The following is a 53369-nucleotide window of genomic DNA, read 5'->3' as shown; positions in this document are numbered from 1 at the left end:
CTGCACGACAGGTCCGAGCTGCACGACGCCGACCTGCACGATTCTGACCTGCACGACGCCGACCTGCACGACGCGTCCGACATCCGCGACGCGTCCCACGTGTGAGCGCGCTTCCGCGAGACGCCAGCAGAATCGTTCCTGCACTCCCGGTTCCGTCGGCACTCCCGGTTCCGTCGGCCCCGTCCGCCCTGCCGCGTACGGCACGCGCGGCGCGCCGCCCGCCGGGCCCGGCTGACGGGCGACCGGTGCCCTGAGATCAGCGGGCCGCCGCCTGCGCGAGGCGGCCGAGCATCATGTCCACCGCCGGGACGTTCGCCAGATCGGGCAGCGTGAGGGCCACCACCTCGCGCTGCACGGCCGGACGCACCTCCACCACGGCGACGCCCTTGGGACGTACCGACTCCAGCGCCAGCTCCGGCAGCACCGCGACCCCGAGACCGGCCGCCACCAGGCCGACCACCGCCGGGTAGTCGTCGGTCGCGAAGTCGATCCGCGGGGTGAACCCGGCCCGCTCGCACACCTCCACGAGGTGGCGGCGGCAGCGCGCGCACCCCGCGATCCACTGCTCCTGCTCCAGCTCCGCGATGTCCACCGGGCGCCCGCCGACGGCGAGGGCGTGCCCCTCCGGGACGACGCCGACCAGCCGGTCGGTGAGCAGCGGGCGCACGACGAGGTCGTCCCACGACTCCTCGGCCGGGGTCGGCAGATCCACGTAGCGGAACGCCAGGGTGATGTCGCAGTCGCCCGCGCGCAGCATCTCCACCGAGCGCGGCGGCTCGGCCTCCTCCAGCGACACCTTCGTGCCCGGGTACTGCGCGCGCATCGCCGCGACCGCGCCCGGCACCAGCGTGGAGCTGCCCGAGGGGAACGAGGTGAGGCGTACGCGTCCGGCCCGCAGCCCCGCGATCGCCGCGACCTCCTCCTCGGCCGCCGTCAGCCCGGCCAGGATGCCGACGGCGTGCCTGACCAGCACGTCACCCGCCTCCGTCAGCCGGGTCTCGCGGGCGCCGCGGACCAGCAGCGGGGTGCCCGCGGAGTGCTCCAGCGCCTTCATCTGCTGGCTGACGGCGGGCTGGGTGCAGCCCAGTTCGCGGGCCGCCGCGGAGAACGAACCGGTGCGGGCGACGGCCCGCAGCACCCGGAGATGACGTGCCTCGATCATCCGCCCACCATAAGCGGAACTTAGGGATACCCGACAGATATCGGTAATGGACTTTGAGGCGGGCCCGCGCCACGCTGAGGAGCCATGGACGCCATCGCATTCGGCAGCACAGGCAGCGGTACGGGCGCGGGCGCCGGCGGCGCCTCGGGGGACGGCCTCGCCGCGGACCGCCTCATCCGTGCCGAGTATCCGGACCTCGACCCCGCCGCGCCCTACCTCAACACCGCCACCGTCGGGCTGCTCCCGGCCCGCACCGCGGCGGCGCTGCGCGGGGCCGTCGACGAGTGGGCGGCGGGCCGCCCCGACACCGACGCCTTCGAGGCGGCCGTCGTCTCGGCGCGCGCCGCCTACGCCCGGATCGTCGGGGTGGCGGTGGAGCGGGTGGCGCTGGCCAGCACGGTCGCCGAGAGCGTCGGGCTGATCGCGGCGCGGCTGCCGCCCGGCGCCGAAGTGGTCGTCGCCGACCGGGACTTCAGCTCCCTCGTGCAGCCCTTCGCCGCCCGCGAGGACCTGGACCTGCGGATCGTGCCGCTGGACGCGCTCGCCAACGCGGTGCGGCCGGGCACCGCGCTGGTCGCCGTCAGCGCCGTGCAGTCCGCCGACGGCCGGGTCGCCGACCTGCCCGCGATCCGCGCCGCCGCCGCGGCCCACGGCGCCCGTACGCTCCTGGACGGCACCCAGTCCGTCGGCTGGCTCCCGCTGTGCGCCGACGACTACGACTACGTGGTCTGCCACGCCTACAAGTGGCTGCTCAGCCCGCACGGCGCCTGCTTCCTGACCGTGCGCGCGGGCGCCGAGCCGACCCTCTCCCCCGGCTTCGCGGGCTGGTACGCCGCCGACGACCCCTGGGAGTGGTGCTACGGCCCCGTCACCCGGCTGGCCCCCGGCGCCCGCCGCTTCGACGCCCGCCCCGCCTACCTCCCCCTCGTCGGCGCCGCCGCCTCCCTCTCCCTGATCGAGGAGATCGGCGTCCCCGCGATCCACGCCCACGACACCGCCCTCGCCGCCCGCTTCCGCGACGGCCTCACCGCCCTCGGCCACACCCCCGTCCCCGGCCCCTCCGCCACCGTCACCGTCGCCCTCCCCCCGACCGCCCCCGCCCGCCTCACCGCCGCCGCCGTCCGCTTCTCCACCCCCACCACCTCCCTCCGCTTCGCCTTCCACCTCTACAACACCCCCTCCGACATCGACCACACCCTCGAATCCCTCGCCTGACGCCTCTCCCGGCGGGGCGCGTCGCGGGGGGAAATCGGTTGGGGGTGGGGGGGTGGGCGTGTTGGGATGGGGGGATGGATCGCGCTTATGTACTCGGGTTGTTCGATGCTCAGATGCGGCGGGACGCTCCGCCGGAGGGGGCGGGGACGCGGGTGGAGCGGAGCGGCGGGGTGGTGCGGCAGGTGGGGGCCGCCGTGCACGACTGGAGCGGGGTGCTCTGGTCGGAGCTGGACGAGGGCAGCGCGGGCCCCGCGGTCCAGGCGCAGCTCGCGTGGCTGAAGTCGCCCGAGGGGGCGGGCCGGGAGTTCGAGTGGAAGCTCTACTCGCACGACCGGCCGGCCGATCTGGGCGAGCGGCTGCGCGCGGCGGGGTTCGTGCCGGAGGAGCCGGAGACGCTGATGGTCGCGGAGGTCGCGGCGCTGCCCGGCGAGCCCGTCCCGCCGGACGGTGTACGGCTGGTGGAGGTGACCGACGCCGCCGGGGTGGACCTGCTGGCCGCCGTGCACGAGGAGGCGTTCGGTACGGGCGCGGAGCAGTTGCGCGAGCGGCTGCTGGACGCGCTCGCGCAGGCGCCGGACGAGATCGCGCTGGTGCTGGCGATGGCGGGCGACCGGCCGGTCTGCGGGGCCCGCATGGAGATGCCGCCGGGCAAGGACTTCGCGAGCCTGTGGGGCGGCGGCACCGTCGCCGAGTGGCGGGGGCGCGGCGTCTACCGCGCGCTGATCGCCCACCGGGCCCGTATCGCCGCCGCCCGCGGCTACCGCTACCTCCAGGTCGACGCGATGGACGCCAGCCGCCCCATCCTCCAGCGCCTCGGCTTCAGTGCCCTGAGCGTCACCACCCCGTACCTCTACCAGCCCTGAGAGCGGAGGCGCGCCCCGCATGGGACTGCTGCTGAGCGTCAACATCGGCCACCCGCGCCCCAACCCGTGGAAGCGGCTGCCGGCGACCGGCATCGACAAACGGCCGGTCACCGGCCCGGTACGGGTCACCGCGCCGGGTCCGAAGGGGGACGGCGCGGTCGGTCTGGCCGGTGACCGCGCGCACGACGTCAAGCACCACGGCGGCGCCGACCAGGCCGTCTACGCGTACGCCCGCGAAGACCTCGACCACTGGGGCCGCGAGTTGGGCCGTACCTTCGCCAACGGCTTCTTCGGCGAGAATCTGACCACCTCCGGCATCGACGTCAACGCCTCGCTGATCGGCGAGCGCTGGCGGATCGGCGCGCGCGGACCCCTCCTGGAGGTGTCCTGCCCGCGCATCCCGTGCGCGACCTTCGCGGGCTGGCTCGGCGAGAACCGGTGGCTGCGGCGCTTCACCGACGCGGCGCTGCCGGGCCCGTATCTGCGGGTGATCGAGCCGGGCGAGATCCGCGCGGGGGACCCGGTCGAGGTCGTGCACCGGCCGGACCACGAGGTCACCGTCGCGCTGTCCTTCCGGGCCTTCACCACCGAGCCCGAACTGCTGCCGCTGCTGACCGGCCTCGACGCCCTCCCCCGCGAGGACCGCGACGCGATCCGCCGCCGCCTCGCCCGCGACGCGAAATAGGCTGCCTCCCATGTCCCGAGTGCGCTCCGTGAACGTCGCCCGCCCCCTCGTCGTGCCCTACACCGACGGCGAAGGCGGCCTCACCGGCATCGGGAAGCTCCCGGTGACCGGACCCGTCGCCGTCACGGCGCCCGGACCGCGCGGCGTCGCGGGCGGCGGCCTCGCCGGGGACACCGTCTGCGACCTGCGCTTCCACGGCGGCGACGAACAGGCGGTGTACGCGTACGCCCGCGAGGATCTCGACCGCTGGGAGCGGCGGCTGGGGCGCGAGCTGCCCGACGGCCGCTTCGGCGAGAATCTGACCACCACCGGCATCGACGTCAACGCCGCGCTGATCGGCGAGCGCTGGCGGATCGGCGCCGCGGGGCTCGTCCTCGAAGTGACCTCGCCCCGCATCCCGTGCCGCACCTTCGCCGGGTGGCTGGACGAACGCGGATGGGTCAAGCGGTTCACCCGGGAGGGGCTGCCTGGCCCGTTCCTGCGGGTGATCACACCGGGCGAGGTCCGCGCCGGGGACCCGGTCGAGGTCGTGCACCGGCCGGACCACGAGGTCACCGTGGCCTTCCTCTTCCGGGCGATGACGCTGGAGCCCGAGCTGCTGCCGCGGGTCATGGCCGCGGCCGACACCATGAACCGTACGTATCTGGAGGCGGTCAACAGCCGCTTGAGTCCGGCGCGTTGACGAAGGGTCCGGCGGCGGCCCGTACGCTGCCGGGATGACGACTTCACTGGTCACCGGCGCGACCTCCGGCATCGGAGCGGCCTTCGTACGACGGCTCGCCGCCGACGGACACGCCCTCGTCCTCGTCGCCCGCGACGAACAGCGGCTCGCCGACACCGCGGCCGGGCTGCGCGAGTTGTACGGGGCCGACGTCGAGGTGCTCCCCGCCGACCTCACCACCGACGACGGGATCGCCGCCGTGGAAGCGCGGCTGCGCGACCGGGAACGGCCCGTCGACGTCCTCGTCAACAACGCCGGTTTCGGCAACCACGGCACCTTCCTCGACGCCCCCATGTCCGACGAGCTGCGCATGCTCAAGCTGCACTGCGAGGCCGTGCTGCGCCTCACCGGCGCGGCCATCGAGACCATGCGTCCGCGGGGGCGCGGGTACGTGATCAACGTCTCGTCCGTCGCGGCCTACATGCCTCGCGGCACGTACGGGGCCAGCAAGGCGTGGATCGTCCACTTCACCGAGGGCGTGGCCGCCGAGACGGCCGGGTCCGGGGTGCGGCTCCTCGCCCTGTGCCCCGGCTTCGTCCGCACCGAATTCCACGCCCGGGCCGGGATGGACGCCTCCCGGCTGCCCTCCTTCGCCTGGCTCGACGCCGATGCCGTGGTCACGGCGGCCCTGCGTGATCTCGCCCGCCGGCGCATTCTCAGCGTGCCCTCCGCCCGCTACAAACTCGCCGTCTCTCTTGCCCGGCACCTTCCTCCCGGCCTCTACGCAGCCGCCTCCACCCGCGCCGGCCGCCGCTTCGACCCCCGTGGGTAAGCCAATCCCTCAGCTCACGCCCCCAGGGCCGCAGGTACGCGCGCGGCGCCGACGCAGGGCCTGTTTTTCTGGGGCACGGGTACACGCGCGGCGCCGACGCAGGGCCTGCTTTTAGGGGCGCGGGGAACTGCGCGACCAGCCCCCACCGGGCTTTCAGCCCGAGAACAACAGCGACTGCCCCGCTGGGGCCGGTTTTCACGGCGCACCAGCGCCGTGGCTGAGCGCGCAGTTCCCCGCGCCCCTAACTACACGGCGTGCCGCCTCGGCAGAAGAACCGCCCCGGGGGTGGGGAAAGGGGGCGGCCCCGGCACCCTCGTGAGGGTGCCGGGGCCGCCCCGGTGGAACCGACGGACGTCACTCAGTGGGAGTGACCGTGCCCACCGTGCCCCGCGTCAGCGGGCTCCTCTTCCTTCTTCTCCACGACCAGCGTCTCCGTCGTCAGCAGCAGCGACGCGATCGAGGCCGCGTTCTCCAGCGCGGAGCGCGTGACCTTGACCGGGTCGATGACGCCGGCCTTGACGAGGTCGCCGTACTCACCGGAGGCGGCGTTGAAGCCGTGGTTCTTCTCCAGCTCGGCCACCTTGGCGGTGATGACGTAGCCCTCGAGACCGGCGTTCTCGGCGATCCAGCGCAGCGGCTCGACGGCGGCGCGGCGGACGACGGCGACACCGGTCGCCTCGTCACCGGTCTTGCCGAGGTTGCCCTCCAGGACCTTGACGGCGTGGACGAGCGCGGAGCCGCCGCCGGAGACGATGCCTTCCTCGACCGCGGCGCGGGTCGCGGAGATGGCGTCCTCCAGACGGTGCTTCTTCTCCTTGAGCTCGACCTCGGTGGCCGCGCCGACCTTGATGACGCAGACGCCGCCGGCGAGCTTGGCCAGGCGCTCCTGGAGCTTCTCGCGGTCCCAGTCCGAGTCGGTGGTGCCGATCTCGGCCTTGATCTGGTTGACGCGGCCCTCGATCTCGGCCTTGTCACCGGCGCCGTCGACGATCGTGGTGTCGTCCTTGGTGACGGTGATGCGGCGGGCGGTGCCGAGCAGGTCGAGACCGGCCTGGTCGAGCTTGAGGCCGACCTCCTCGGCGATGACCGTGGCGCCGGTCAGCGTCGCGATGTCGCCCAGCATGGCCTTGCGGCGGTCACCGAAGCCGGGCGCCTTGACGGCGACGGCGTTGAACGTGCCGCGGATCTTGTTGACCACCAGGGTCGACAGGGCCTCGCCCTCGACGTCCTCGGCGATGATCAGCAGCGGCTTGGACGCGCCGGACTGGATGACCTTCTCCAGCAGCGGCAGCAGGTCCTGGATCGAGGAGATCTTGCCCTGGTGGATGAGGACGTAGGGGTCGTCGAGGACCGCTTCCATCCGCTCCTGGTCGGTGACGAAGTACGGCGACAGGTAGCCCTTGTCGAACGCCATGCCCTCGGTGAAGTCCAGCTCCAGGCCGAAGGTGTTGGACTCCTCGACGGTGATGACACCGTCCTTGCCGACCTTGTCCATCGCCTCGGCGATCAGGTCGCCGACCTGCTTGTCCTGCGCGGACAGCGCGGCGACGGCAGCGATGTCCTCCTTGCCCTCGATCGCGCGGGCGGTGGCGAGCAGCTCCTCGGACACGGCCTTGACGGCGGCGTCGATGCCCTTCTTCAGGGCGGCCGGGGAGGCGCCCGCGGCCACGTTGCGCAGGCCCTCGCGGACCAGGGCCTGGGCCAGCACGGTCGCGGTGGTGGTGCCGTCACCCGCGATGTCGTTGGTCTTGGTCGCCACCTCCTTGACGAGCTGGGCGCCCAGGTTCTCGTAGGCGTCCTCCAGCTCCACCTCACGGGCGATGGTCACGCCGTCGTTGGTGATGGTGGGGGCGCCGAACTTCTTGTCGATGACGACGTTGCGGCCCTTGGGACCGATCGTCACCTTCACGGTGTCGGCGAGCTTGTTGACGCCGCGCTCAAGGGCGCGACGGGCGTCCTCGTCGAACTTCAGGGTCTTGGCCATGCCTGTGAACTACCTCGTCTACTCGTCAAATCACGTCGTCAAGGACGGCAGGAGCAGGCAACGAAACCACCCCGGGCGCCCGGTCCGTAGGACGCGGAAACCCGGGGCGGGATCACTGCTGCGGTAAAAGCGGTGCTTACTTCTCGACGATCGCGAGGACGTCGCGAGCCGAGAGGACGAGGTACTCCTCGCCGTTGTACTTCACCTCGGTGCCGCCGTACTTGCTGTAGAGCACGACGTCGCCCACGGAGACGTCGAGCGGCAGGCGGTTGCCGTCCTCGAAGCGGCCCGGACCGACGGCCAGGACGACGCCCTCCTGGGGCTTCTCCTTGGCGGTGTCCGGGATGACCAGGCCGGAGGCCGTGGTCTGCTCGGCATCCAGCGGCTGGACCACGATGCGGTCCTCGAGCGGCTTGATGGCAACCTTGGTGCTGGCGGTCGTCACGATCCGACCTCCCCCTTCAAAGGGCTCACGGAAGAGTGTCTGTCTGGGTCGGCGACCTGGTAGGCCCGTCGTCGCGGGTGCCGGACCTGCCCGTCGCTGAGTGCTGGCACTCAGCGGTGCCGAGTGCCAGAACCGAGACTAGGACGCGCTTAGCACTCGGTCAAGCGGAGTGCCAGGCGACGCCCTCCAAAGGGGTACCCCTCGGGGGTACCAGGCCCCGTCGTCCGGCGCATGGCGGGCGGGGACAATGGCCGGGTGGACCTCCAAGGATTTGCCGGGCTGCTGTCCGGCGACGGACAGGCGCTGCTCGCGGAGTTGCGGGAGCACAGCCCCGCCGACGAGCTGGCGGCGGCCACCCGGCTGCGGCGCACGTACGACGCCGGGCTGGTGTCGGCGGCGCTGGGGCAGGCGCGGCTGCGGCAGCGGGCCGTGGCGAAATTCGGCGAGGAGGACGCGTACCGGATGTACTTCACGCCGAACGGCGTGGAGCAGTCCACTCGGAAGAGTGTCGCGACGCACCGTGCGGAGCGCTTCAGGGCGCTCGGCGTGCGGCGGCTGGCGGATCTGTGCGGGGGCATCGGCGGGGACGCCCTCGCGCTGGCGCGGGCCGGGATCGAGGTGCTGGCCGTGGACCGGGACCCGCTGGCGTGCGCGGCGGCGCGGGCGAACGCGGCGGCGCTGGGCCTGGCCGACCTGATCGAGGTGCGCTGCGCGGACGTGACGGAGGTGGACACCGCCGGGTTCGACGCGGTGTTCGTGGACCCGGCGCGCCGGACCGGCGGACCGGGCGGGGCCGCGCGCGGCACGTCGATGAGGGGTGGCGGCCGGGCGGCGGGCGGGCGGACCTTCGACCCCGAGGCGTACGCGCCGCCGCTGTCCTGGGCGTTGGCCGCGGCCCGTGCGGTGCCATTCGCCGCGGTGAAGGTCGCGCCCGGCATTCCGCACGAGGCGGTGCCGCCGGAGGCCGAGGCGGAGTGGGTCTCGGACCGCGGTGACGTGAAGGAGGCGGCGCTGTGGTTCGGCACCGAGCCCGGCGCCGTACGCGCCACGCTGCTGCCCGGCGGGGCCAGTCTGCGCACGGCGGCACCGCTGCCCGACCCGGAGGTCCGCCCGGTCGGCCGGTATCTGTACGAGCCGGACGGCGCGGTGATCCGCGCGCATCTGGTGGCGGAGGCGGCGGCCCCGCTGGACGGCGGCCTGATCGACGAGACCATCGCGTACGTGACGGCGGACGAGCTGCGGCCGACGCCGTACGCGACGGCGTACGAGATCGGCGATGTGCTGCCGTTCGGGCTGAAGCGGCTCAAGGCGCTGCTGCGGGAGCGCGAGGTCGGCGTGCTGACGGTGAAGAAGCGCGGGTCGGCGGTGGAGCCCGAGGAGGTGCGGCGCCGGGTCAAGCCGCGGGGGCCGCACGCGGCGACCGTGTTCCTGACCCGGGTGGCGGGCGCGCCCTCGATGCTGCTCGGGCGGCCGGTGACCGGGACCTCTCAGACGTAGTCCTCCAACCGGGCCACGGTGAAGCCCTGTTGGGCGATCTGCCGGAGCATGTTCGCGGTCATCCTCGTCATCGACTCGCCCTTGAGCTCACTGGGCCCGCGGAAGTGCGCCAGGATGATGTCGCCGGGGTGGAACATGTGGTCGGGCCGCTGGAACTGCACCTTCTTGATCTGCATCGACTCGCGCCACAGGATGATCGCGCGCAGGCCACCGCAGGACCGCACGGCCTCCTTGGTGGCGGCGTTGTGGTTGCCGTAGGGCGGGCGGAAGAGGCCGGGCGCGGTGCCGTACTCGTGGGTGAGTTTCGTCTGCTGGCCGCAGATCTCGTGCTTCTGCGCGGCGAGCGACTCGGTGTTCAGGTTGGGGTGGGTCAGGGTGTGGTTCTCGATCGAGTTGCCCAGCGCCTGGAGCGGTTTGAAGAAGCCGTAGTCGTTCTGGATGATCGCGTTCGTCAGGAACATGGTGAAGGGGATCTTCAGGTCCTGCATCATCCGCACGAACTTCGGGTCCTTCTCCGCGCCGTCGTCGAAGGTGACGAAGACGATCTTCCGCGTCGTCGGGACGTCGCTGACCACCGGCAGCAGCCCCTTGCCGGTCTTGACCGGCTTCACCGCGGGCGGCGGGGGCGGGTCCGCGAGCACGGGTATGCCCCACTTGCGGAAGGCGGCGGCGCGCTCGGCCTGCGCGGAGCCGCCTGGCGTGGTGGGCTTCCCGGTGCCGCCCGCGCTCGTGGCCGTGCCCGTCGGCGCGGACGGGCCGGGCGTCGAGGCGGACGTCGAGGTGCTGCCCGAGCAGCCCGCGACGAGCAGCAGGCAGGCCGCCGCCAGCAGCGGGAGAGCGGCCCTGCTGCCGGTACGGGCCGGGCGACCGCCGGGGCGGCGACGGGCGCGGGTGGGGACGGGGGTCAGGGGATCGTGGTGCACACCCTGGCTGATGCGACTTTCAGGCGCCGGGTTCCACCGACACCGAGGTGAAGCGCCAGCGGTGCACCTGGCGGCGCACCAACGTCCCGTCCGGGTCGGGCAGTTCCGGCAGTACGGCGTCGTAGGGCGCGTCCCACCACGTGAGGATGAGCACCCGGTCGTCGGGCGCGGTGAGGAATTCGCGGCGGGTCGGCGTGCCGGGGAGCGTACGGGCCTGCTTCCTGGCCCAGTCGAGGAGGTCGGGGCCGCGGCCTTCTGCGGCGGCGGCCTCCCACATCAGCGTGACGGTCATCCGTACAGGTTGTCCTTGCTCAGCTCGTGCACATGGTCGTGGTCGTGCGCGTGGCCCGGCCCGTGGTCGTGTGCGTGCGGGTGCCCGTGGCCCGGCCCGTGGCCGTGCGGGCCGGGGTGGGTGTGGCCGGGCACCGACACCTCCGTGACCGGCAGCGAGGAGTCGGCGGGCAGGTCGAGGGTGGAGGAGGCCCGGCCGCGCGCGACCATCTCGGCGCCGAGGGCCGCGACCATCGCGCCGTTGTCGGTGCACAGGCCGGGGCGCGGCACCCGCAGCCGGATGCCCGCGTCCTCGCAGCGCTCCAACGCCAGTGACCGCAGGCGGGAGTTGGCGGCGACACCGCCGCCGATCATCAGGTGGTCGACGCCGTTGTCCCGGCAGGCGCGGATCGCCTTGCGGGTCAGCACGTCCACCACGGCCTCCTGGAAGGACGCGGCCACATCGGCGATCGGCACGTCCTGGCCGTCCCTGCGCCGGGCCTCGACCCAGCGCGCCACGGCGGTCTTCAGGCCGGAGAAGGAGAAGTCGTAGACCGGGTCGCGCCCGCCGGTCAGGCCGCGCGGGAAGGCGATGGCCCCGGGGTCGCCCTCGCGGGCGTGCCGGTCGATCGCCGGGCCGCCGGGGAAGCCGAGCCCCAGCACCCTGGCGACCTTGTCGAACGCCTCGCCCGCCGCGTCGTCGATGGTCGCGCCCAACGGCCGTACGTCGCTGGTGATGTCGGGCGCGAGCAGCAGCGACGAGTGCCCGCCGGACACCAGCAGCGCCATCGTCGGCTCGGGCAGCGCGCCGTGTTCGAGCTGGTCCACGCAGATGTGCGAGGCCAGGTGGTTGACGCCGTACAGCGGCTTGCCGAGCGCGTACGCGTACGCCTTCGCCGCCGACACCCCGACCAGCAGCGCGCCCGCGAGCCCGGGGCCCGCCGTGACCGCGATGCCGTCCAGGTCGCTCGCGGCGACCCCGGCGTCCTTCAGCGCGCGCTGGATGGTGGGGACCATCGCCTCCAGGTGCGCGCGGCTGGCCACTTCGGGGACCACACCGCCGTACCGGGCGTGCTCGTCGACGCTGGAGGCGACCGCGTCGGCCAGCAGCGTGTGGCCGCGCACGATGCCGACGCCGGTCTCGTCGCACGAGGTCTCGATGCCGAGGACAAGGGGTTCGTCAGCCATGGATCTCAGTTTCCTGTACGGGTGGGAGGCGGGGCGGCCGGGTCGGTTTCGTCGGTCTGCGCGAAGGCGGCGGGGGCGACGGGGGTGGCGGCCGGGTCGGCGAGCCGCATGACGAGGGCGTCCACGTTGCCCGGCTGGTAGTAGCCCTTGCGGAAGCCGATCGGCTCGAAGCCGAAGCGCTGGTAGAGCCGCTGGGCGCGGGTGTTGTCGACCCGTACCTCCAGCAGCACCTCGTGGCACTCGGCGTCGGTGGCGGCGCGCAGCAGTGTGGTGAGAAGCCGGGCGCCGAGCCCGGTGCCCCAGTGGTCGCGGGCGGCGGCGATGGTCTGCACATCACCCGTTCCGGCGATGGCGGCGAGCCCCGCGTAGCCGACGAGCCGTCCCCCGGCGTCCTGCGCGACCACGTAGAAGCGGGTCGCGGCCGGGTGCCGGGCGTCGGCCAGCTCCGACCAGAACATCGCGCGCGACCAGGCGTCCTCGGGGAACAGGTCGTGTTCCAGGGCCAGTACGGCGTCCAGGTCCCACCAGCGCATCTCGCGCAGCGTCACGGCGGTGGCGCTCCCGTGAGCGGCCCCGGTCACTTCGGCAGTACCGCCTTGTACCCGGCGGGCACCTGCGCGTCCGGCCGCCGCAGGTACAGCGGCAGCGGCGGGTCGAAGGGCTCGTCAGCGGCCAGCCGGTACGCGGCCAGCGCCGCGAGCGCGCCCGCCGACTGGTCCTCGGTGCCCTGACGGCGGTCGGTGAAGACCTCCGGGTACAGCGCGGCGCCCGCGCCGACCGACGGCAGGCCGCGTACCGCGTCCGCGATGTCGGCCGGGCGGTCCACGGCGGGCTCGGTGGCGCGGTGCCGCGGGTCGTCGTAGCGCGCCCAGTACACCTCTTTGCGGCGGGCGTCGGTGGCCACGGTGAACGGCCCGTCGAGCCCGGCCGCGCCCGCGGCCCAGGCCAGCCCGTCCAGGGTGCACACGCCGTGCACGGGGACGCCCAGCGCGTCCCCGAAGGACGCGGCCGTCACCAGGCCGACGCGCAGCCCGGTGTACGGTCCCGGGCCGACGCCGACCACGACGCCGGTGACGTGGGCGAGCGTACGGTCGGCGGCGACCAGGACCCGGTCGATCGCGGGCATCAGCAACTCGCCGTGCCGGCGCGCGTCGACGACGGTCGACTCGGCGAGGACCCGCTCCCCGTCGTGCAGGGCGGCGGTGACGGCGGGTGTGGCGGTATCGAAGGCAAGCAGCAGCACGTCCCCAAGGGTACGGCGCGCGCCCGTACGGTCGTGGCCGCGGGCGGCGCGGCTGCTACCGTCAACCGGGAGCATGTGCGAACCCCATCCGGAGGACAACCGTGGCGCGGATCAAGTCGAGCACCCTGGTCTCGGGGCTCACTGCGGCTGCCCTGGTCGTCATCGCCGTGCTCGCCGCGCAGGCGGCGGGCTCCGCGCCCGACCAGCCGCCGCAGGCCAGGCCCTCCACCTCGGCCGTGAAGTCGCCCAGCACGAAGCCGACGCCGAAGACGTATCCGCTGCCCGCCGCCTCCGGCACCGGCAGGCGCGTGGTCTACAGCATCTCCGCCAAGCGGGTGTGGCTGGTCGGTGACGCGGAGAAGGTCGACCGCACCTACGCGGTGGTCGCGGGCAATGTGGCGCCGAGCGTGGGGATACACCGCGTCTTCTCGCGGCGCGCCTCCGGCATAGGAGGCGACGGCGCCCAGGTCGAGCACGTGGTGCTCTTCGCGACGACCGACGGGATAAACGTCGGCTTCAGCGCGGCCGCGGACGGGTCGCTGGCGAAGCCTGATCCCTCGAAGCAGACGGCGGCGATCCGCGAGACGCGGCTCGACGGCACGGCGCTGTGGCAGATCGCGACGATTGGCAGCAGTGTTTTCGTCGTGAAGTAGGCACGCGGAGTAGACGCGTCGTGAAGTAGCCGCGCGTCTCACGCGCCGGTTTCTGCCTCCGGCGCGTCCGTCGTCCTGCCCGTCGCCGTGGTGACCGGCGGGTCCGTCGGCGCGGGCTCCTCGCCGTCGTCCGGCGGGGTCGACAGTGTGCGGGCCGCGGCTCCGGCGGCCAGCAGGGCGCCGACGTTGGGCGGCGGGGTGTCCCGCCGCGGGTCCCGCGTGTCCTGGGTCCGGATCTGGGCCGACATGTGCGCCTCCCCGAAGAGACGTAGTTAGGGCGCCCTAACCAGGTACCCGCAACCAGCAGACCACGCCCGGCCGCCCTCGCGCAACATCTTGCCGACAGCCTGTCGGAACGGAGGGCGGAGCGGGGGCCGAACGGGGGATCGGAGCGAGGGTCAGGCGCGCAGCGCGGTGAGGTCCTGGCCGGTCCAGCGCGGGCCGACGCCGGTGACGGTCACCTCGCGTACGTCGTCGCCCTCGCCGTCCCCGTCCGCCGGGCCGCCGACCGTACGGGCGATGACGACCTGGAGCCGCGCTTCCGACAGCTCCTCGACCTTGCCGTCGCCCCACTCCACGACGACCACGGACTCGGGGAGCGACACGTCGAGGTCCAGGTCCTCCATCTCGTCCAGGCCGCCGCCCAGGCGGTACGCGTCCACGTGCACCAGCGCGGGACCCGCGGTCAGGGAGGGGTGGACGCGGGCGATCACGAAGGTCGGGGAGGTGACGGCGCCGCGTACGCCCAGACCCTCGCCGAGGCCGCGGGCCAGCGTGGTCTTGCCCGCGCCCAGCTCGCCGCTGAGCAGCACCAGGTCGCCGGGGGCGAGCAGCGCGGCCAGGCGGCGGCCCAGGTCGCGCATCAGGTCGGGGGTGGGGACGGTGATCCCCACGGAGCCCGGTTCGTGCGGTGTCGCGCCGCGCCGCACCGCCTCGTGCTCGGCGGCGTTCTGCGCGGCGGGCTCGTGCGGCGGCGTGGCATCGTGCGGTGTGGCCATGAACGCGAATGTTACGCGTCGGCGGCCGTCGTACGGGTCGACGCCCGCGCCGCCGCCAGGTCGCGCAGCACCTGCGGGACCGGTGCGCGCACCGAGTCCGCGGCCTGCGCGATCAGCAGCGCGAGCGCCGCGTTCACCACCTCGGGGCGCTCCATGATGACCAGGTGCCCCGCGCCCTCCACGATCACCAGTTCGGCGTCCGGCAGCTTCTCGGCGATCTCCGTACTGTGCGCGCTCGGCGTCAACAGGTCCTTGTCCCCCGCCAGTACGAGACCGGGCAGCCCGTCGAGCACCGACAGCGCGTCGCCCTTGTCGTGGTCGGTGAACGCCGGATAGAACTCGGCGACCACGTCGATCGGCGTCGACTCGATCAGCCGCTCGGCGAACCGGCCGACCGCCGGGTCCACGTCGGAGCCGAACGAGTACCGCTTGATGATCCCCGCGAACAGGTCGGCGGTGGCCTGCCGCCCCCGCTCGACCAGATCCGCCTGGCTGCCCAGCGCCCGCAGCACCGCGGGCGCCAGCGCCCGGAACGCCCGCGCGCCCGCGGCGGGCAGCCCCAGCGTCACCGCGGCCAGCTTCCCCGCCGACGTCGAGACGAACGCGACGCCGACGACCCGCTCCTCGACGTACTCGGGGAACTGGTCGGCGAACGCCATCACCGTCATCCCGCCCATCGAGTGCCCGACCAGCACCACCGGGCCCTCGGGCACCGCCGCGTCCAGCACCGCCTTCAGGTCGCGGCCCAGCTGGTCGATGGTGGCGGGCCCGCCCGCCACCTGGTCCCGTCCGCGCTCGCTGCGGCCGTGACTGCGCTGGTCCCAGTACACCGCCCGTACGGTGCCGCGCAGCGCCGCCCGCTGGAAGTGCCAGGAGTCCTGGTTCAGGCAGTACCCGTGCGAGAACACCACCGTCACCGGCTGCGGCGCCTCGGCGCGGCGGCGCAGCCAGCCGCGGCTGCGGCGCGAGGGCGGTGTCTGCGGCTCGGGCTCGGGCGGCGCGACGTCCTCGGTCTCGTAGTACAGCTCCGTGCCGTCCTCCGCCGCGACCGTGCCGGGCTGTCCGCGCAGCGTTCCGTACGGGCCCGCCGAGTCCAGCGCCAGCCGGGCGCGGCGGCGCATCCCGCGGCCGACGGTCACCCGCTCGATCGCCACGCCCGCGGCGGCGCCCGCCGCGACCACCCCGATCGCCGCGCCGACCAGCCCTGCCTTCTCCCACTTCACGCCTTCTGGCACGGTGCTCCATCGCTGTCGCCTGCGCCGGGACCGGCGCCTTCCCCCACGTATACCCGCGGGACCCGCGCGCCGATCACGCCGTGGGACACGGGGCGTCGTCGCTGCCGCCTGTGGTCTCGCCCGCCGAGACCAGGGGGCCGGTCACGCCTACGGGCACGGCGCGCCGTCGCTGGCGCCCACGTATACCCGTGGGACCCGCGCGCCGATGCGGGTGACGATCTCGTACGCGATCGTGCCGCACGCCCGTGCCCAGTCCTCGGCGGTCGGCTCGCCCTGGTCACCGGGGCCGAACAGCACCGCCTCGTCGCCGGGCTCGGCCGCGTCGCCGCCGAGGTCCACCACGAACTGGTCCATCGCGACCCGGCCCGCGACCGTCCGCCACTTGCCCGCGACCAGCACCGGGCCCGTGCCCGAGGCGTGCCGCGGCACGCCGTCCGCGTAGCCCAGCGGCACCAGCGCCAACGTCGTCTCGCCCGGCGTCACGTACTTGTGCCCGTAGCTCACCCCGTGCCCGCCCGGCACCCGCTTCACCGACGCCAGGCGGCCGACGACCGTCATCACCGGCCGCAGCCCGAAGTCCGCGGAACCGCCGATCTCGGGCACCGGCGAGATGCCGTACATCGCCACGCCCGGCCGCACCAGGTCGAAGTGCGCCTCCGGCAGCGTCAGGGTGCCCGGCGAATTCGCGAGGTGCCGCACCTCGGGGGTGAGGCCCGCCGCCTCGGCCTGCGCCAGGGCCTCCTTGAAGACGTTCAGCTCCCGCTCGATGGAGGGGTGGCCCGGTTCGTCGGCGCAGCTGAAGTGCGCCCACACTCCTGTCACCCGGATGAGGCCGTCGCGCTCGGCCGCGCGGGCCCGTGCGACCAGTTCGGGCCACTGGGCGGGCTGGGCGCCGTTGCGGCCGAGGCCCGCGTCGATCTTGAGCTGCACCCTGGCCGGGCGGCCGGCCGCCTCGGCCGCCGCCGTGGCTTCGCGGAGCGCCCACATCGCGCTCACCGTCACGTCGATGTCGGCTTCGACGCACTCCCGCCAGGGCCCTCCGGGGGTCCACAGCCAGCACAGGGTGCGGGCCTTCAGGCCCGCTGCCCGCAGGGTCAGGGCTTCCTCGGGGGTGGCCACGCCGAGCCAGGTCGCTCCGGCCTCGACGGCCGCCTTGGCGCACGGGACCATTCCGTGGCCGTAGGCGTCGGCCTTCACGACGGCCATGAACGCGGCCGTGGGTGCCTTTGCGCGCAGCGCTCTCACGTTTGCTCGCAGCGCGGTCAGGTCCACTTGTGCCCAGCCGCGCATCCGCTTCTCGTCCATTGCGGTCAGTGTCTCAGGTCGGGTGCTGGGCGTGTCTTTCCCGCCCGCCCGCCCACCCGTGCGGGTGTTTTGTCGTCTGCGGGTGCCGCTTGTGCCTGGGTCGGTGCCGGTCCGGGGCACCTCCTCGGGCGACGAACGTGCACCCACTTCGAAAACGTCCAGCCCCTTTCCGTTCGTCCCCCTGCGGGGGCACCCCGGCCCGTCCCCTCCCGGTACGTCGGCGTCCGCCCGCCGGTGGGGGTGGCGGAGGGGGGTGGGTGGGCTCGGGTACGTCAGTGTCCGACGGTCCGCTGTGGTGGCCGGGGAGGGGGTGGGCTCGGGTGCGTCGGCGGCCGACGGTCCGCGGGGGTGGCCGGGCGGGGCAGGGGTCGCAGGGGCCGTTCGTGATTCGCCGGACAGGCGCTAGGTGGGGAGGCGGAGGCCGTTGTAGAGGAGTGAGGCGATGCGTACGGCGTCGTCCTGCCAGCCTTCGGAGCGCAGGCCGCAGATGCCGCCGAGGGCGCGGAGGAGGAGGCGGCCGCTGACGTCCTCGCGGATGAGGCCGGCGGCGGCGCCGGCGGTGAGGAGGTGGTCCAGGGCACGGGCCATCTCGGCGCGGGTGTCGTCGAAGACGGGCGAGTCGGTCGCCATGATGCTCTCCAGCACTTCGCCCATGCCGCGGCCGACCGCCGCGTGCTCCACGAGCAGCAGGAGGAAGGCGCGCAGGGCTTCGTCGGGGGCGTGCTGGGCGAGCAGCCGGGAGGGGGCCGCGCAGAGGTCGGCGACCTCTTGGCGGTACACGTCGGCGACAAGGGCTTCGCGGGTGTCGAAGTGGCGGTACAGCGTGCCGACGGCCACACCGGCACGGCGGGCGATCTCCTCGACGTGGGCGTCGTCGTCGGAGAGGAGTGCTTCGCGCGCGGCGGCGAGGAGCGCTTCGCGGTTGCGGCGGGCGTCGGCGCGCAACGGGCGTGGTGACGGCAACAGTCCTCCATAAGGTGAATCGGACTCCGCTTGTGTACAGTTTCCGGAGTCGGGTTCACTTTACTGGGGAGAACGTCCGTGACGATCGAGAACGAGGGGCTTGACGGCCTGCGTGTGCTGGTGACCGGCGGCAGCCGAGGGCTCGGGGAGGCGACGGCCCGCCGCTTCGCCGCCGCGGGCGCCACGGTGCTGACGGCCTCGCGCACCGCGCCGCCGGACGACCTGGACGCCGCCTTCATCCCGGCCGACCTGCGGTCCGAGGAGGGGGTGCGGGAACTGGGGCAGCGCGTGCTGGACAGCGTCGGAGGCGTTGACGTCCTGGTGAACAACGCGGGAGCCGCGACCGGGCCGATGCCGACTCTGGAGCGGTCCGACGCGTCGTGGCTCGCCGACCTGGAGATGAATCTGCTCAGCGCGGTCCGGCTCGACCGGGCGTTGGTTCCGGGGATGGTCGAGCGCGGCTCGGGCGTCGTGGTGCACGTCTCGTCCATCGCCAGCCACCTCCCCCAGCCCGCCGAGGCGTCGTACGCCGCGTCGAAGGCGGCGCTCAACGCCTACAGCCGCGAACTGGCGACGGCGGTGGGCGGCCACGGCGTACGCGTGGTGTGCGTGCTGCCGGGCTTCGTCGTCACCGAGGGAGCCGCCGGCCACCTCCGGCGGATGGCCGACAGTGAGGGCATCGGCGTCGACGACGTCACGCAGCGGATCGTGGAGCACCTGAAGCTGCCGATGGGACGGCCCGGCGAACCCGAGGACGTCGCCGAGATGATCGCGTTCCTCGCGTCCGACCGCGCCAAATGGCTCACCGGCGCCCAGTTCAGGGTCGACGGCGGCATCATCCCCACCGTCTGAGCCCCAGCGATTCCGAGGAGAGACACTGTGACCTTCAGGCTGACGTCACTGATCGTGGACGCCGCGGACCCGGAGAGCGAAGGCGCGTTCTGGCACCGCCTGCTCGGCGGCTCGGTCACCCGGACGGCCACGCACCACTTCCTGCGCAGCGACGGATTCCCCGTGCTCGTGGTCCAGCGGGTTCCGGGGCATGTCATGCCGCGGTGGCCCGACGGGACCTCCCAGCAGATGCACTTCGACCTCGCGACGGACGACATGGAGAGCGCCGACACGCGGGTGCTCGCGGCCGGCGGCCGACGGCTGCGGCCGACCGGCGACGTCGGCTCTGCCGGCCGCGAGGGCGCCCGGGTCTACGCCAGTCCGGCCGGGCACCCCTTCTGCGTTCGCCCGGCCTGACCCCCGCGACGGCTACGGGACGACCTCCCGGTCGGCGGCGGCGAGGAGCGTGCGGAGGGGGGCCGTGTCGGGCGTGTCGGCGATGGCCGCGTCGATGGCGTCGTCCATGCCGTTCTCCCAGGCCGGCGGGAGAACAAGTCCGGGGCGGCCCGTCCAGGCGATGTCGGGGGCGGCGAGTCCGGACTCGATGAGACGGAGCTGGATGAGACCGGCCAGCCCGTCGAAGACCACGGGCCGGATGAAGTTGCGCGCCGACGCGCCGGTCAGGCGGCCCGCCTGCGGCGGCTTGGGGATACGGTCGGCGACCGCCATCCACAGCAGGCCGTGGTCGAAGGCGTCGAGCACGGCCTCCAGGGTGGGCAGATCGGTGTCCGTCACCGTCTCGGAGGAGGCGCGGCGGGACGTACGGGCCGCGCCGTCCTGGTCCGGCGACTCCGCGCGCAGCGCCCTGGCGACCGCGAGCAGCAGCGGTCGGGACCAGCCCTCGGCATCCGCCGAGGCGCGGGCCATGACCAGGTCGTCCCAGGCCAGACGCGGGCGCTCGGCCGCCTCCGGGGGCAGCGTGCGCGCCTCCAGAGCGGCGAACACCTGGCTCTGGTCCCGCAGCAGGGACAGCGCGTTCGCCTCCCCCTCACCTTCATCCGTCGCACCGTCGGCGGGCAGCCGCTCGATCCGGGCTATCCGGTCCTGGAGCGGCGGGTGGGAGTCGTACGGGTGCGGCTTCGGCGGACGTCGACCGTCCGCGAGCGCGGCGAGCCTCTCCCCCGGCCGGGCGGCGAGCAGTCGCGAGAATCCGCCGAGGACCTCGCCGACCGGAGGCAGCGCCCCCACGGGGCCGCCCATCCCGGCGTACGTGTCCACGTAGTGGTCGTACGCGGCGTCGATGACCGGCATGGCGCGCAGTGCGCCGACCGTCGCGTCACGGCCCGCGTACCGGGCGGCCGACTCATCGGCGGCGAACTCCTGCTGGCGGGCGACGGACTGCGAGGTCCGCAGGAACATCCGGGCGTAGCCGACGTAGACGGCGCCGACCACGTAATGCATCCGCGTGGTGCCCTCGCTGAACACCTCCACCGTGTGCAGTACGGCCGCCCGGCCGCGCAGGGTGAGGCCGCCGAGCCGGGTGTCGCGATTGCCGTAGTGGCCGAACTCATGCGCCAGAACGGCCCGCAGCCGGGGCACGGTCAGCCCCGCGAGCAGCGGCAGGCCCAGCAGCAGACGGCGCCGCCCCGGCAACAGGCCCAGCAGACGGCTCTGTTCCGCCACCCCCGCGTTGACTTCGGAAACCAGGTACAGCTCGTCCGGCGCCCGCTCCCCCGCCACCTCCGCCGCCGCCCGCACCTGCTCCCACAACTCGGGCTGCTCCTGCGCCGTGACCGCCACCCCGTCCGGCACCGACCCCAGCCGCCCGGCCCGCAGAAACGCCAGCATCCCCCGCACGATCGCCACCGCCACCAACGCCGTGACCATCAAAATCGTGCCCTCGAACCACGCCGCCCCCGCCGCGAACCACCGCGTCACCAGCAGCCAGTCCAGCGCCGCCATCGCCGCCAACAGCACAAACCCCAACAACACGAACCCGACCAGCAACACCAACGCGCGCACAGCACGCAGCCGGAACGTCATCGACAATCCCCCCACAGGACCAGCCCACCCCCACCGGCACACCCCGACAAGGCCCGCAGATCCTACCCCCCACCCCAAGCCCCCCCGATCCCCCGCCTCACCTGCCCCCCCCGGACGAGCACCCCGGCCGCCCCCGCGGACCGTCGGCCGCCGACGCACCCGAGCCCACCCACCCCCCTCCGCCCGCCACCACAGCGGACCGTCGGCCGCCGACGTACCCGTGCCCACCCACCCCCCTCCGCCACCCCCACCGGCAGGCGGACGCCGACGTACCGGGAGGGGACGGGCCGGGGTGCCCCCGCAGGGGGACGAACGGAAAGGGGCTGGACATCATCGAAGTGCGGGCACGTTCGTCGCCCGAGGAGGTGCCCCGGCCCGGCACCGACCAGGCACAAGCGGCACCCGCAGACGAAGAAAACACCCGCAGGGGTGGGCGGGCGGGAAAGACAAGCTAAAGGCTGCGCCACGCAGTGGGAACGGCTGCGGCCACATCCAACGCCGCAAGCGGCGCTCCCCCCGACCCCAGCCGCGCAGCGAGCCCATGCAGGTACGCCCCACAACCGGCCGCGTCCATCGGCGCAAGCCCCGCCGCGAGCATCGACCCCGCAAGCCCGGACAGCACGTCCCCACTCCCCGCCGTCGCCAGCCACGCGACCCCCGTCGGATTGACGCGAACGGCCGCCCGGGGCGACGGCGAAGCCACCAACGTGGTGGCCCCCTTGAGCAGAACGGTGGCACCGAACCGCCCGGCCAGCCCCCGCACGGCGTCGAGGCGCCGCGCCTCGACCTCCTCCCGCGCCCAGCCGAGCAGCGCGGCGGCCTCCCCGGCGTGCGGGGTGAGGACGGTGGGGGCGCTCCGCTCCCGTACGGCGGCGGGCGAGAGGAAGCGCAAGGCGTCGGCGTCGACGAGGACCGGCACCGAGGTGGCGAGCACGTCGGTGACGGCCTGCCGCGCCTCCGGGGAGTCGCCGATGCCGGGCCCGACCACCCAGGACTGAACGCGCCCGGCGCTGTGCGGGGACCCGGTGGACACCAGCACCTCGGGGTGCCGGGCGAGCACGGCGTCGCCGCCGGGCCCGACGTAGCGCACCGCCCCGGCGCCGCCCCGCAGCGCGCCGGAGACGGCGAGGACGGCGGCCCCCGGATACCGCCCGGACCCGGCGACGACGCCGACGACACCGCGCCGGTACTTGTCGCTCGACTCCCCCGGCCGCGGCAGCGCGGCGGCGACGTCCGCGTGCTGGAGCGCCTCCAGTTCGGGTTCGCCGAGGTACGGCCCGAGGCCGATGTCGACGAGCCGGGGCGCCCCGGCGAAGGTGGCGGCCGGGTCGACGAGCAGCCCCGGCTTGTACGTACCGAAGGTGACGGTCGCGTCGGCGTGCACGGCGTCCCCGAGGACTTCCCCGGTGTCGGCGTCGACGCCGCTGGGCAGGTCGACGGCGACGACGAGGGCGCGGGAGGCCCCGGCGGCCTCGGCGAGCGGTACGGCGCCGGGCCGCAGGCCGCCCTTGCCGCCGATGCCGACGATCCCGTCGAGCACGAGGTCGGCCCGCCCGATCAGCGCCTCGGCGTCCTCCGCGGCGGCGGCGCGGCCCCCGGCGGCCAGCAGGGCGGCGAGGCCGCCGCGGTGGGCGCGTTCGGGGGCCAGCAGCACGGCGTGCACGGCGGCGCCGCGGCGGGCCAGCCGGGCACCGGCGTACAGCGCGTCACCGCCGTTGTCGCCGCTCCCGGCGAGGACGACGACGCGCGCGCCGTACGTACGCCCGAGCAGGTCCCGGCACGCCGCCGCGAGCCCGGCCGCCGCGCGCTGCATGAGCGCGCCCTCGGGCAGCCGGGCCATCAACTCGCCCTCGGCGGCCCGTACGGTCTCCACCGCGTGCGCGTACCTCATGGAAAGTCCTCCGGCAGGGCTCGACGGAAACAGCCTCAACGGACACTACGCGCCCGGCGCGCACCCAGCCCCCCGACCAGGCGGACCGGACGCACCGGACGCGCCCGGCGCATCCGCCCGGCCCGCCCCCGCCACCCGCCCGCGGGTCAGCCCTCCGCGATGACCACCGCGGACGCGACCCCGGCATCATGGCTGAGGGAGACGTGCCAGCCGCGTACCCCCAGCTCCGCGGCCCGCGCGGCCACGGTCCCGGTGACGGTCAGCCGGGGCCGGCCGGACGGCTCCGTGGTGATCTCGGCGTCGAGCCAGTGCAGCCCGGCGGGGGCGCCCAGGGCCTTGGCGAGCGCTTCCTTGGCCGCGAACCGGGCGGCCAGCGAGGCGACACCGCGCCGCTCGCCGGTCGGCAGCAGCAGTTCGCCGGGGAGGAAGAGCCGGTCGGCCATGCCGGGCGTGCGCTCCAGGGCGGCGGCGAAGCGGTCGATCTCGGCGACGTCGATCCCGACCCCGACGATCACTGGCCATCCCCTTCGCTCGACGTGCCGTTCATGCCGGCCAGCTTAGGCCGTGCCCCCACCCGCCGTGCCCCCGGCCGCACGCCGCACCCCCGGCCGCGCTCCACACCCCGCCCGCGCGCCGCACCCCCCGCCCGCGCTCCGTACACGTACGTCTGGACAATGGGGCCCGTGCCGACGACCCCAGCCGCGACCAGCCCCTATGTCGACCTGACCCGCGAGGAGTGGAGTGCGCTGCGCGAGCGCACGCCGCTGCCGCTGACCGCCGAGGAGGTGGAGCGGCTGCGCGGCCTGGGCGACGTGATCGACCTGGACGAGGTGGTGGACGTCTATCTGCCGCTGTCCCGGCTGCTGAATCTGTACGTGGCCGCGCACAACCGGCTGCGCGGCGCGCTGAACACCTTCCTGGGGGACGCGGTGGGGGCGCCTCCGCCGAAGGCAGGGGGAGGGCACCACGCACAGCCGGGGACGCCGTTCGTGATCGGGGTGGCGGGCAGTGTGGCGGTGGGCAAGTCGACCACGGCCCGGCTGCTCCAGGCGCTGCTGGCCCGCTGGCCCGAGCACCCGCGGGTCGAACTGGTCACCACCGACGGCTTCCTGCTGCCCAACGCGGAGCTGCACCGGCGCGGCCTGATGTCCCGCAAGGGCTTCCCCGAGTCGTACGACCGCCGCGCGCTGACCCGCTTCGTGGCGGACGTGAAGGCCGGCCGCGACGAGGTCACCGCGCCGGTCTACTCGCACCTGATCTACGACATCGTGCCCGGCGAGACGCTGACAGTCCGCCGCCCGGACATCCTCATCGTGGAGGGCCTGAACGTCCTCCAGCCTGCGCTGCCCGGCAAGGACGGCAGGACGAGGATCGGCCTGGCCGACCACTTCGACTTCAGCGTGTACGTGGACGCGCGCACCGAGGACATCGAGCAGTGGTACCTGGGGCGGTTCAGGAAACTGCGCGAGACGGCCTTCCAGGACCCGCACTCGTACTTCCGCAAGTACACCCAGGTCTCGGAGGACGAGGCGCTGGAGTACGCCCGGCTGATGTGGCGCACCGTCAATCAGCCCAACTTGCAGCAGAATGTGCTGCCCACCCGCAGCCGGGCGACGCTGGTGCTCCGCAAGGGACCGGGGCACAAGGTGCAGCGCCTGTCGCTGCGCAAGCTCTGACGCCGGCCACCCCGGCGCCGGTCACATGACGCGGCTCGCCCGACGCGGGCCGCCAGATGTCGAGGAAACGGGAGCCCCGCCGTGCTGCACCTGCGGATGATCGTGCCCGCCGACCGCACCGAGGAGGTCGCGCGACTGGTCGGCGCGACCCTCGGCGCCACCCATCTGACGGTGATGCGCGGCGCCGCGTACGACCCGCTCGGTGACGTGCTGACCTGCGACGTGGCGCGGGAGGCGGCCGACGGCCTGCTGGTCGGGCTGCGTGAGCTGGGCGTGGCGGAGACCGGTTCGATCGCGGTCGAGAACATCGACCTGACGCTGTCGACGAGTGCGGAGAAGGCCGAGGAGGACGCGCCGGGCGAGGGCGCGGACGCGGTGCTGTGGGAGTCGCTGGTCGAGGAGACGCACGAGGAGTCGACGCTGACGGTCACGTACATCGCGTTCCTGACGGTGGCGACGATGCTGGCCGCGTACGGCGTGATGCTGGACAGCTCGATCCTGATCGTCGGCGCGATGGTGGTCGGGCCGGAGTTCGGGCCACTGGCCGGGATCTGTACGGGGGTGGTGCGACGTCAGCGCCGCCTGGTGGGGCGGTCGGTGGCGGCGCTGCTGATCGGCTTCCCGGTGGCGATGCTGATCACCGGCGGGTTCAGCGATCTGATGAGCCTGTTCGGGCTGTTCACGCAGGCGCGGTTCGACGCGCCGCACCCGGCGACGGAGTTCATCTGGCAGCCGACGTGGGATTCGTTCGTCGTCGCGTTCCTCGCCGGGATCGCCGGAATCCTCTCCCTGACCTCGTCCAAGTCGGGCGCGCTGGTGGGCGTGGCGATCTCGGTGACGACGGTGCCGGCCGCCGCGAACGCCGCCCTGGGGATCAGCTACGGGGCCTGGGGCGAGGCGTGGGGCTCCACCTTGCAGCTCGTGATCAACCTGGCGGGCATCGCGGTGGCGGGCACGTTGACGCTGCTCGCCCAGAAGTGGCTCTGGGCGAAGCGGCACATACCCGCCGCCTGACGGCGTACGGTCGGCCCCCGCGCGGGGCGGCTCAGCCCAGGGTGGACTTGACGACGTCGGCCAGCCGCCCGGCGACGGACTGGGCGTGGTCGATGTCGGCGGCCTCGACCATCACGCGCACCAGCGGCTCGGTGCCGGAGGGCCGCAGCAGGACCCGGCCGGTGGTGCCCAGCTCGGTCTCGGCCTCGGCGACGGCGGTCAGCAGCTCGGGCGTGGAGTCGACGCGGCTCTTGTCGACGTCCGGCACATTGACCAGCACCTGCGGCAGCCGCACCATGACCCCGGCCAGGTCGGCCAGGGTGCGCTTGGTGGCGGCGACGCGGGCGGCCAGCAGCAGACCGGTCAGGGTGCCGTCGCCGGTGGTGGCGTGGTCGAGCACGATGACGTGCCCGGACTGCTCGCCGCCGAGCGCGTACCCGTGCTCCTTCATCGCTTCCAGGACGTAGCGGTCGCCGACGGCGGTCTGCACCATCTCGATGCCTTCGCGTTCCATCGCCAGCTTGAAGCCGAGGTTGGACATCACGGTGCCGACGACGGTGTTCTCGCGCAGGGCGCCGCGCTCGCGCAGCGACAGGGCGAGGATCGCGAGGATCTGGTCGCCGTCGACCTCCTCACCGGTGGCGTCGACGGCCAGGCAGCGGTCGGCGTCGCCGTCGTGCGCGATGCCGAAGTCGGCGCCGTGCTCGACCACGGCGGCCTTCAGCAGCTCCAGGTGGGTGGAGCCGCAGCCGTCGTTGATGTTGAGCCCGTCGGGCTGGGCGCCGATGGTGATGATCTCGGCACCGGCGCGCGAGAACGCCTCGGGCGAGACGCGGGAGGCCGCGCCGTGCGCCTCGTCCAGGACGACCTTCAGGCCGTCGAGGCGGTTGGGCAGCACCGCGATGAGGTGGGCCACGTACTGGTCGAAGCCCTCGTCGTAGTCGCGGACCCGGCCGACGCCGCCGCCGGTCGGGCGGTTCCAGGGGGCGCCGGTGCGGTGCTCCTCGTAGATCGCCTCGATCCGCTCCTCCAGCTCGTCGTCGAGCTTGTGGCCGCCGCGCGCCAGGAACTTCACGCCGTTGTCCGGCATCGCGTTGTGGCTCGCGGAGAGCATCACGCCGAGGTCGGCGCCCAGCGCGCCGGTGAGATACGCCACCGCCGGGGTGGGCAGCACACCGACCCGCAGGACGTCCACGCCCGCGCTCGCGAGGCCCGCCACGACGGCCGCCTCCAGGAATTCGCCCGAGGCGCGCGGGTCGCGCCCCACGACCGCCACCGGCCGGTGGCCCGCGAAGCTGCCCGCTTCGCCGAGCACGTGTGCCGCCGCGACCGACAGGCCGAGAGCAAGCTCGGCGGTGAGGTCGGCGTTGGCCATGCCCCGCACGCCGTCGGTGCCGAAGAGTCGTCCCACAGTGTTTCCTCCGATGATCCGTGCGGTCGTGCGGCCGTCCCGGGACGCGACGATCCCTGCGCCGCCGGGCCTCCCGTGCCCCGCGGTCCGCGCCCCCGGTGCGGGGACATGGCTCCACCATCCAGGGCTCAGAGCCATATCAACAGACAAATGTGCCGATTCCCAGGAATGCGAACGCCTCGGAGGCACAAAGTGTCTCCGAGGCGTTCGATGCGCCCGGCGCGGGTTTGGTTCCCGCGCCGGAGGCGACTTAGCGCTTGCTGAACTGCGGGGCCTTGCGGGCCTTCTTCAGACCGGCCTTCTTCCGCTCGACCGCGCGGTCGTCACGGGTCAGGAAGCCGGCCTTCTTCAGCGGGCCGCGGTTGTTGTCCACGTCCGCCTCGTTGAGCGCGCGGGCGACGCCCAGGCGCAGGGCACCGGCCTGGCCGGAGATGCCGCCGCCGCTGATGCGGGCCACGACGTCGTACCGGTTGTCCAGCTCGAGCACCTTGAAGGGCTCGTTGACTTCCTGCTGGTGCACCTTGTTGGGGAAGTAGCCCTCAAGGGTGCGGCCGTTGATCTTCCACTTGCCGCTGCCCGGAACGATCCGGACACGGGCGATGGACTGCTTGCGGCGGCCGGTGCCGGCGGCCGGCTGCGGGTCGCCGAAGCGCGAGGCGAGCGACTCGGAGGTGTACTCCGACTCGGGGGTCTCGGACTCGAAGGTCGTGATCTCCTCGAAGGTCTCTTCACCCTCGACGACGGTCTCGGCAGTGGTCTCAGCCACGATTCTCCTCAGATTCTTTCTGGTAGCTGGTGGCCGGTACTACTGCGCGACCTGGGTGATCTCGAACGGCACCGGCTGCTGGGCAGCGTGCGGGTGCTGGTCGCCCGAGTAGACCTTCAGCTTCGAGAGCATCTGACGGCCCAGGGTGTTCTTCGGGAGCATGCCCTTGATGGCCTTCTCCACGGCCTTCTCCGGGTTCTTGTCGAGCAGCTCGTCGTAGCGCACGGAGCGCAGGCCGCCCGGGTACCCGGAGTGGCGGTACGCCATCTTCTGGGTCTTCTTGTTGCCCGACAGGTGCACCTTGTCGGCGTTGATGATGATGACGAAGTCACCGGTGTCGACGTGCGGGGCGTAGATGGGCTTGTGCTTGCCCCGCAGGAGGGTCGCGGCCTGGGTGGCCAGACGGCCCAGGACAACGTCCTGCGCGTCGATTACGTGCCACTGGCGGGTGACATCGCCGGGCTTGGGGCTGAACGTACGCACGGTCGCCTTCGCTTCTTCAGTGATGGTGTCTCCACGAGCCCGTGAGGGGCCGGGGAAACGGGTCCTTGTACAAGGCCACCCGGACGATCAGGCCAGCCCTGGCGGCATTCGGGGACGCAACCCGTCTGCCTGCCGCTGGTCATCGGCCCGGTGGACCGGCGTAAGGGCCCCTCACGTGAGATAGAGCAAGCCAATACGCATAACGACATCGAAGAATACCCGCGCGCCCCCGTACGGGTCAAAACGCGTCGGATTCCCGGGCCGGGAGGGGCCGTTCGGGACCCGTGGGGACCGGGCGTCCGCCGGGCCCTACCGCTTGCGCTCGACCCGCCGCTCGTCCCAGACCGGCTCCGTGGACTCCCTGACCAGACCGTCGGACCCGAAGACCAGATAGCGGTCGAAACTGCGCGCGAACCACCGGTCGTGCGTCACCGCGAGCACCGTGCCGTCGTACGACTCCAGGCCCTCCTGAAGGGCCTCGGCGCTCTCCAGGTCGAGGTTGTCCGTGGGCTCGTCCAGCAGCAGCGCGGTGGTCCCGGCCAGCTCCATGAGCAGGATCTGGAAGCGGGCCTGCTGCCCGCCGGAGAGCTTGTCGAAGGGCTGGTCGCCCTGCCGCTCCAGCTCGTACCGCCGCAGGACGCCCATGGCGCGGCCCCGGTCGTGCGCGTGGTCGCCCCACAGGATGTCGACCAGGGTGCGGCCGAGCAGTTCCGGGTGCGCGTGGGTCTGCGCGAAGTGGCCGGGCACCACCCGCGCGCCGAGCTTGAACGTCCCGGTGTGCGCGACGCTCCCGTCCCCGGCGAGCAGCCGCAGGAAGTGCGACTTCCCCGAGCCGTTGGAGCCGAGCACCGCGACCCGCTCGCCGTAGTAGACCTCCAGGTCGAACGGCTTCATCAGACCGGTCAGCTCCAGCTTCTCGCAGGTCACCGCCCGTACGCCGGTACGTCCGCCGCGCAGCCGCATCCGGATGTCCTGCTCGCGCGGCGGCTCCTGCGGGGCGCCCGCGTCCTCGAACCGCTTCAGCCGGGTCTGCGCCGCGTGGTAGCGGGACGCCATGTCGGGGCTGTTCGCCGCCTGCTGGCGCAGCCGCAGCACCATCGCCTTGAGCTTGGCGTGCTCCTCCTCCCAGCGCCGCCGCAGCTCCTCGAAGCGCGCGAAGCGCTCCTTGCGGGCCTCGTGGAAGGTGTCGAAACCGCCGCCGTGCACCCACACCGTGGACCCGGCCGGGCCGGTCTCGACGGCGACGATCTTCTGCGCGCTGCGGGCCAGCAGCTCCCGGTCGTGGCTGACGAACAGCACGGTCTTCTTGGTGAGGGCGAGCTGCTCCTCCAGCCAGCGCTTGCCCGGTACGTCCAGGTAGTTGTCCGGCTCGTCGAGCAGCAGCGTCTCGTCGGGGCCGCGCAGCAGGGCCTCCAGAACCAGCCGTTTCTGCTCACCGCCCGAGAGCGTCTTCACCTCGCGCCACTGCGCCCGCTCGTACGGCACGCCGAGCGCGGCCATCGTGCACATGTCCCACAGGGTCTCGGCCTCGTAGCCGCGCGCCTCGGCCCATTCGGCCAGGGCGTGCGCGTACGCCATCTGCGCCGGTTCGTCGTCCTGCGCCATGATCGCCAGCTCGGCCGCGTCGACCGCCTTGGCGGCGGTCCGGATCCGCGGGTGCGCGACGGAGACCAGCAGGTCACGTACGGTGCGGTCGTCGCGGACGCTGCCGACGAACTGCCGCATCACCCCGAGGCCGCCGCTGACCGTGACCGTGCCGCCGTGCGGCTTGATCTCGCCGGAGATCAGCCGCAGCAGCGTGGTCTTGCCCGCGCCGTTGGCGCCGACCAGCGCGACCACGGCGCCGTCGCCCACCCGGAACGAGACGTCGCCGAGCAGCGCCCGCCCATCCGGCAGGTAGTACTCCAAGTGCGCTGCTTCCACATGTCCCATGTCCTGGATTCTCCCTGTGGGGCGCGATCCGCCCCAACTCGTTTTCGTGAGGTCTCCACCGGCGCGTTCACCGGTGCGTTCTCCGGTGTGTTCACCGGAATATGTGCGCGGCCTGACCGGCAATATGATGCGCGGCATGACTGATGGGCCCGGACAGCAGCCGCAGCCTCCGCAGGAACCCCCCACGAGCGCCCCCGAGGGCGAGCGCGAGGTCCTTGAGGGACGCGTCATCCCCTCTCGGCCCCAGCCGCGCCACGCCGCCGCCCAGGCACCCCCGCAGCAGCCGTCGCCGTACGACGCGCAGGCGCCGCAGGGCCCGCAGCCGCCGTCGGGCCCGGCCGCCGACCAGCCCGCCGGGCCGCCGGGGGGCTACGCGGACGACCCGCGGCGCGGGTTCCGCCACGAGCCCGGACAGTCGCAGCCGCAGGCGCCGTCCTCCGGTCCCGCGTGGTCGCCGCAGGCCGAGCAGCCGGGCGCGTACCAGGTACGGCCCGGCGTCCCCGGCCAGGGCGCGGCCCGGCCGCACGCCTCGCTGCCGCCCGCCGCCGCGGCGCCGGGTGCCGCCGAGACCCCCGCGGCTCCCGCGCGGCCCACCAGCCCGACAGACCCGCGGCCGACCGCCCAGACCGCGCCCCGGAGCACGCCCCAGGCCCCCGCCCAGGGCGCACCCCGAAGCCCGTCGCAGAGCCCCCAGGGCGCCCCGCAGGGCGCGCCCGGCATGGGCACCCACCGTCAGCCCTTCCCGCGCCAGCAGCGCGGCCCGGGACAGCGTCGGCAAGGGGCGCACACGCCCGCCTCAGGGCCGGGCGGCCCGCCCTCGGGCGGGACACCCGACTGGGGCGCGCTCGCCGAGCAGCAGGCCGCCAGCGGTGCCAAGCGGCGCAAGCTGCTGATGCTCGGCGGCGGAATCGTCGCCGTCGCGGTGATAGCGGGCGGCGTCGCCACCGCCGTCGTCATGTCGGGCGGCTCGGACGACGAGCCGGTGGCCGGGCCGTCCTCGGCCACCAGCGGCGCCACGTCGCAGTCGCCGCTGCCGCCCGCGCCCTCGTTCTCCTCGGTCGCTCCCCCGCCGCCGCCCAACCCGCTGGACTTCATCTCCACCGCCGCCAAGGACACCGCCCCGATCACCGTGGGCGGCCTCTTCCCCGGCAAGCAGTTCCGGATCGGCGGCAACGTCTACTCCCAGACCGCCGCCGCCACCACCGCCAAGTGCGCCGACGGCGCCCGCAGCGAGCTGGCCGCCGCCCTCACCGCCAACGGCTGCCGCAAGCTGATCCGCGCCACCTACGTACGCGGCGGCGTGGCCGTCACCGTCGGCGTCGCCGTCTTCGACGACACCGCCCACGCGGCGAAGGTGCAGAAGACCGCCCACTACCTCGGCCCGCTCAACGGCGGCGGCATCAAGGACTTCTGCCACGCCGTCGCCTGCCAGATGACGTCCAACGCCGTCGGCCGCTACGCCTACTTCACCATCTCCGGCTTCAAGACCGGCAAGACCCTCACCAAGGCCGACACCACCGCCAAGCAGGCCGCCAACGACGCCTCCGACTTCGCCTTCCAGCGCGTCATCCAGCGCGGCCGCGACGCCGCGAGCGCCGCTACCCCGTAACGGCGGCGGCGGGCGCGGCGGGGGCGCACGGCAGGGTCCGTCTGTTGCGGGCCTCCACCGAGCGGGCGGCCAGCTGGTCGTCCGCCGGGTAGCCGACCTCTTCCAGGGTGAGGCCGTGCGGGCGCAGGACCTTGACGGCGGAGTGGCGCTCGCGCCCGGCCAGGACCTCGCCGGGGAAGCCGACCGGGCGGTGGCCGTCACCGACCAGGATCATCGCGCCGATCAGCGCGCGCACCATGTTGTGGCAGAAGGCGTCGGCGCGGACCGTGGCGACCGCGAGACCGTCGGCCGTACGCTCCCAGCGCAGGTCGAGCAGGGTGCGGATGGTCGTGGCGCCCTCGCGCTTCTTGCAGTACGCGGCGAAGTCGTGCTCGCCGAGCAGGAGTTCGGCCGCCGCGTTCATCCGGTCGACGTCCACCGGACGGTCGTGCCACAGCACGTGGCCGCGCAGCAGCGGGTCCACACCGCCGGGGTGGTCGCCGACGCGGTAGGCGTACCGCCGCCAGACCGCCGAGAACCGCGCGTTGAACCCGGCGGGTGCCGCCGAGACGTCCCAGACGCGTACGTCCCACGGCAGCCGTCCGGCCAGCCGCCGGCGCAGATTGCCGCCCTCGGCCGCCCACACGTCCGCGGGCAGGTCCACGTGCGCCACCTGCCCGCGCGCGTGCACCCCGGCGTCGGTGCGCCCCGCGACGGTCAGCTCCACCGGCTCCGCCATCCGCAGCACCGTCGGGATCGCCGCCTCCAACTCCCCCTGCACGGTCCGCCGGGTGCGCTGCTTGGCCCACCCGGAGAAGTCCGTACCGTCGTAGGCCAGATCCAGCCGCACCCGTACGGCGCCGGGCGCCACCTCGTCGCTCACGCGCGCATTCCTCTCAGCGGGATCAGGGGACTTCGGGGACTTCGGGGGCCGGGGATCGCGGGGACCAGCGGAACGGGCCCGTACCCCTCCGGCAGAGGGGTACGGGCCCGCGGGGTCGCTCCCGGGGTCTCAGAACGCTCAGGCGTCCTTGGACTCCTTGGGCTCCTCGTCGGCCGGAGCGGCGTCCTCGACCGCGTCGTCCGCGGTCTCGGGCGTGGCGTCCGCCGGCTCGGAGTCCTTCTTGAGGTCGGCCAGAGCCTCGTCACCGGCGCGGTCCTTGGCGGAACGCTTGGTGGCGGCCTCGGCCTCGCCCGTGGCGGCCTGCGCCACGGTCAGCGCCTCGACCAGCTCGATGACGGCCATCGGCGCGTTGTCGCCGCGGCGGTTACCGACCTTGGTGATCCGGGTGTAGCCACCCGGGCGGTTCTCGTACCGCGGCGCGATCTCGGTGAAGAGCGTGTGGACGACGCTCTTGTCCGTGATCGTCTGCAGCACCTGGCGACGGTTGTGCATGTCGCCCTTCTTCGCCTTGGTGATCAGCCGCTCCGCGACCGGACGCAGACGGCGCGCCTTGGCCTCGGTGGTCTTGATCCTGCCGTGCTCGAACAGCGACTTCGCGAGGTTCGCGAGCAGCAGCTTCTCGTGCGCGGCGCCGCCGCCGAGGCGGGCACCCTTCGCGGGCTGAGGCATGGTCTTTCTCCTTCTCCGCTGCACCGGCCGTACGAGGTACCGATGTCAGTGCGAACTGGCGGCTGCCAGCTCGATGGGGGTCCGGGGCCGGGCCCCGGTGCCCTCCCCGTTCGGTGCGAACCGGGAAGGCGCCCGGCGACGGCCGGGACCAGGGGTCCCGGCCGCGCCGGAGGCGATCAGTACTGCTCGGTCTCCACGAAACCGGCGTCCACGTCGTCGTCGGCGCCGAAGGCGTCGGCGGCGGCGGTGGGGTCGAATCCGGGCGGGCTGTCCTTGAGGGCCAGGCCCATGCCGGCCAGCTTCGCCTTGACCTCGTCGATCGACTTCGCGCCGAAGTTGCGGATGTCGAGCAGGTCGGCCTCGGAGCGTGCCACGAGCTCACCCACGGAGTGGATGCCCTCGCGCTTGAGGCAGTTGTAGGAGCGGACGGTGAGTTCCAGCTCCTCGATCGGCAGCGCCAGGTCAGCGGCCAGGGCGGCGTCCGTGGGGGACGGGCCCATGTCGATGCCCTCGGCGTCGACGTTCAGCTCGCGGGCCAGGCCGAACAGCTCGACCAGGGTCTTGCCCGCGGACGCCATGGCGTCACGGGGGCGCATGGCCTGCTTGGTCTCGACGTCGACGATCAGCTTGTCGAAGTCGGTGCGCTGCTCGACACGGGTCGCCTCGACCTTGTAGGTGACCTTGAGCACCGGGCTGTAGATGGAGTCGACCGGGATGCGGCCGATCTCCTGGCCCTGCTGCTTGTTCTGCACCGCGGAGACGTAGCCGCGACCGCGCTCGACGGTCAGCTCCATCTCCAGCTTGCCCTTGGCGTTCAGCGTCGCCAGGACCAGGTCGGGGTTGTGCACCTCGACACCGGCCGGGGGCGCGATGTCGGCGGCGGTGACGACACCCGGGCCCTGCTTGCGCAGGTACATCACGACCGGCTCGTCGTGCTCCGAGGAGACGACGAGCTGCTTGATGTTGAGGATGACGTCGGTCACGTCCTCCTTGACGCCCGGCACGGTGGTGAACTCGTGCAGGACACCGTCGACCCGGATGCTGGTGACAGCGGCACCGGGGATCGAGGAGAGGAGCGTACGGCGGAGCGAGTTGCCGAGGGTGTAGCCGAAGCCCGGCTCCAGCGGCTCGATCACGAACCGGGAGCGGAATTCGTCGACGACCTCTTCGGTCAACGAGGGACGCTGAGCGATCAGCATGAGTGTCGGTCCTTCATTCGTGGGCGCCCGCTATTTGACGCCCCCTGTACTACGAGGATACGGGCGGTACGACGGTTGCCCGTCGTACCGCCCGGCATCGCCTCGGTCCGTACGCCGAAGTAATTGCTTACTTCGAGTACAGCTCGACGATGAGCTGCTCCTGCACCTGGGTGTCGATCACCTGGCGCTCGGGCAGGCTGTGCACGAGGATCCGCAGCTTGCCGGCGTTGGCTTCGAGCCACGCGGGCACGGTCTTGTCGCCGGCCTCGCCCTGGGCCACCGCGAACGGGGTCAGGTTGCGGGACGACTCGCGGACCTCGACGATGTCGCTCACGGACACACGGGCCGACGGGATGTCGGTCTTGCGGCCGTTGACGGTGATGTGTCCGTGACGGACGAGCTGCCGCGCGTGGTCGCGGGACTTGGCGAAGCCGGCCCGGTACACCACGTTGTCGAGGCGGGTCTCAAGGATGCGCAGAAGGTTCTCACCGGTCTTGCCGGACTTCTGGTTCGCTTCCTTGTAGTAGTTCACGAACTGCTTCTCGAGGACACCGTAGATGCGCGCGCACTTCTGCTTCTCACGAAGCTGGAGAAGGTACTCGCTGTCCTTGGTGCGCCCGCGTCCGTGCTCACCCGGGGGGTAAGGACGGATCTCGATCGGGCACTTCGCGCTCTCGCACTTGCTCCCCTTGAGGAAGAGCTTCTGCTTCTCCCGACGGCAACGCTTGCAGTCGGCCCCGGTGTAACGCGCCATTGTCTCGTGTCTCCTGTATCAGCTTGTCAGACGCGGCGGCGCTTGGGCGGGCGGCAGCCGTTGTGCGGGGTCGGGGTGACGTCCTGGATCGAACCGACCTCGAGGCCCGTGGCCTGAAGGGAGCGGATCGCGGTCTCGCGGCCGGAGCCGGGACCCTTCACGAAGACGTCGACCTTGCGCATGCCGTGCTCCTGCGCCCGGCGGGCGGCCGACTCGGCGGCCATCTGCGCGGCGAAGGGGGTGGACTTGCGCGAGCCCTTGAAGCCGACGTGGCCGGCGGAGGCCCAGGAGATCACGTTGCCCGCGGGGTCGGTGATCGAGACGATCGTGTTGTTGAACGTGCTCTTGATGTGGGCGTGCCCATGAGCGACGTTCTTCTTTTCCTTGCGGCGCACCTTCTTGGCTGCGCCCTGACGGCCCTTAGGAGGCATGTGTCAACTTCTCCCGGTGGAGGTGGTCGGTCCTACAGCGAAGACCGCTGATGAGCGTCCGCTGAGGACTACTTCTTGCCCGGCTTCTTCTTACCGGCGATGGCGCGACGCGGACCCTTGCGGGTACGGGCGTTGGTGTGAGTGCGCTGACCGTGGACCGGCAGGCCACGACGGTGGCGCAGACCCTGGTAGCAACCGATTTCCACCTTGCGGCGGATGTCGGCCTGCACCTCGCGACGGAGGTCACCCTCGGTCTTGAAGTTGGCATCGACGTACTCGCGCAGCTTGACGAGGTCTTCCTCGGCCAGGTCGCGGACGCGGATGTCGGGGTTCACACCGGTCTCCTTCAGCACCTGCTGGGAGCGGGAGCGCCCGATGCCGAAGACGTAGGTGAGGGCGATCTCCACGCGCTTCTCACGCGGGAGGTCAACGCCTGAAAGGCGTGCCATTTTCTTGGCTCCTGATGGTTTCGGAGGTCTTCCGCAGTGCCGGCTCCTGACCGCCGACCGCTCGTGTGCTGAGCGGTGGTACGACCAGGTCCCCGGCCTCCGCCGGAGGTGTCATCCCCTTGTGGCAGGAGATGGGCACTGCGTATGTACGTGTGTGCGTCGCGCGAAGTTCTGCGGATGCAGGTAGGTCGGCGTGCGTCAGCCCTGGCGCTGCTTGTGGCGCAGGTTGTCGCAGATGACCATGACCCGGCCGTGACGGCGGATCACCTTGCACTTGTCGCAGATCTTCTTGACGCTCGGCTTGACCTTCATGAGGTGAGGTTCTCCGGGTCTTGAGATCTACTCGTTGCTACTTGTATCGGTAGACGATCCGTCCGCGCGTCAGGTCGTACGGAGAGAGCTCCACAACGACCCGGTCATCCGGGAGGATGCGGATGTAGTGCATCCGCATCTTGCCGCTGATGTGCGCGAGGACCTTGTGACCGTTCTGCAGCTCCACCTTGAACATCGCGTTCGGCAGAGACTCGATCACGGTGCCCTCGATTTCGATGGCGCCTTGCTTTTTGGCCATGTCCTGCTTTCGGGATCGGCTACCTTGGTCGGCCCCAGACATGCCAAAAGACACGCGAGAGCCGACGTGTCAGTCTACGTCACGCCACCCGGAAAGACGAATCAGGGATGTATGCCCTGCCCCGAAGATCCTTAAGCAAGCGGGTCTGGGGCGGTCGTGATGCCGTACTCGGCCAGTTTGGCCCTGCCGCAGTCCTCGGCGGTCAGGACGAGGGGGCCGTCCTCGGTGAGGGCGATGGAGTGCTCCCAGTGGGAGGACCAGGAGCCGTCGTCGGACTTGACCGTCCACTCGTCGGCGAGGACGTGGGTGCGGGGGGTGCCGAGGGTGACCATCGGCTCGATGGCGAGGCAGACGCCGGGGATCAGCTTGATGCCGCGCCCGCGCTTCTTGGTGACGTAGTTCAGCAGGTGCGGGTCCATGTGCATCTGGGTGCCGATGCCGTGGCCCCCGTAGTCCTCGACGATGCCGTACTTGCCGGAGGCGGGCCGCGGCTGGCGGCGGATGTAGCCCTCGATCGCCTTGGAGATGTCCTCCAACCGGTTGCCCTTGCGGAAGGCGGCGATGCCCGCCCACATGGACTCCTCGGTGACCCGGCTCAGCTCGATCAGCTCCGGCGCGTGCCCGCTGCCCACGAAGCACGTGAAGGCCGCGTCGCCGTGCCAGCCGTCCACGATGGCGCCGGCGTCGATGGCGATCATGTCGCCGTCCTTGAGCACCGTCTCGCGGTCCGGGATGCCGTGCACCACCACGTCGTTGACCGACGTGCAGATGTTGCCAGGGAAGCCGCCGTACCCCAGGAAGTTCGGCTTGGCGCCGTGGTCGGCGATCACCTTCGCGGCGACCTCGTCCAGGTCCTTGGTGGTGGCGCCGGGCACCGCCGCGGCGCGCGTCGCCCGGTGGATCGCCGCCACGACCAACCCGGCCTCGCGCATCTTGGCGATCTGCTCGGGGGTCTTGATCTCCACCATGACGGCTGGCGCCTTCCTTGTGTACGTCAGTGCTCGGGCACCGCCCGCCCCCTCGGGGACGGCATGTGCCCACTCAACGATACGGCCGTGGCGCCCGTCAGGGCACCACGGCCGATGCCGTGCTCTGCGGCGGCTACCGCCGCTCGCCCGCGCGCAGCGCGTCCATCGCGCGCTGCGTGACCTCGGCCACCGGGCCGAGCGCCGAGATCGTCACCACAAGGTCCTGCTGCTTGTAGTAGTCGATGATCGGCTCGGTCTCGCGGTGGTAGACCTCGATCCGGTTGCGGACCTTGTCCTCCGCGTCGTCGCTGCGCTGGTACAGCTCGCCGCCGCAGACGTCGCAGACGCCCTCGGTGGCGGGCTTGCTGTACTCGACATGGAAGACGTGCGCGCTGTTGTTGCGGCACACCCGGCGGCCGGCGATCCGCTTGACGACCTCGTCCTCGGGGACCTCCAGGTCGAGCACACCGTCGAGCGCGATCCCGTGCCCGGCCATGTACGCGTCCAGCGCGCGGGCCTGGAACTCGTTGCGCGGAAAGCCGTCGAGCAGGAAGCCCTCCGCCGCGTCCGCCTGCTCCAGGCGGTCCTCCGCCATGCCGATGGTGATCTCGTCAGGTACCAGGTCACCGGCGTCCATGAACGCCTTCGCCTGCTTGCCCAGGTCGGTCCCTTGACTGATGTTGGCGCGGAACAGGTCTCCCGTGGAGATGTGCGGGATCGACAGGTTCTTGGCGAGGAACGCGGCCTGCGTCCCCTTGCCCGCGCCGGGGGGACCGACCAGGACGATTCGCATCAGCGGAGGAACCCTTCGTAGTTACGCTGCTGGAGCTGGCTCTCGATCTGCTTCACCGTCTCCAGACCGACACCCACGATGATCAGGATGCTGGTGCCGCCCAGCGGGAAGCTGCCGTTGCTCCCGTTGAAGACCGCGATGGCGACCGTTGGCACGAGAGCGATGAGACCCAGATACAGCGATCCCGGCCACGTGATGCGATTCAGCACGTAACTCAGGTACTCCGCGGTGGGGCGGCCGGCCCGGATGCCGGGGATGAAGCCACCGTACTTCTTCATATTATCCGCCACTTCCTCGGGGTTAAACGAGATAGCGACGTAGAAGAAGGCGAAGAACACGATCAGCAGGAAGTAGGCGGCCATGTAGATCGGGTGGTCGCCCTTGGTCATGTTGCGGCTGATCCACTGCGCCCAGCCCGCGGTCGACCCGGAGAACTGCACGATCAGCGCCGGGATGTAGAGCAGCGACGACGCGAAGATGACCGGGATCACACCCGCCTGATTGACCTTCAGGGGGATGTACGTGGAGGTGCCGCCGTACGAGCGGCGGCCGATCATGCGCTTCGCGTACTGCACCGGAATTCGGCGCTGGGCCTGTTCGACGAAGACCACCAGGCCGACCATCGCGAGACCGACGGCGATCACCGCGAGGAACTCCACCCAGCCGCCGGCGATCTTGCCGGAGACCTTGATCGCCCACAGCGAGCCGGGGAATCCGGCGGCGATGGCCACGAACATCAGGATCGACATGCCGTTGCCGATGCCCTTGTCGGTGATCAGCTCACCGAGCCACATGATCATCACGGTGCCCGCGGTCATGGTGGTCACCATGGTCACGGTGGTGAAGATCGACTGGTTCGGCACGATGTCGAACTTGTTCTGGCAACTGGAGAACAGGCTGCCGGAGCGGGCGGTGGCGACGAGGCCGGTGCCCTGGAGGACCGCGAGCGCGACGGTCAGGTACCGGGTGTACTGCGTGATCTTGGTGGTGCCCGCCTGGCCCTCCTTCTTGAGGGCCTCCAGGCGTGGGATCACCACCGTGAGGAGCTGCAGGATGATGCTCGCCGTGATGTACGGCATGATCCCGAGCGCGAAGATCGTGAGCTGGAGAAGAGCGCCGCCGCTGAACATGTTCACCAGGCCGAAGAGGCTGTTGCTGCTCTTCGTGTCCTTGATGCACTGGTTGACCACCGAGTAGTCGATCCCCGGCACCGGAACATGCGCACCGAGGCGATAGATCACCACGATGCCCAACGTGAACAGCAGCTTCTTCCGCAGGTCGGGCGTCCTGAACGCCCGTGCGAACGCGGTGAGCACGGTGCCTCCTGCACCCCCCGCGCACGGCGGAAGGACGGTCTGATGAGGTACTGACTGATACGGGCAGATACGGCGCTGGCCATACGGCTGTACCACCCGCGAAAGCACACAGGCTCTGCGAACAGTAACAACCGACGTCACCCTACCCGCGAGGCGGGCTCCCTAGGAATGACCAATCGGCCAAGGAAATACAAGGAAACAACGACCGGGGATGCCCCTAGGTGCTGGGCATCCCCGGTCGTCGTGTGACATCTGACTCAGATGAGTTCGGTCACGGTACCGCCGGCGGCGGTGATCTTCTGCTGGGCGGACCCGGAAACCGCGTCCACGGTCACCTGGAGCGCCACGGTCACCTCGCCGGTGCCGAGCACCTTGACGAGCTGGTTCTTGCGTACCGCGCCCTTGGCGACCAGATCGGCCACCGTGACCTCGCCACCCTCGGGGTAGAGGGTCGCGAGCTTGTCCAGGTTGACGACCTGGTACTCGGTGCGGAACGGGTTCTTGAAGCCCTTGAGCTTCGGGAGACGCATGTGGAGGGGCATCTGCCCGCCCTCGAAGCGCTCCGGAACCTGGTAGCGGGCCTTGGTGCCCTTGGTGCCACGACCGGCCGTCTTGCCCTTGGACGCCTCGCCACGACCCACACGGGTCTTGGCGGTCTTGGCGCCGGGGGCCGGACGGAGGTTGTGGATCTTGATCGGGCTTTCGTTACCCATGATCAGTCGACCTCCTCGACCGTGACGAGGTGGCGGACGGTCTGGACCATGCCGCGGATCTCCGGCCGGTCCTCCTTGACCACCACGTCGTTCAGCCGCTTCAGGCCGAGCGACCGCAGGGTGTCACGGTGGTTCTGCTTGCTGCCGATGTAGGACTTGGTCTGGGTGACCTTGAGGCGAGCCATTACGCACCCACCCCGGCACGCGCACGCAGCAGGGCGGCGGGCGCGACGTCCTCGATCGGCAGACCGCGGCGGGCGGCGATCTCCTCGGGGCGCTGAAGCCCCTGGAGCGCGGCCACCGTGGCGTGCACGATGTTGATCGCGTTGTCCGAGCCGAGGCTCTTGGACAGCACGTCGTGGATACCGGCGCACTCCAGGACGGCGCGCACCGGGCCACCGGCGATCACACCGGTACCGGGGGAAGCGGGCTTGAGCAGGACGACGCCCGCGGCCTTCTCGCCCTGGATCGGGTGCGGGATGGTGCCCTGGATACGGGGGACCTTGAAGAAGTGCTTCTTGGCCTCCTCCACACCCTTGGCGATGGCGGCCGGCACCTCCTTGGCCTTGCCGTAACCGACACCCACGGTGCCGTCACCGTCGCCCACCACGACCAGCGCGGTGAAGCTGAAGCGACGACCACCCTTCACAACCTTGGCGACGCGATTGATCGCGACGACACGCTCGACATAGGCGGTCTTCTCGGCCTGCTGGCCGCCGTCCCGCCGGTCCTTACGGTCCCGTCGCTCGCCGCCACCGGCACCGCTTCCGCGGCGCTGGGGTCCAGCCATTGGAATTACCTCTCTTCGTTTTCCGCTAGCTACGGAACCGGATCAGAACTTCAGTCCGGCTTCGCGGGCGGCGTCCGCCAGGGCGGCGATGCGCCCCGCGTACTGGTTGCCGCCACGGTCGAACACGACAGCCTCGACGCCCTTGGCCTTCGCACGCTCGGCCACGAGCTGGCCGACCTGCTTGGCCTTGGCGCTCTTGTCGCCTTCGCCGCCGCGGATGGACGCGTCGAGGGTCGACGCGGACGCGAGCGTGTGGCCCGCGAGATCGTCGATGACCTGCGCCACGATGCCACGGTTGGAACGGGTCACGACCAGACGCGGACGCGCCTCCGTGCCCGAGACCCGCTTGCGGACGCGGATGTGGCGACGCTTGAGTGCCGCACCCTTGTACGCCTTGCCCTTGGCGATCTTCACACCGTATGCCATGGCTACTTACCAGCCTTTCCGACCTTGCGGCGGATGACCTCGCCGGCGTACTTGACGCCCTTGGCCTTGTACGGGTCGGGCTTCCGCAGCTTGCGGATGTTGGCGGCCACCTCGCCGACCTTCTGCTTGTCGATGCCCTCGACGGAGAACTTCGTCGGGTTCTCGACCTTGAAGGAGATCCCCTCGGGGGCCTCGACGAGAATCGGGTGGCTGTAGCCCAGGGCGAACTCCAGGTTGGAGCCCTTCGCCTGGACGCGGTAGCCGACACCGCTGATTTCGAGCTGCTTGCTGTAGCCCGCGGTCACGCCGGTGATCATGTTCGCCACCAGCGTGCGGGACAGGCCGTGCAGGGCCTTCGAGACACGCTCGTCGTTGGGGCGGGTGACCAGCAGAGTGCCGTCCTCGCCCTTGGCGATCTCGATCGGCGCGGCAACGGTGTGCGAAAGGGAACCCTTGGGGCCCTTCACAGCGACCGTGCGGCCGTCGATGGTGACGTCCACTCCGGCGGGAACCGAGATGGGCAGCTTGCCGATGCGCGACATTGCTATACCTCGCTTTCCCGGTTACCAGACGTAGGCGAGGACTTCCCCACCCACGCCCTTCTTCTGCGCCTGCTGGCCGGTGAGCAGCCCGTGGGACGTGGAGATGATCGCCACGCCCAGGCCGCCGAGCACCTTCGGCAGGTTGGTGGACTTCGCGTAGACCCGCAGACCAGGCTTGCTGATCCGCTTGATCCCGGCGATGGAGCGCTGCCGCTCCGGACCGAACTTCAGCTCGAGGATGAGGTTCTTGCCGACCTCGGCGTCCTCGACCTTCCAGCCGGTGATGTAACCCTCCTGCTGGAGGATCTCCGCGATGTGCGACTTGATCTTGCTGAACGGCATCTCGACGTCGTCGTGGTACGCCGAGTTGGCGTTACGCAGACGGGTCAGCATGTCCGCGATGGGGTCGGTCATGGTCATGAGTTGGCCCTGGGCCTCTCTCGCCGGGGTTTCCTATCTGTGCCATCCCTCTCCCCGAGAGGTGCGCCGCGCGGTGGCGGACACGTCGGGACGGGTGCGGTACGGGGACCTACGGCGTAGTAAGTCGAATCGGGCGGCGGACGCCCAACCCTTCTACCTTACGGGAAAAAGGTTGGGCCCCCGACCGTCCAGATGCTTACCGAGAGTTCCTGGTGATCCGGATTGCCCGGACTACCAGGAGCTCTTGGTCACGCCCGGCAGCTCGCCACGGTGGGCCATCTCACGAAGGCACACGCGGCACAGGCCGAACTTGCGGTAGACGGAGTGCGGCCGGCCGCAGCGCTGGCAGCGGTTGTACGCGCGCACAGCGAACTTCGGCTTACGAGCGGCCTTGGCAATGAGAGCCTTCTTCGCCACGGCTCACGCCTCCTTGAACGGGAAGCCGAGGTGACGAAGGAGGGCGCGGCCCTCATCGTCGTTGGTCGCCGTGGTGACCACGGTGATGTCCATACCCCGGACGCGGTCGATCTTGTCCTGGTCGATCTCGTGGAACATGACCTGCTCCGTGAGACCGAAGGTGTAGTTGCCCCGGCCGTCGAACTGCTTCGGCGACAGACCGCGGAAGTCGCGGATACGCGGGAGCGCGAGCGACAGCAGGCGGTCCAGGAACTCCCACATGCGGTCACCGCGGAGGGTGACGTGGGCGCCGATCGGCTGACCCTCACGCAGCTTGAACTGCGCGATGGACTTCCGGGCCTTGGTGACCTGCGGCTTCTGGCCGGTGATCGTGGCGAGGTCGCGGATGGCGCCCTCGATCAGCTTGGAGTCGCGGGCGGCGTCGCCCACACCCATGTTGACCACGATCTTGGTGAGACCGGGAATCTGCATGACGTTCTCGTACGAGAACTCGTCGCGCAGCTTGCCCGCGATCTCCTCGCGGTAGCGCGTCTTGAGACGCGGCTGTGCGTGCGTCGTAGCGGTGTCAGTCATCAGATGTCCTCACCGGTCCGCTTGGCAACGCGGATCTTGTTGCCCTCGTCGTCGAACCGGTAGCCGACGCGGGTCACGACCTTGTTGCCGTCCTTCTCAACAACGAGCTGCACGTTGCTGACGTGGATGGGCGCCTCGGTGGTGATGATGCCGCCGGTCTTCGAACCGCGGTCGGTCTGGCCGGCCTTGGTGTGCTTCTTGACCCGGTTGACACCCTCGACGAGGACACGGTCGAGCGCGGGGTAGGCAACGATGACCTTGCCCTGCTTGCCCTTGTCCTTACCGGTGATGACCTGGACCAGGTCGCCCTTCTTGATCTTCATCGGTTACAGCACCTCCGGCGCGAGCGAGACGATCTTCATGAACTTCTTCTCGCGCAGCTCACGGCCCACCGGGCCGAAGATACGGGTGCCGCGGGGGTCGCCGTCGTTCTTGAGGATGACGGCGGCGTTCTCGTCGAACCGGATGTACGAGCCGTCGGCGCGACGGCGCTCCTTGACGGTCCGGACGATGACCGCCTTGACGACCTCGCCCTTCTTCACGTTGCCACCGGGGATCGCGTCCTTGACGGTGGCGACGATGACGTCACCGATTCCCGCGTAGCGGCGACCCGAGCCACCGAGAACACGGATGCAAAGGATCTCCTTGGCACCAGTGTTGTCGGCGACACGAAGTCGCGACTCCTGCTGGATCACGTCTATCTCCTGTTTGTCGCGTCGGTTCCCGGCGGGGCCCACTCACGGGGAGCGGGCCACCGCCGAGCCTGACGGAACGGTCCTGAGGGAGTGCCCTCAGGGATTACTTGGCCTTCTCGAGGATCTCGACGACGCGCCACCGCTTGGTCGCGGAGGTCGGCCGGGTCTCCATGAGGAGGACCCGGTCGCCGATGCCCGCGGCGTTCTGCTCGTCGTGCGCCTTGAGCTTGTTGGTGCGGCGGATGACCTTGCCGTACAGGGCGTGCTTCACACGGTCCTCGACGGCGACCACTACGGTCTTGTCCATCTTGTCGCTGACCACAAGGCCCTCGCGGGTCTTGCGGAAGCCGCGCTGCTCGTCGGTCGTCTCAGTCACATTCTTCTCGCTCATCAGGCGCTCTCCACCGTCTCCACAGTCTCGATGCCCAGCTCACGCTCGTGCATCAACGTGTAGATCCGGGCGATGTCCTTGCGGACCACCTTGAGCCGGCTGTTGTTCTCGAGCTGCCCGGTGGCCCCTTGGAAGCGGAGGTTGAACAGCTCCTCCTTCGCCTCGCGCAGCTTGTTGACGAGCTCCTCGTCACCAAGCTGGCGCAGCTCGGAAGCCTTGGTACCGGCCGCCATCACGACTCACCTGCCTCGCGCCGCACGATGCGGCACTTCATCGGAAGCTTGTGCGCGGCGCGGGTCAGCGCCTCACGAGCAACCTTCTCGTTCGGGAATGACAGCTCGAACATCACCCGACCGGGCTTGACGTTCGCGATCCACCACTCGGGAGAACCCTTACCGGAACCCATGCGGGTCTCGGCGGGCTTCTTGGTCAGCGGGCGGTCCGGGTAGATGTTGATCCAGACCTTGCCGCCGCGCTTGATGTGACGGGTGATGGAGATACGAGCGGACTCGATCTGCCGGTTGGTCACGTAGGCGGGCGTGACGGCCTGAAGGCCGTACTCGCCGAACGCCAGCTCCGTGCCGCCCTTGGCCATTCCGTCGCGCCCGGGGTGGTGCTGCTTGCGGTGCTTGACCCTACGGGGGATCAGCATGGTACTTAGCCTTCCGTTCCGGGGGTCTCCGCGGCTGCTGCCGGGGCCTCGACGGCAGGAACATCCGTCTTGGAGGCCGGGGAGCCGGACGCGCCGTCGGTCTGAGGACGACGGCCGCCACCGCCACCGCGGCCACCGCGCTCGCCACCGCGGCGCTGCGGACGCTCGTTGCCGCCACCACGCGCCGGGCGGTTGCCCGCACGGGCCGCGGCGTTGTCGGCGCGGACCTCGGCGATGTTCTTGACGTCGCCCTTGTAGATCCACACCTTGACACCGATACGGCCGAAGGTGGTCTTGGCCTCGAAGAAGCCGTAGTCCACGTTGGCGCGCAGGGTGTGCAGCGGGACACGGCCCTCGCGGTAGAACTCGGAGCGGGACATCTCGGCGCCGCCGAGGCGGCCACCGCACTGGATCTTGATGCCCTTGGCGCCGGCCTTCATGGTGCCCTGCATGCTCTTGCGCATGGCACGGCGGAAGGAGACGCGCGAGGAGAGCTGCTCGGCGACGGCCTGGGCCACCAACTGAGCGTCCATCTCCGGGTTCTTGACCTCGAGGATGTTGAGCTGGACCTGCTTGCCGGTCAGCTTCTCCAGGTCACCGCGGATGCGGTCGGCCTCCGCGCCGCGACGGCCGATGACGATGCCCGGCCGGGCGGTGTGGATGTCGACGCGGACGCGGTCACGGGTGCGCTCGATCTCCACCTTGGAGATACCGGCGCGCTCCATGCCCTGCGTCATCATCTTGCGGATGGCCACGTCTTCCTTGACGTAGTCCTTGTACAGCTTGTCGGCGTACCAGCGGGACTTGAAGTCCGTGGTGATGCCGAGGCGGAACCCGTACGGGTTTACCTTCTGGCCCATTACCGGGTCTCTCCCTTGCTGGCGACGACCACGGTGATGTGGCTGGTCCGCTTGCGGATGCGGTAGGCGCGGCCCTGGGCGCGCGGCCGGAACCGCTTGAGGGTCGGACCCTCGTCCACATACGCCTCGCTGATGAACAGCGACTCGGCGTCGGTGTGGTCGTAGTTGTGCGCGGCGTTGGCAATGGCGCTGTCCAGCACCTTGCCGACCGGCACGCTCGCGGCCTGCGGGGTGAAACGCAGGACCGCCTGAGCCTCCGTGGCGTCCATGCCACGGATGAGGTCCACCACGCGGCGGGCCTTCATGGGCGTGACGCGGATGTACCGCGCCTGGGCCCTGGCTTCCATGGTTGTCCCTTCAGTGTCTGTCTTCGTCGTCACGGTTCAGCCCGCTCAGCGACGCCGCGACTTGCGGTCGTCCTTCTCGTGCCCGCGGAAGGTGCGGGTCGGTGCGAACTCGCCGAGCTTGTGGCCGACCATCGACTCAGTGACGAACACCGGGACGTGCTTACGGCCGTCGTGCACCGCGATCGTGTGACCCAGCATCGCCGGGATGATCATCGAGCGGCGGGACCAGGTCTTGATGACGTTCTTGGTGCCTGCTTCGTTCTGTACGTCCACCTTCTTGATCAGGTGGTCGTCGACGAAGGGCCCCTTCTTGAGACTGCGCGGCATCTAAACCCGCTCCTAGCGCTTCTTGTTCGTCTTGCGGCGGCGGACGATGTACTTGCTCGATGCCTTCTTCGGCGAGCGAGTACGACCTTCCTTCTGACCCCACGGGGAGACCGGGTGGCGACCACCGGAGGTCTTGCCCTCACCACCACCGTGCGGGTGGTCCACCGGGTTCATGGCGACACCGCGGACGGTCGGGCGGACGCCCTTCCAGCGCATGCGGCCGGCCTTGCCCCAGTTGATGTTCGACTGCTCGGCGTTGCCGACCTCGCCGATCGTGGCGCGGCAGCGGACGTCGACCATGCGGACTTCACCGGACGGCATGCGAAGGGTGGCCATGGTGCCTTCCTTCGCCAGTAGCTGGACGGAAGCGCCCGCGGAGCGGGAGATCTTCGCGCCGCCACCGGGCCGCAGCTCGATCGCGTGGATCGTCGTACCCACCGGGATGTTGCGCAGCGGCAGGTTGTTGCCCGGCTTGATGTCGGCGTTGGGGCCGTTCTCGATCCGGTCACCCTGCTGGAGCTTCGCGGGGGCGAGGATGTAGCGCTTCTCGCCGTCCGCGTAGTGCAGCAGCGCGATGCGCGCGGTGCGGTTGGGGTCGTACTCGATGTGCGCGACCTTGGCGGGCACGCCGTCCTTGTCATGGCGACGGAAGTCGATGACACGGTAGGCGCGCTTGTGGCCACCGCCTTGGTGGCGGACGGTCACACGACCGGCGTTGTTACGGCCGCCCTTGCTGTGCAGCGGGCGGACCAGCGACTTCTCCGGCGTGGACCGCGTGATCTCGACAAAGTCGGCGACGCTGGAGCCACGACGGCCCGGAGTCGTCGGCTTGTACTTGCGGATACCCATTTCTCAGTCCTCGGATGAATTCAGGACTTCGACACGATCCGGCCTCCGTTAGGAGACCGGGCCGCCGAAGATGTCGATTCGGTCGCCCTCGGCAAGGGTCACGATGGCGCGCTTGGTGTTGGCGCGCTTGCCGAAACCGGTGCGGGTGCGCTTGCGCTTGCCCTGCCGGTTGATCGTGTTGACCCCGGTGACCTTGACCGAGAAGACCGCCTCGACGGCCTGCTTGATCTGGGTCTTGTTCGCGCGCGGGTCGACGACGAACGTGTACTTGTTCTCGTCCAGCAGCGCGTAGCTCTTCTCCGAGACCACCGGCTTGATCAAGAGGTCACGGGGGTCCGTGTACGTCTTGCTGGTGATCACGGGTCCGGTGGTGGTCGTGTCGTCGCTCATCAGGCTTCGCTCCCTTCGAGCTCATCCTCGGAGGCGACGGCCTTGCCGGAGGCCGACTCAGGACCGGATCCCGCCACGAAACGCTCGAAGGCGTCCTTGGTGAAGACCACGTCGTCGGAGACGAGCACGTCGTACGTGTTGAGCTGGCCTGCGTCCAGGATGTGCACCTGGGGCAGGTTGCGGGCGGAAAGCCACGCGGCCTCGTCGGCGCGCTCGATGACCAGGAGCACGTTCTTGCGCTCGCTGATCTTGCCGAGCAGGCTCTTGGCGGCCTTCGTCGACGGGGCGGAGCCCTCGACGACGCCGGAGACGACGTGGATGCGGTTGTGCCGCGCACGGTCGGTCAGGGCGCCGCGGAGGGCGGCCTTGACCATCTTCTTGGGGGTGCGCTGCGAGTAGTCACGCGGTACGGGACCGTGGACGACGCCACCGCCGGCGAACTGCGGGGCGCGGGTCGAGCCCTGACGGGCGCGGCCGGTGCCCTTCTGGCGGTACGGCTTGCGGCCACCACCGCGGACCTCGCCACGCGTCTTCACCTTGTGCGTGCCCTGGCGGGCGGCGGCGAGCTGCGCGACGACGACCTGGTGGATCAGCGGGATGCTGACCTTGGCGTCGAAGATCTCGGCCGGGAGTTCTACGGTCCCGGCGGTGTCGCCCGACGGCGACAGGACGTTGATGGTGCTCATAGCCTTCAGGCCCCCTTGGCCGCGGTGCGGACCAGGACGAGGCCGCCGTTCGGACCGGGGATAGCGCCCTTGATGAGCAGCAGTCCCTTCTCCGCGTCAACGGCGTGGACGGTCAGGTTCTGGGTGGTGACCCGCTCGTTGCCCATGCGGCCCGCCATGCGCATGCCCTTGAAGACACGGCCGGGGGTGGCGCAGCCACCGATGGAGCCCGGCGAGCGGTGCTTGCGCTGCACGCCGTGCCCGGCGCCGAGGCCCTTGAAGTTGTGACGCTTCATGACACCGGCGAAGCCCTTGCCCTTGCTCTTGCCGGTCACGTCGACCTTGACGCCTGCCTCGAACACCTCGGCGGTGATCTCCTGGCCGAGCGTGTACTCCGCGGCGTCCGCGGTGCGCAGCTCCACCAGGTGGCGGCGGGGGGTGACGTCGGCCTTCGCGAAGTGGCCCTTGAGGGGCTTGTTCACCTTGCGCGGGTCGATCTCGCCGAAGGCGAGCTGAACCGACTCGTAACCGTCGGCGTCGTTCGTACGGACCTGGGTCACAACGTTCGGACCGGCCTTGACGACAGTCACTGGGACGACACGGTTGTTCTCGTCCCAGACCTGGGTCATGCCGAGCTTCTCGCCCAGGATGCCCTTGATCTGCTTGGTCATCTTCTCCGCGCCTCTCAGAGCTTGATCTCGATGTCGACGCCGGCCGGAAGGTCCAGGCGCATCAACGAGTCAACGGTCTTGGGCGTCGGGTCGAGGATGTCGATCAGGCGCTTGTGCGTGCGCATCTCGAAGTGCTCGCGCGAGTCCTTGTACTTGTGCGGCGACTTGATGACGCAGTACACGTTCTTCTCAGTGGGCAGCGGCACCGGGCCCGCGACCTGCGCACCAGTACGCGTCACCGTCTCGACGATCTTCTTCGCCGAGGAGTCGATGACCTCGTGGTCGTAGGCCTTGAGCCGGATGCGGATCTTCTGTCCCGCCATGGCTACTCCGTAGTCCTTGTCTCTGTTTACGCTCTGACATCCGCTTCGCCGACCCACGCGGTCGGGCGTGTCGCGCCCCTTCCGTGAATTTCCGCATGCGGAAATCCCTCTTCAGGGGGTTGCGTGGGAGATAACACCCACCGGATGCCTGGTCGGAACCGCGCTCACGCTTCCCGGAAGATTCCCGTACGTCCGCCCCAGCGCTGCCCCGAGGGGCAGTTAAGGCGACGAGTACTGTGGGACTCGCTTCCGGTCCTCCCGACGGGAGGCGCGCAGCATCGGCGCTCGACCGAGCAACTTGGACAGTGTGCCATATGGGGCATGGCCGTGGCCAATCGGGCCGGAAAGCTTACCCCTCCGCGTTCGGCCGCCAAACCTGGGCTCGTTGAGGCGTGCGGCGGCGGCCCTCACAGCGAGTGGGTCGCGGTGATACGTCCTGTTCCGTCCGCTTGCACGTCGGCCGTGCCGTTGCCGCCGGTGACGGTCACCCGGATCACCACGGCCCTGGTCTTCGCGTCGCGGGCGATGTCGATCCTCCAGGAGCCGGCGCCCGCGCCCGTGACCCCGAGGTTGGTCCTGGCCTCCCTGACGAGTTCCGGCATCCGCTCGTACGGCAGGTCGGTCAGCACCACGGGCAGTTGGCCCGGGGCCCACTCGTCCGGCTTCGTACCGCGGGCCGTCATACGGCGGTCGGTGACGCTGACGCTGACGGCGGTGGACACCCCGGCCTTGAGCAGCGCGTCGGAGGTGGCGCGCAACTGCCCTCCAATGAGGATCGAGGTGCTGACGTCGGCCGTGGTCACGCTCCGCGAGACGGTCGTGCTCGTGGCGCCGGAACCGCCGGAACGGCCGGAACCGCCGAAGGCGCCGGGGCTCGTCGCGGACGAGGAGGGCTTCGCCGGGTCGTCCGTGAAGAGGTCGCCGCGGAAGACCAGGACGACGACCGCGGCGCCGGCCAGCATGCCGAGGACGGCGATCGCGCACCAGGGGCCGGCCTTCTCCGGATCGCGGACCCGCGTGGACTCCGGCGCCGAGTCCAGCGACGCCCGCGCCGCCCGGCTCGCCCACTCCGCGTCCGGCTCGCTGACGATCGTGACGTCCCACGGCCTGTCGGGCCGGTACTCGACCACCACGATGCCGCGCACCGGGAAGTCGGGGAGGTCGACCAGATTCACCGACCGGTGGACGTGGGCCCGGAACGCGGGCCGGTCGTCCGGCGCCACGGTCAGGTCGAAGGCCACCGGCACGTCCGCGTACTCCCCGCTGGTGGCGCGCCTGCTCTCGATCATGGCGACGGCCTTGACCCGCTCCACGACCGGCCGCCGCGCCCGGCGCCGCGCGCTGAACGCGGCCGTGGTCAGGACCAGCAGTGCCAGGGCCGCGATGCCGCTGCCCCACACCGCGACCTTGCCGATGGTGCCGCCGACCACGATCGCCGCCGCCCCGGCGCCGAACGCCCCGCCGACCAGCAGCCCGCGCAGCAGCGCCGAAGGGCCGTTCCCGCCGGCGTGGGCGGTCTCCGTGGCATCCGTCATCGTCACGAGGGGAGATTCTGTCCTGAACGCACCACCGCAGGAAGACGTTCGGGTGTCGTACCGGTGACGACCGGGGGCGGGCCCGCGCCGCGCCCCCGGTCCCGTGCCGCCGGTGAGCCCGGTGGGATCAGCGGGTCCGCGGGGTCACGGGGTCAGTGCGTGTAGAGGTACACGAAGCCGTTGGCCTGGGAGCAGAAGTAGTTGGGACCCCAGAGCGCGACGCCCGCGGCGCCCGCCGCCTGGCACTGTTCCTGCGTGTAGTAGACGCCCGAGACGTGGAATTCGCCCGCGGCGCTGGCGGAGGTCGCGGCGCCGAGCGGGGCCAGGATCGCCACCGCGGCGGCGGCGAGCAGTCCGATGCGTTGTCTCACGTTCCAACTCCTTGAACAGGGTGATTCCCTGACAGACAGTCAGGGACCGTGCGGAGGTGGTGCGATTGCGCTCGCATGCTATCCGGGCGACCCGCTATAGGTCTATACCAATGCGGCGGCGCTGTGCCGACCGGCGGCCGGGCCGCCGTACCCGTCGTACTAAGGTCACGACGTATCCACCCACCTCGGCACGGAGGCCCCGCATGAAGGCGACCAAGGGTGCGGGCGCGCTCCTGCGACTGCGGAAGGTGAGCAGGACCTACGGGGAACGCAAGGCGCTGCTGCCGCTCGACCTGAGCCTGGCGCCGGGCCGCTGCACGGCCCTGTTCGGCCACAACGGCTCCGGCAAGTCCACCCTGCTGCGGATCGCCAGCGGCCGGGACGCGCCCACCTCGGGAGAGGCGCTGTTCGCGGGCCGCACCATGAGCGAGGACGACCCCGAGGTACGCGCCAGGGTCGCGGTCGTCGGCGACACCGTCGCCTGCTACCCGGACCTGACCGTCCGCGAGCACCTGGAGCTGGTCACCGTCGCGCACGCCGTGGACGACGCCGCCGCCTGGATCGACCAGGTGCTGGCCGACCGGCGGCTGTCCGACCACGCCAACGCCCTGCCGGGCTCGCTCTCCTCCGGCCAGATGCAGTCCCTGCTGCTGGCCGCCGCCCTCGTCCGCCCCCGCGACCTGCTCGTGCTCGACGAGCCCGAACAGCGCCTCGACCCCGACGCCCGGCGCCGCCTGGCCGAACTCCTCGTCGTGGAGAAGGCCGACGGCGTCGCCGTACTGCTCGCCACCCACCAGCCCGACCTCGCCGAGGCCGTCGCCGACCGCATGATCGCCCTGGAGGACGGCCGTGTGATCGCCACCGGCGCGCCCGCCACGGTCCTGCGCGAGCTGGGGCTGCGCCCGTGACGGCCGCGTCGATCCCGCCGCAGGCGGACGGCCGGGACCCGGTGGACGACGGCGACGACTCCGGCGTCGCGTCCGACGTCGCGTCCGACATCGCGTCCGACATCGGGGACCCGGACCCCGACGAGGTCTGGAGCGAGGAGGACGACGACCGGACGGCCGAGACGCTGGCCTGGCTGAAGCGCAAGCGCCGGGCACACCGCAGGGAACAGGGCCGGGACCTGGCCGTCCTGCTGTACTCCGTGCTGCTCGGCGGCATCGGGTACGGCAGCGGGGTGGCCGTGCACTTCCTGCGGGAGCTGGAGAACGGCGCGGACTACAGCGGGGTCGGCCGGGACCTCCAGCGCGGGCTGCCCGCGCTGTTCACGACCCTGACCGTCGCCCTCGCGCTCTTCGCGGCGCGCGACGCGCTGTGGCGCGGCCCGGTCGTCGTGCCGGGCCCGACCGTGGGCTGGCTGCTGGCCCAGCCGGTACGGCGGGCGGCGGTGCTGCGCCCGTGGTTCCGGCTCTCCGCCGGGATCGCGCTGATCCCCGGCCTGCTGGTGGGGGTCGCGGGCGGCGTCGTACTGCGCGTCACCGGGCGCGCGGCGATCGGCCCCGCACTGCTCGGGGTGCTCCCGGCCGCGCTGTGCCTGCCGCTGCTCGCGGTCGCGCTCGGCATGGCCGTCGAGCGGCGGCCCCGGCTGATCCGGGCCGTCCAGCGGTGGACCGCGCCCG

General features: G+C 71.4%; 69 protein-coding genes (2 of these 69 only partly in view). 15 read left to right on the top strand and 54 right to left on the bottom strand.

Annotated elements, in window-relative coordinates; translation table 11 throughout:
• Positions 1-105: the 3' portion of a pentapeptide repeat-containing protein gene (locus ACFZAM_RS29820; RefSeq protein ID WP_391050450.1), read on the top strand. 63 nt of this gene lie to the left of the window's left edge; the window shows 105 of its 168 coding nt (coding positions 64-168); its start codon lies off the left edge, out of view; it ends in the stop codon at positions 103-105.
• A gap of 151 nt (positions 106-256) precedes the next feature.
• On the opposite strand, the gene ACFZAM_RS29815 is transcribed toward ACFZAM_RS29820, so the two are convergent.
• Positions 257-1162 (bottom strand): LysR substrate-binding domain-containing protein, encoded by a 906-nt coding sequence (locus tag ACFZAM_RS29815; protein WP_391050441.1) that lies wholly within the window; start codon positions 1160-1162, stop codon positions 257-259.
• A gap of 84 nt (positions 1163-1246) precedes the next feature.
• Between ACFZAM_RS29815 and ACFZAM_RS29810 the strand changes: the two genes are divergently transcribed.
• The 5 genes from ACFZAM_RS29810 (at position 1247) to ACFZAM_RS29790 (ending at position 5418) form a co-directional block, all read left to right on the top strand.
• Positions 1247-2377, top strand: coding sequence for an aminotransferase class V-fold PLP-dependent enzyme (locus tag ACFZAM_RS29810; protein ID WP_391050440.1), 1131 nt, complete (start codon positions 1247-1249; stop codon positions 2375-2377).
• Between the two features lie 74 nt (positions 2378-2451).
• On the top strand, positions 2452-3240 hold the full coding sequence (locus tag ACFZAM_RS29805) for a GNAT family N-acetyltransferase (protein WP_391050439.1): 789 nt from the start codon (positions 2452-2454) through the stop codon (positions 3238-3240).
• Between the two features lie 19 nt (positions 3241-3259).
• Entirely contained in the window at positions 3260-3925 is a 666-nt protein-coding gene (locus ACFZAM_RS29800; protein WP_391050438.1) for an MOSC domain-containing protein, read from the top strand.
• A 10-nt stretch (positions 3926-3935) separates the two neighbouring features.
• Positions 3936-4607: an MOSC domain-containing protein gene (locus ACFZAM_RS29795; protein WP_391050437.1), complete on the top strand. Its 672-nt coding sequence runs from the start codon at positions 3936-3938 to the stop codon at positions 4605-4607.
• A gap of 34 nt (positions 4608-4641) precedes the next feature.
• Positions 4642-5418, top strand: a complete 777-nt coding sequence (locus ACFZAM_RS29790; RefSeq protein WP_391050436.1) for an SDR family NAD(P)-dependent oxidoreductase — start codon at positions 4642-4644, stop codon at positions 5416-5418.
• 358 nt (positions 5419-5776) lie between these two features.
• Here ACFZAM_RS29790 and groL read toward each other — a convergent pair whose 3' ends face one another.
• On the bottom strand, positions 5777-7402 hold the full coding sequence (groL, locus tag ACFZAM_RS29785; protein WP_355336791.1) for a chaperonin GroEL: 1626 nt from the start codon (positions 7400-7402) through the stop codon (positions 5777-5779).
• 136 nt (positions 7403-7538) lie between these two features.
• Positions 7539-7847, bottom strand: coding sequence for a co-chaperone GroES (groES, locus tag ACFZAM_RS29780; protein ID WP_093740451.1), 309 nt, complete (start codon positions 7845-7847; stop codon positions 7539-7541).
• Positions 7848-8078: 231 nt separating this feature from the next.
• Here groES and ACFZAM_RS29775 point away from each other — a divergent pair, with 231 nt between their 5' ends.
• Complete coding sequence (locus tag ACFZAM_RS29775; RefSeq protein ID WP_391050435.1) at positions 8079-9344, top strand: methyltransferase domain-containing protein; 1266 nt, start codon at positions 8079-8081, stop codon at positions 9342-9344.
• Here the strand turns inward: ACFZAM_RS29775 and ACFZAM_RS29770 are convergent.
• The 5 genes from ACFZAM_RS29770 to tsaB form a co-directional block, all read right to left on the bottom strand.
• The gene (locus ACFZAM_RS29770) at positions 9335-10174 is read right to left on the bottom strand and encodes a polysaccharide deacetylase family protein (RefSeq protein WP_391050449.1); all 840 of its coding nucleotides are present in this window, start codon (positions 10172-10174) and stop codon (positions 9335-9337) included. The two genes, ACFZAM_RS29775 and ACFZAM_RS29770, sit on opposite strands and share 10 nt — an antisense overlap.
• Positions 10175-10286: 112 nt before the next feature.
• The gene (locus tag ACFZAM_RS29765; RefSeq protein WP_391050434.1) at positions 10287-10559 is read right to left on the bottom strand and encodes a hypothetical protein; all 273 of its coding nucleotides are present in this window, start codon (positions 10557-10559) and stop codon (positions 10287-10289) included.
• Complete coding sequence (gene tsaD, locus ACFZAM_RS29760; protein WP_355336787.1) at positions 10556-11725, bottom strand: tRNA (adenosine(37)-N6)-threonylcarbamoyltransferase complex transferase subunit TsaD; 1170 nt, start codon at positions 11723-11725, stop codon at positions 10556-10558. The genes ACFZAM_RS29765 and tsaD overlap by 4 nt, the downstream gene beginning before the upstream one ends.
• A 5-nt stretch (positions 11726-11730) precedes the next feature.
• Positions 11731-12258 carry a ribosomal protein S18-alanine N-acetyltransferase gene (gene rimI / locus ACFZAM_RS29755; protein WP_355337193.1) on the bottom strand — a complete coding sequence of 176 codons (528 nt, stop codon included), beginning with the start codon at positions 12256-12258 and terminating at the stop codon, positions 11731-11733.
• 44 nt (positions 12259-12302) lie between these two features.
• A complete protein-coding gene (tsaB, locus tag ACFZAM_RS29750) occupies positions 12303-12968 on the bottom strand; it encodes a tRNA (adenosine(37)-N6)-threonylcarbamoyltransferase complex dimerization subunit type 1 TsaB (protein WP_355336786.1) in 666 nt (221 codons plus the stop codon).
• Between the two features lie 101 nt (positions 12969-13069).
• Between tsaB and ACFZAM_RS29745 the strand changes: the two genes are divergently transcribed.
• Positions 13070-13621, top strand: a complete 552-nt coding sequence (locus tag ACFZAM_RS29745) for a hypothetical protein (protein ID WP_355336785.1) — start codon at positions 13070-13072, stop codon at positions 13619-13621.
• A gap of 38 nt (positions 13622-13659) precedes the next feature.
• On the opposite strand, the gene ACFZAM_RS29740 is transcribed toward ACFZAM_RS29745, so the two are convergent.
• From ACFZAM_RS29740 to ACFZAM_RS29720, 5 genes are all read right to left on the bottom strand, one after another.
• Complete coding sequence (locus ACFZAM_RS29740) at positions 13660-13869, bottom strand: hypothetical protein (RefSeq protein ID WP_391050433.1); 210 nt, start codon at positions 13867-13869, stop codon at positions 13660-13662.
• A gap of 150 nt (positions 13870-14019) precedes the next feature.
• Positions 14020-14619 carry a tRNA (adenosine(37)-N6)-threonylcarbamoyltransferase complex ATPase subunit type 1 TsaE gene (tsaE, locus tag ACFZAM_RS29735; protein ID WP_391050432.1) on the bottom strand — a complete coding sequence of 200 codons (600 nt, stop codon included), beginning with the start codon at positions 14617-14619 and terminating at the stop codon, positions 14020-14022.
• Between the two features lie 11 nt (positions 14620-14630).
• Positions 14631-15854 carry an alpha/beta hydrolase gene (locus ACFZAM_RS29730; RefSeq protein WP_355336783.1) on the bottom strand — a complete coding sequence of 408 codons (1224 nt, stop codon included), beginning with the start codon at positions 15852-15854 and terminating at the stop codon, positions 14631-14633.
• A 147-nt stretch (positions 15855-16001) separates the two neighbouring features.
• Positions 16002-17159, bottom strand: a complete 1158-nt coding sequence (alr, locus tag ACFZAM_RS29725) for an alanine racemase (protein ID WP_391050431.1) — start codon at positions 17157-17159, stop codon at positions 16002-16004.
• Between the two features lie 402 nt (positions 17160-17561).
• The gene (locus ACFZAM_RS29720) at positions 17562-18122 is read right to left on the bottom strand and encodes a TetR/AcrR family transcriptional regulator (protein WP_355350359.1); all 561 of its coding nucleotides are present in this window, start codon (positions 18120-18122) and stop codon (positions 17562-17564) included.
• Positions 18123-18200: 78 nt separating this feature from the next.
• Here ACFZAM_RS29720 and ACFZAM_RS29715 point away from each other — a divergent pair, with 78 nt between their 5' ends.
• Positions 18201-18974, top strand: a complete 774-nt coding sequence (locus tag ACFZAM_RS29715; protein WP_355350356.1) for an SDR family oxidoreductase — start codon at positions 18201-18203, stop codon at positions 18972-18974.
• Positions 18975-19001: 27 nt separating this feature from the next.
• Complete coding sequence (locus ACFZAM_RS29710) at positions 19002-19370, top strand: VOC family protein (protein WP_391050430.1); 369 nt, start codon at positions 19002-19004, stop codon at positions 19368-19370.
• Between the two features lie 12 nt (positions 19371-19382).
• On the opposite strand, the gene ACFZAM_RS29705 is transcribed toward ACFZAM_RS29710, so the two are convergent.
• The 3 genes from ACFZAM_RS29705 to ACFZAM_RS29695 form a co-directional block, all read right to left on the bottom strand.
• The gene (locus tag ACFZAM_RS29705; protein WP_391050429.1) at positions 19383-20996 is read right to left on the bottom strand and encodes a M48 family metalloprotease; all 1614 of its coding nucleotides are present in this window, start codon (positions 20994-20996) and stop codon (positions 19383-19385) included.
• Between the two features lie 451 nt (positions 20997-21447).
• Positions 21448-22887: an NAD(P)H-hydrate dehydratase gene (locus ACFZAM_RS29700; protein WP_391050428.1), complete on the bottom strand. Its 1440-nt coding sequence runs from the start codon at positions 22885-22887 to the stop codon at positions 21448-21450.
• Between the two features lie 146 nt (positions 22888-23033).
• On the bottom strand, positions 23034-23402 hold the full coding sequence (locus ACFZAM_RS29695; protein ID WP_355340163.1) for a holo-ACP synthase: 369 nt from the start codon (positions 23400-23402) through the stop codon (positions 23034-23036).
• 159 nt (positions 23403-23561) lie between these two features.
• Between ACFZAM_RS29695 and coaA the strand changes: the two genes are divergently transcribed.
• Together coaA and ACFZAM_RS29685 are read left to right on the top strand one after the other, a co-directional pair.
• Positions 23562-24563: a type I pantothenate kinase gene (gene coaA, locus ACFZAM_RS29690; RefSeq protein WP_391050427.1), complete on the top strand. Its 1002-nt coding sequence runs from the start codon at positions 23562-23564 to the stop codon at positions 24561-24563.
• A gap of 81 nt (positions 24564-24644) precedes the next feature.
• The gene (locus ACFZAM_RS29685; protein ID WP_391050426.1) at positions 24645-25577 is read left to right on the top strand and encodes a DUF389 domain-containing protein; all 933 of its coding nucleotides are present in this window, start codon (positions 24645-24647) and stop codon (positions 25575-25577) included.
• 31 nt (positions 25578-25608) lie between these two features.
• Here ACFZAM_RS29685 and glmM read toward each other — a convergent pair whose 3' ends face one another.
• The 4 genes from glmM to ACFZAM_RS29665 form a co-directional block, all read right to left on the bottom strand.
• Entirely contained in the window at positions 25609-26967 is a 1359-nt protein-coding gene (gene glmM / locus ACFZAM_RS29680) for a phosphoglucosamine mutase (protein WP_355340172.1), read from the bottom strand.
• Positions 26968-27217: 250 nt separating this feature from the next.
• Positions 27218-27733, bottom strand: a complete 516-nt coding sequence (gene rpsI / locus ACFZAM_RS29675; RefSeq protein WP_188283331.1) for a 30S ribosomal protein S9 — start codon at positions 27731-27733, stop codon at positions 27218-27220.
• Between the two features lie 39 nt (positions 27734-27772).
• A complete protein-coding gene (rplM, locus tag ACFZAM_RS29670; RefSeq protein WP_355340175.1) occupies positions 27773-28216 on the bottom strand; it encodes a 50S ribosomal protein L13 in 444 nt (147 codons plus the stop codon).
• Positions 28217-28525: 309 nt separating this feature from the next.
• A complete protein-coding gene (locus ACFZAM_RS29665; RefSeq protein WP_391050425.1) occupies positions 28526-30148 on the bottom strand; it encodes an ATP-binding cassette domain-containing protein in 1623 nt (540 codons plus the stop codon).
• Positions 30149-30284: 136 nt separating this feature from the next.
• Here ACFZAM_RS29665 and ACFZAM_RS29660 point away from each other — a divergent pair, with 136 nt between their 5' ends.
• A complete protein-coding gene (locus tag ACFZAM_RS29660; RefSeq protein WP_391050424.1) occupies positions 30285-31757 on the top strand; it encodes a hypothetical protein in 1473 nt (490 codons plus the stop codon).
• On the opposite strand, the gene truA is transcribed toward ACFZAM_RS29660, so the two are convergent.
• The 34 genes from truA to ACFZAM_RS29490 form a co-directional block, all read right to left on the bottom strand.
• Positions 31747-32619, bottom strand: a complete 873-nt coding sequence (gene truA / locus ACFZAM_RS29655) for a tRNA pseudouridine(38-40) synthase TruA (protein ID WP_355340183.1) — start codon at positions 32617-32619, stop codon at positions 31747-31749. The two genes, ACFZAM_RS29660 and truA, sit on opposite strands and share 11 nt — an antisense overlap.
• A 138-nt stretch (positions 32620-32757) precedes the next feature.
• Positions 32758-33309, bottom strand: a complete 552-nt coding sequence (gene rplQ, locus ACFZAM_RS29650; protein ID WP_355340186.1) for a 50S ribosomal protein L17 — start codon at positions 33307-33309, stop codon at positions 32758-32760.
• A 176-nt stretch (positions 33310-33485) separates the two neighbouring features.
• Positions 33486-34508 carry a DNA-directed RNA polymerase subunit alpha gene (locus ACFZAM_RS29645; RefSeq protein ID WP_033177813.1) on the bottom strand — a complete coding sequence of 341 codons (1023 nt, stop codon included), beginning with the start codon at positions 34506-34508 and terminating at the stop codon, positions 33486-33488.
• A 127-nt stretch (positions 34509-34635) separates the two neighbouring features.
• Positions 34636-35262: a 30S ribosomal protein S4 gene (rpsD, locus tag ACFZAM_RS29640; RefSeq protein ID WP_355340190.1), complete on the bottom strand. Its 627-nt coding sequence runs from the start codon at positions 35260-35262 to the stop codon at positions 34636-34638.
• 26 nt (positions 35263-35288) lie between these two features.
• On the bottom strand, positions 35289-35693 hold the full coding sequence (gene rpsK, locus ACFZAM_RS29635; RefSeq protein ID WP_006376016.1) for a 30S ribosomal protein S11: 405 nt from the start codon (positions 35691-35693) through the stop codon (positions 35289-35291).
• A 68-nt stretch (positions 35694-35761) separates the two neighbouring features.
• A complete protein-coding gene (rpsM, locus tag ACFZAM_RS29630) occupies positions 35762-36142 on the bottom strand; it encodes a 30S ribosomal protein S13 (RefSeq protein ID WP_188284659.1) in 381 nt (126 codons plus the stop codon).
• Positions 36143-36340: 198 nt separating this feature from the next.
• Positions 36341-36454, bottom strand: coding sequence for a 50S ribosomal protein L36 (gene rpmJ, locus ACFZAM_RS29625; RefSeq protein WP_003956441.1), 114 nt, complete (start codon positions 36452-36454; stop codon positions 36341-36343).
• Between the two features lie 37 nt (positions 36455-36491).
• Entirely contained in the window at positions 36492-36713 is a 222-nt protein-coding gene (gene infA / locus ACFZAM_RS29620) for a translation initiation factor IF-1 (protein WP_003956442.1), read from the bottom strand.
• Positions 36714-36844: 131 nt separating this feature from the next.
• Positions 36845-37681 carry a type I methionyl aminopeptidase gene (gene map / locus ACFZAM_RS29615; RefSeq protein ID WP_391050423.1) on the bottom strand — a complete coding sequence of 279 codons (837 nt, stop codon included), beginning with the start codon at positions 37679-37681 and terminating at the stop codon, positions 36845-36847.
• A gap of 133 nt (positions 37682-37814) precedes the next feature.
• Positions 37815-38474 (bottom strand): adenylate kinase, encoded by a 660-nt coding sequence (locus ACFZAM_RS29610; protein ID WP_355340197.1) that lies wholly within the window; start codon positions 38472-38474, stop codon positions 37815-37817.
• Positions 38474-39790 carry a preprotein translocase subunit SecY gene (gene secY, locus ACFZAM_RS29605; RefSeq protein ID WP_093713225.1) on the bottom strand — a complete coding sequence of 439 codons (1317 nt, stop codon included), beginning with the start codon at positions 39788-39790 and terminating at the stop codon, positions 38474-38476. The genes ACFZAM_RS29610 and secY overlap by 1 nt, the downstream gene beginning before the upstream one ends.
• Before the next feature lie 257 nt (positions 39791-40047).
• Complete coding sequence (rplO, locus tag ACFZAM_RS29600; protein WP_355340200.1) at positions 40048-40503, bottom strand: 50S ribosomal protein L15; 456 nt, start codon at positions 40501-40503, stop codon at positions 40048-40050.
• Positions 40504-40505: 2 nt separating this feature from the next.
• A complete protein-coding gene (gene rpmD, locus ACFZAM_RS29595) occupies positions 40506-40688 on the bottom strand; it encodes a 50S ribosomal protein L30 (protein WP_030890715.1) in 183 nt (60 codons plus the stop codon).
• Entirely contained in the window at positions 40688-41293 is a 606-nt protein-coding gene (gene rpsE, locus ACFZAM_RS29590; RefSeq protein ID WP_093713222.1) for a 30S ribosomal protein S5, read from the bottom strand. Before rpsE ends, rpmD begins: the two co-directional genes overlap by 1 nt.
• A gap of 42 nt (positions 41294-41335) precedes the next feature.
• A complete protein-coding gene (gene rplR, locus ACFZAM_RS29585; protein WP_188284655.1) occupies positions 41336-41719 on the bottom strand; it encodes a 50S ribosomal protein L18 in 384 nt (127 codons plus the stop codon).
• A gap of 2 nt (positions 41720-41721) precedes the next feature.
• Positions 41722-42261, bottom strand: a complete 540-nt coding sequence (gene rplF, locus ACFZAM_RS29580) for a 50S ribosomal protein L6 (protein ID WP_188284654.1) — start codon at positions 42259-42261, stop codon at positions 41722-41724.
• A gap of 21 nt (positions 42262-42282) precedes the next feature.
• Positions 42283-42681, bottom strand: coding sequence for a 30S ribosomal protein S8 (rpsH, locus tag ACFZAM_RS29575; RefSeq protein WP_355340206.1), 399 nt, complete (start codon positions 42679-42681; stop codon positions 42283-42285).
• A 231-nt stretch (positions 42682-42912) separates the two neighbouring features.
• The gene (locus ACFZAM_RS29570; protein ID WP_030890724.1) at positions 42913-43098 is read right to left on the bottom strand and encodes a type Z 30S ribosomal protein S14; all 186 of its coding nucleotides are present in this window, start codon (positions 43096-43098) and stop codon (positions 42913-42915) included.
• 3 nt (positions 43099-43101) lie between these two features.
• Positions 43102-43671, bottom strand: a complete 570-nt coding sequence (gene rplE / locus ACFZAM_RS29565; protein WP_188284652.1) for a 50S ribosomal protein L5 — start codon at positions 43669-43671, stop codon at positions 43102-43104.
• Positions 43671-43994 (bottom strand): 50S ribosomal protein L24, encoded by a 324-nt coding sequence (gene rplX, locus ACFZAM_RS29560; protein WP_188284651.1) that lies wholly within the window; start codon positions 43992-43994, stop codon positions 43671-43673. The genes rplE and rplX overlap by 1 nt, the downstream gene beginning before the upstream one ends.
• Positions 43995-43997: 3 nt before the next feature.
• Positions 43998-44366: a 50S ribosomal protein L14 gene (gene rplN / locus ACFZAM_RS29555; RefSeq protein WP_031524788.1), complete on the bottom strand. Its 369-nt coding sequence runs from the start codon at positions 44364-44366 to the stop codon at positions 43998-44000.
• Between the two features lie 103 nt (positions 44367-44469).
• Positions 44470-44757: a 30S ribosomal protein S17 gene (gene rpsQ / locus ACFZAM_RS29550; protein ID WP_188284650.1), complete on the bottom strand. Its 288-nt coding sequence runs from the start codon at positions 44755-44757 to the stop codon at positions 44470-44472.
• Complete coding sequence (gene rpmC / locus ACFZAM_RS29545) at positions 44757-44990, bottom strand: 50S ribosomal protein L29 (protein ID WP_093713214.1); 234 nt, start codon at positions 44988-44990, stop codon at positions 44757-44759. The genes rpsQ and rpmC overlap by 1 nt, the downstream gene beginning before the upstream one ends.
• Positions 44990-45409 (bottom strand): 50S ribosomal protein L16, encoded by a 420-nt coding sequence (gene rplP / locus ACFZAM_RS29540; protein ID WP_188284648.1) that lies wholly within the window; start codon positions 45407-45409, stop codon positions 44990-44992. The genes rpmC and rplP overlap by 1 nt, the downstream gene beginning before the upstream one ends.
• Positions 45410-45414: 5 nt before the next feature.
• The gene (gene rpsC, locus ACFZAM_RS29535) at positions 45415-46269 is read right to left on the bottom strand and encodes a 30S ribosomal protein S3 (protein WP_355340213.1); all 855 of its coding nucleotides are present in this window, start codon (positions 46267-46269) and stop codon (positions 45415-45417) included.
• Positions 46269-46616 carry a 50S ribosomal protein L22 gene (gene rplV, locus ACFZAM_RS29530; protein WP_188284646.1) on the bottom strand — a complete coding sequence of 116 codons (348 nt, stop codon included), beginning with the start codon at positions 46614-46616 and terminating at the stop codon, positions 46269-46271. Before rplV ends, rpsC begins: the two co-directional genes overlap by 1 nt.
• 45 nt (positions 46617-46661) lie before the next feature.
• Positions 46662-46943 (bottom strand): 30S ribosomal protein S19, encoded by a 282-nt coding sequence (gene rpsS, locus ACFZAM_RS29525; RefSeq protein WP_033177798.1) that lies wholly within the window; start codon positions 46941-46943, stop codon positions 46662-46664.
• Positions 46944-46955: 12 nt separating this feature from the next.
• Positions 46956-47792, bottom strand: a complete 837-nt coding sequence (gene rplB / locus ACFZAM_RS29520; RefSeq protein WP_073492405.1) for a 50S ribosomal protein L2 — start codon at positions 47790-47792, stop codon at positions 46956-46958.
• Positions 47793-47840: 48 nt separating this feature from the next.
• A complete protein-coding gene (gene rplW, locus ACFZAM_RS29515) occupies positions 47841-48182 on the bottom strand; it encodes a 50S ribosomal protein L23 (protein ID WP_188284643.1) in 342 nt (113 codons plus the stop codon).
• The gene (gene rplD, locus ACFZAM_RS29510) at positions 48182-48868 is read right to left on the bottom strand and encodes a 50S ribosomal protein L4 (RefSeq protein WP_355340218.1); all 687 of its coding nucleotides are present in this window, start codon (positions 48866-48868) and stop codon (positions 48182-48184) included. Before rplD ends, rplW begins: the two co-directional genes overlap by 1 nt.
• 5 nt (positions 48869-48873) lie before the next feature.
• Positions 48874-49518 carry a 50S ribosomal protein L3 gene (gene rplC / locus ACFZAM_RS29505; protein WP_188284641.1) on the bottom strand — a complete coding sequence of 215 codons (645 nt, stop codon included), beginning with the start codon at positions 49516-49518 and terminating at the stop codon, positions 48874-48876.
• Positions 49519-49532: 14 nt separating this feature from the next.
• Positions 49533-49841: a 30S ribosomal protein S10 gene (gene rpsJ, locus ACFZAM_RS29500; protein WP_014144312.1), complete on the bottom strand. Its 309-nt coding sequence runs from the start codon at positions 49839-49841 to the stop codon at positions 49533-49535.
• Between the two features lie 407 nt (positions 49842-50248).
• Positions 50249-51376 carry a hypothetical protein gene (locus tag ACFZAM_RS29495; protein WP_391050422.1) on the bottom strand — a complete coding sequence of 376 codons (1128 nt, stop codon included), beginning with the start codon at positions 51374-51376 and terminating at the stop codon, positions 50249-50251.
• Positions 51377-51528: 152 nt separating this feature from the next.
• On the bottom strand, positions 51529-51747 hold the full coding sequence (locus ACFZAM_RS29490) for a hypothetical protein (protein WP_355340225.1): 219 nt from the start codon (positions 51745-51747) through the stop codon (positions 51529-51531).
• Positions 51748-51950: 203 nt separating this feature from the next.
• Here ACFZAM_RS29490 and ACFZAM_RS29485 point away from each other — a divergent pair, with 203 nt between their 5' ends.
• Positions 51951-52655, top strand: coding sequence for an ATP-binding cassette domain-containing protein (locus ACFZAM_RS29485; RefSeq protein ID WP_391050421.1), 705 nt, complete (start codon positions 51951-51953; stop codon positions 52653-52655).
• Positions 52652-53369: the beginning of a hypothetical protein gene (locus ACFZAM_RS29480; RefSeq protein ID WP_391050420.1), read on the top strand. The gene runs 1061 nt beyond the window's last position; only the first 718 of its 1779 coding nucleotides appear in the window; its start codon is at positions 52652-52654; its stop codon lies off the right edge, out of view. Before ACFZAM_RS29485 ends, ACFZAM_RS29480 begins: the two co-directional genes overlap by 4 nt.

The organism is Streptomyces sp. NPDC008079, assembly GCF_042957385.1.
Lineage (GTDB): Bacteria > Actinomycetota > Actinomycetes > Streptomycetales > Streptomycetaceae > Actinacidiphila.
This window is presented reverse-complemented; position numbering and strand designations above follow the sequence as displayed.

Bases quoted from the DNA above. Each gene is read 5' to 3' on its own strand.
- ACFZAM_RS29815 (WP_391050441.1), bottom strand. From the start codon at position 1,162: ATGATCGAGGCACGTCATCTCCGGGTGCTGCGGGCCGTCGCCCGCACC.
- ACFZAM_RS29810 (WP_391050440.1), top strand. From the start codon at position 1,247: ATGGACGCCATCGCATTCGGCAGCACAGGCAGCGGTACGGGCGCGGGC.
- ACFZAM_RS29805 (WP_391050439.1), top strand. From the start codon at position 2,452: ATGGATCGCGCTTATGTACTCGGGTTGTTCGATGCTCAGATGCGGCGG.
- ACFZAM_RS29800 (WP_391050438.1), top strand. From the start codon at position 3,260: ATGGGACTGCTGCTGAGCGTCAACATCGGCCACCCGCGCCCCAACCCG.
- ACFZAM_RS29795 (WP_391050437.1), top strand. From the start codon at position 3,936: ATGTCCCGAGTGCGCTCCGTGAACGTCGCCCGCCCCCTCGTCGTGCCC.
- ACFZAM_RS29790 (WP_391050436.1), top strand. From the start codon at position 4,642: ATGACGACTTCACTGGTCACCGGCGCGACCTCCGGCATCGGAGCGGCC.
- groL (WP_355336791.1), bottom strand. From the start codon at position 7,402: ATGGCCAAGACCCTGAAGTTCGACGAGGACGCCCGTCGCGCCCTTGAG.
- ACFZAM_RS29775 (WP_391050435.1), top strand. From the start codon at position 8,079: ATGGCGGGCGGGGACAATGGCCGGGTGGACCTCCAAGGATTTGCCGGG.
- ACFZAM_RS29765 (WP_391050434.1), bottom strand. From the start codon at position 10,559: ATGACCGTCACGCTGATGTGGGAGGCCGCCGCCGCAGAAGGCCGCGGC.
- tsaD (WP_355336787.1), bottom strand. From the start codon at position 11,725: ATGGCTGACGAACCCCTTGTCCTCGGCATCGAGACCTCGTGCGACGAG.
- rimI (WP_355337193.1), bottom strand. From the start codon at position 12,258: ATGCGCTGGTGGGACCTGGACGCCGTACTGGCCCTGGAACACGACCTG.
- ACFZAM_RS29740 (WP_391050433.1), bottom strand. From the start codon at position 13,869: ATGTCGGCCCAGATCCGGACCCAGGACACGCGGGACCCGCGGCGGGAC.
- tsaE (WP_391050432.1), bottom strand. From the start codon at position 14,619: ATGGCCACACCGCACGATGCCACGCCGCCGCACGAGCCCGCCGCGCAG.
- alr (WP_391050431.1), bottom strand. From the start codon at position 17,159: ATGGACGAGAAGCGGATGCGCGGCTGGGCACAAGTGGACCTGACCGCG.
- ACFZAM_RS29705 (WP_391050429.1), bottom strand. From the start codon at position 20,996: ATGACGTTCCGGCTGCGTGCTGTGCGCGCGTTGGTGTTGCTGGTCGGG.
- ACFZAM_RS29700 (WP_391050428.1), bottom strand. From the start codon at position 22,887: ATGAGGTACGCGCACGCGGTGGAGACCGTACGGGCCGCCGAGGGCGAG.
- coaA (WP_391050427.1), top strand. From the start codon at position 23,562: ATGGGGCCCGTGCCGACGACCCCAGCCGCGACCAGCCCCTATGTCGAC.
- ACFZAM_RS29665 (WP_391050425.1), bottom strand. From the start codon at position 30,148: ATGGGACATGTGGAAGCAGCGCACTTGGAGTACTACCTGCCGGATGGG.
- ACFZAM_RS29660 (WP_391050424.1), top strand. From the start codon at position 30,285: ATGACTGATGGGCCCGGACAGCAGCCGCAGCCTCCGCAGGAACCCCCC.
- rplQ (WP_355340186.1), bottom strand. From the start codon at position 33,309: ATGCCTCAGCCCGCGAAGGGTGCCCGCCTCGGCGGCGGCGCCGCGCAC.
- ACFZAM_RS29645 (WP_033177813.1), bottom strand. From the start codon at position 34,508: ATGCTGATCGCTCAGCGTCCCTCGTTGACCGAAGAGGTCGTCGACGAA.
- rpsD (WP_355340190.1), bottom strand. From the start codon at position 35,262: ATGGCGCGTTACACCGGGGCCGACTGCAAGCGTTGCCGTCGGGAGAAG.
- rpsK (WP_006376016.1), bottom strand. From the start codon at position 35,693: ATGCCTCCTAAGGGCCGTCAGGGCGCAGCCAAGAAGGTGCGCCGCAAG.
- rpsM (WP_188284659.1), bottom strand. From the start codon at position 36,142: ATGGCACGCCTTTCAGGCGTTGACCTCCCGCGTGAGAAGCGCGTGGAG.
- rpmJ (WP_003956441.1), bottom strand. From the start codon at position 36,454: ATGAAGGTCAAGCCGAGCGTCAAGAAGATCTGCGACAAGTGCAAGGTG.
- infA (WP_003956442.1), bottom strand. From the start codon at position 36,713: ATGGCCAAAAAGCAAGGCGCCATCGAAATCGAGGGCACCGTGATCGAG.
- map (WP_391050423.1), bottom strand. From the start codon at position 37,681: ATGGTGGAGATCAAGACCCCCGAGCAGATCGCCAAGATGCGCGAGGCC.
- ACFZAM_RS29610 (WP_355340197.1), bottom strand. From the start codon at position 38,474: ATGCGAATCGTCCTGGTCGGTCCCCCCGGCGCGGGCAAGGGGACGCAG.
- rplO (WP_355340200.1), bottom strand. From the start codon at position 40,503: ATGGGTAACGAAAGCCCGATCAAGATCCACAACCTCCGTCCGGCCCCC.
- rpmD (WP_030890715.1), bottom strand. From the start codon at position 40,688: ATGGCTCGCCTCAAGGTCACCCAGACCAAGTCCTACATCGGCAGCAAG.
- rpsE (WP_093713222.1), bottom strand. From the start codon at position 41,293: ATGGCTGGACCCCAGCGCCGCGGAAGCGGTGCCGGTGGCGGCGAGCGA.
- rplR (WP_188284655.1), bottom strand. From the start codon at position 41,719: ATGGCATACGGTGTGAAGATCGCCAAGGGCAAGGCGTACAAGGGTGCG.
- rplF (WP_188284654.1), bottom strand. From the start codon at position 42,261: ATGTCGCGCATCGGCAAGCTGCCCATCTCGGTTCCCGCCGGAGTGGAC.
- rpsH (WP_355340206.1), bottom strand. From the start codon at position 42,681: ATGACCATGACCGACCCCATCGCGGACATGCTGACCCGTCTGCGTAAC.
- rplE (WP_188284652.1), bottom strand. From the start codon at position 43,671: ATGACTGACACCGCTACGACGCACGCACAGCCGCGTCTCAAGACGCGC.
- rplX (WP_188284651.1), bottom strand. From the start codon at position 43,994: ATGAAGATCAAGAAGGGCGACCTGGTCCAGGTCATCACCGGTAAGGAC.
- rpsQ (WP_188284650.1), bottom strand. From the start codon at position 44,757: ATGAGCGAGAAGAATGTGACTGAGACGACCGACGAGCAGCGCGGCTTC.
- rpmC (WP_093713214.1), bottom strand. From the start codon at position 44,990: ATGGCGGCCGGTACCAAGGCTTCCGAGCTGCGCCAGCTTGGTGACGAG.
- rplP (WP_188284648.1), bottom strand. From the start codon at position 45,409: ATGCTGATCCCCCGTAGGGTCAAGCACCGCAAGCAGCACCACCCCGGG.
- rpsC (WP_355340213.1), bottom strand. From the start codon at position 46,269: ATGGGCCAGAAGGTAAACCCGTACGGGTTCCGCCTCGGCATCACCACG.
- rplV (WP_188284646.1), bottom strand. From the start codon at position 46,616: ATGGAAGCCAGGGCCCAGGCGCGGTACATCCGCGTCACGCCCATGAAG.
- rpsS (WP_033177798.1), bottom strand. From the start codon at position 46,943: ATGCCGCGCAGTCTCAAGAAGGGGCCCTTCGTCGACGACCACCTGATC.
- rplB (WP_073492405.1), bottom strand. From the start codon at position 47,792: ATGGGTATCCGCAAGTACAAGCCGACGACTCCGGGCCGTCGTGGCTCC.
- rplW (WP_188284643.1), bottom strand. From the start codon at position 48,182: ATGAGCGACGACACGACCACCACCGGACCCGTGATCACCAGCAAGACG.
- rplD (WP_355340218.1), bottom strand. From the start codon at position 48,868: ATGAGCACCATCAACGTCCTGTCGCCGTCGGGCGACACCGCCGGGACC.
- rplC (WP_188284641.1), bottom strand. From the start codon at position 49,518: ATGACCAAGCAGATCAAGGGCATCCTGGGCGAGAAGCTCGGCATGACC.
- rpsJ (WP_014144312.1), bottom strand. From the start codon at position 49,841: ATGGCGGGACAGAAGATCCGCATCCGGCTCAAGGCCTACGACCACGAG.
- ACFZAM_RS29495 (WP_391050422.1), bottom strand. From the start codon at position 51,376: ATGACGGATGCCACGGAGACCGCCCACGCCGGCGGGAACGGCCCTTCG.
- ACFZAM_RS29485 (WP_391050421.1), top strand. From the start codon at position 51,951: ATGAAGGCGACCAAGGGTGCGGGCGCGCTCCTGCGACTGCGGAAGGTG.